We start from the raw sequence: 57,671 nt of genomic DNA on the forward strand, positions 1-57,671 counted from the left end.
GAGTGGGTATACAGGCTGTGGCAGGAGCCAAAGCGCCTCTGGAAACGCTACCTGGTTACCAACAGCCTGTTTGTTGCTCTTGCTTTAAAGCTGGTTGTGCAGCGTATGGTAGGCAAAAGCTCCGTACAGGAATCTATTACCGGATAAGATGTAGTACCTGATAATGTAAGATGAAGTATGGCTCTTACATAGAACATTATTACCGTTATAAAACCAATTATAGCCACTACCGGCGCTGTGTACTCCGGCACTATACTAGGCTGTGCCATTCTCGGCGAAACAACAGTGCCATACTTTATCCGAAACAAACCTGCATAGTTACCTCTATGCAGTTTTATACTTCAAAAAAAGATGCTTTAAAGATCGCAGAACCTGTCGAAACAGCCGTCTAGGAAGATGCGATACAAAAAAAGTAAAATTTCATACATCAAAATATAGCAATCACCGTATCAATTACCGACCGCAACAAAAGCTGAATGTACAGATTGATTAAGCCTCATGCGGTTAAAACATCTCAACCTAATAAAAAACCCTTATACTTATGAAAGCAGTTATACTTGCAGGCGGTTACGGAACCCGGATCAGCGAAGAAAGCGGCATCAGACCAAAACCAATGGTGGAAATAGGCGGCAAACCGATCCTGTGGCACATCATGAAAATCTACTCTTACTATGGCATAAATGAGTTCGTGATCTGCTGCGGCTACAAAGGCCATATGATCAAAGAATACTTCTCAAACTACTGCCTGCACAACTCCGATGTAACATTTGACATGCGCAAGAATAGCATGGAAGTGCATCGTAACAACACTGAATCGTGGAAAGTAACGCTGGTTGATACCGGTGAAGGTACCATGACTGGTGGCCGCTTGAAGCGTGTGAAAGAATATGTTGGTAACGAAACCTTCTGCCTGACCTATGGCGATGGCGTGAGCGACGTGGATATTGCCGCATCCATTGAATATCATAAAGCTCAAGGAACACTGGCTACACTTACAGCTGTACAGCAGCCAGGCCGTTTCGGTGCTTTCAACCTGTCATCAGATGCAACCAAGATCAACCAGTTCCAGGAGAAGCCGACAGGTGGCGATATGCCATGGATAAACGGTGGTTTCTTTGTACTGGAGCCAGGTGTATTCGATTATATTGAAGACGATAACACCACTTGGGAGCGTGAGCCAATGGAGCAGTTAGCCAAAGAAGGTGAACTTGCAGCATACCGCCACACTGGTTTCTGGCAGCCAATGGATACCCTGCGCGACAAGCATGTGCTGGAAGAGCTATGGCAGAAAAACCAGGCGCCATGGAATGTATGGCAAAAGTTGCTTTCTAACGCTATAAACTAAGAAATCCTTCCTCAATTATATTTATAATTCCCTTTACTCATGAAGATATTAATAACCGGAAATATGGGTTATGTGGGCCCTGGCGTAGTTAGCCAGTTGCGCGCTACGTATCCTGAAGCTATACTTGTGGGCTATGATATGGCCTATTTCGCAACCAGCCTTACAAACGCTCCATTCCTGCCGGAAAGCAAACTGGACCAGCAACTGTTTGGCGATGTGCGTACGATGCCTGCCGAAGTACTGGAAGGCGTGGATGCTGTAGTGCATTTAGCTGCTATCTCTAATGACCCGATGGGCACCAAATTCGAAGAAGTAACACTGGATGTGAACTATAGATCAACTATACGCATCGCTGAGATGGCGAAAGCTGCCGGTGTAAAGAACTATGTTTTTGCCTCGAGCTGCAGCATGTATGGTGCCGCTTCAGAGCAAGCTAAAACAGAGGATTCCGAACTAAACCCGTTAACAGCCTATGCCCGCTCTAAAGTAGCATCTGAGAAAGAACTTGCTCCATTAGCTGGTGATGGCTTTACCGTGACTTGTCTGCGTTTTGCAACTGCCTGCGGCATGAGCGACCGCCTGCGTCTGGACCTGGTACTAAACGACTTTGTTGCCGGTGCAATATCTACTGGCAAGATAACTATACTTAGTGATGGCAGCCCTTGGCGTCCATTAATCCACGTGAAAGACATGGCGCGTGCTATTGAATGGGCAATCACCAGAACTCCTGAAAATGGCGGTGAATTCCTGGCAGTAAATGCGGGCAGCAACAAGTGGAACTACCAGGTAAAAGAACTGGCACAAGCTGTAGCAGAAGTTATACCTGGCACAGAGGTATCTGTAAACTTAGAAGCAGCTCCTGATAAACGTTCTTACCGCGTAAACTTCGACCTGTTCAAAACACTGGCTCCAAACCACCAACCGCAGGTATCGCTGAAACAGGCTATACAGGAACTGCGCGATGGCTTGACCCAGATGGGCTTTAAAGATGGCGATTTCCGTAACTCCCTGCTGATGCGCCTGAAAGTACTGACTAGCCTGCAGGAAACCAATGCCATTAACGAGCAATTGCAGTGGCTTCGTGAGTCAAAAAAAGTAGCTAAGGAAACTGAATTAGAGATCGCTTAATTTCCCTCACCTATGATATTTACAGAAACAAAGCTGAAAGGCGCTTATATAATAGATGTTAAAAGACTTGAAGACGAGCGTGGCTTCTTTGGCCGTTCGTTTTGCCAGAAAGAGTTTGAAGAATTTGGTCTGACCAATGACATTCGCCAGGCCAACGTATCTTATAACAAGAAAAAGGGTACGCTACGTGGTATGCACATGCAGCTGGCCCCTAATGAGGAAACCAAACTGGTACGCTGCACACGCGGTGCTATCTACGATGTGATCATTGATATGCGCCCGGATTCTGAAACCTACAAGCAGTGGATAGGGGTGGAGCTTACCGCCGACAACTATAGAATGCTGTTTGTGCCGGAAGGTTTTGCGCATGGCTTTATTACGCTGGAAGACAACACCGATGTAACTTATAATGTAACAGAATTCTATACGCCTGGCGCTGAGCGTGGCATTCGCTGGAATGATCCTGCTTTCAACATCCAATGGCCAATCGAGCCTGTTGTGATCTCTGAGAAAGACCAGGCACACCCTGATTTTGAAGAAGTATCCAAAGAAACAGAAGGAAAGCTGCTGGTGTAATGCCTGCAGTTCTTCGCCCTTTAACCCTTTAATAGAAGTATAAAATGATAATAATTGATACTGCCTTAGCCAAACGTCAGGCTGAAAATAACCCGATCAGAGTTGCCATGGTTGGTGCCGGCTTTATGGGCCGCGGCATCGCGCTTCAGATCTGCAAATACGTGCAGGGCATGGAGCTTGTAGCCATTGCAAACCGCGATATCTCAAAAGCAAAAAGAGCTTACACCGAAGCCAGTGTAGAAACTGGAGTAGAAGAAGTAGCCTCAGTTGAGAAACTGGAAGAAAACATCCGTTTGGGCAAGTATAGCATTACCGACGATGCTATGCTGCTTTGCAAAGCCGAAGGTATTGATGCCATTATTGAAGTTACCGGAGCTGTTGAGTTCGGTACAAACGTAGCCATGCGCGCTATCGAGAACGGCAAACACATCATCATGATGAATGCCGAAGTAGATGGTACCGTTGGCCCGATCCTGAAAGTATACGCTGACAAAGCTGGAGTGATATTTACAAACGCAGATGGCGATCAACCGGGCGTTATCATGAACCTGTACCGTTTCGTGAAAGGACTTGGCGTGAAGCCGGTGCTTTGCGGTAACATTAAAGGCTTACATGACCCGTATCGTAACCCAACTACACAAAAAGGTTTTGCAGAGAAATGGGGACAGCAGCCATCTATGGTTACCTCGTTTGCCGATGGTAGCAAGATATCGTTTGAGCAGGCTATAGTTGCTAACGGAACAGGTATGCGTGTTGCCAAGCGTGGCATGCATGGACCAACTGTTGCGCCGGGTACTCCGCTTAAAGATTGCGTACACAACCTGTATCCGCTGGAAGATCTGACAAACGGACCGGGTATAGTTGATTACGTGGTGGCAGCAGAGCCAGGACCAGGCGTATTTGTACTGGGCACGCATGACGACCCGATTCAGCAGCACTACCTGAACCTGTACAAGCTAGGCGAAGGTCCGTTGTACCTGTTCTACACGCCTTACCACCTGTGCCATTTTGAGGTGCCGACCACAGTAGCACGTGCGGTGTTGTTTAACGATGCTGCGCTTGCCCCAATGGGTGCACCAACCGTAGAAGTAGTTTCTGCCGCTAAAATTGACTTAAAAGCAGGTCAGGTAGTTGATGGAATTGGCCACTACATGACCTATGGTTTATGCGAAAACGCTGACACAACTATAGCCGAAAACCTGCTGCCAATTGGTGTAGCTGAAGGCTGTGTGCTGAAGCATGATATACCAAAAGATCAGGTGCTGACCTACGATGACGTGATACTGCCGGAAGGACGTCTGGTTGATAAACTTCGCGATATCCAGCGCCGTTTCTTTAACGCAACAGACAGCTCAGAAAAAGAGCAGATCCTAAAAAGCGTGTATGGTAAAAGTGAGACCTTAACGGAAGTATAAATCTCCTGAACTATAACAATAAGAGCATCCCGACGAGTTGATACTTGCCGGGATGTTTCTGTTTAAAGCACATCTCTAATGCAAAATATAGTTGGCATTATTCCGGCGGCAGGGCTGGGTTCCAGGTTAGGTGGGATGGCTTTTAGTAAAGAGCTCTTCCCGATAGGATTTGAGGTTGATGAATCGACTGGTCAGGAGTATCCGAAAGCCGTATCGCAGTACTTACTGGAGCTGATGCGCAAAGCAGGAGTGGCGCAGACTTACGTTATACTTCGGGATGGGAAATGGGACATACCTAGTTACTTTGGAGACGGCAGCAAGTATAAAATGCAATTGGCTTACCTGATGATGAACCGGCCTTACGGTACACCATTCTCCGTAGATCAGGCTTATAATTTCGTGAAAGGTAAAACTATAGTTTTTGGTTTCCCGGACATACTTGTGGAGCCCAAAAATGTATTTGTTAAACTTCTTGAAAAGCAACAGCAAACGCAGGCAGATGTGGTATTAGGCCTGTTTAAAATAGCCAATCCTCATAAATGGGATATGGTGGAAACCGACGAAACCGGCAATGTAAAAAATATACTTCCCAAACCTGAAAGTTCTGACCTGAAACATGCATGGTGCATTGCCGTTTGGTCCCCGGCGTTTACGGAGTACATGCATCAGTATCTACAGCAAGTAGAGCCGGAATTTATACTTGGGGAGCTAAAAGAATTACCGATGGGATCCGTAATACAGGTTGCAATCGGGAACGGAATGATAGTGCAATCCGTATGCTTTCACGAAGGCAACTGCTTGGATATTGGAACCCCCGAAGATCTGAAAAAAGCCATTAAGCGCTTAACCTAAACTACCCTTATACTTGAATGAGAATTTTACTTGTACATAACCATTACAAGCAATCTGCAGGCGAAGATACTGTTTTTTTTGCAGAAGCAGCTTTACTCGAGAGCCACGGCCACATAGTTGAAAAACTGACGCTTACCAATAATGATGTAAACTCGGTTACTGAGAAACTGGAAGCAGCCCTTGGTGTAATTTATAATAGTAAAAGCGCAAGGATAGTAGAAGAAAAGATACTGACCTACAAGCCGGATATCATTCATGTGCACAACTTCTTCCCGCTGATATCTCCAGCCGTATTTTATGTTGCACAAAAACACCACGTACCGGTAGTAATGACCTTGCATAACTATAGATTGCTATGCCCAAGTGCTTACCTGCATTACAATGATCGGTTACATCTGGAGAACATCCATAAAACATTTCCGGTGCAGGCAATTTTAGATAAAGCTTACCGGAACTCATACTTCCAGACAACATCGGTTGTATTAACCACAGGTATTCATAAACTACTAGGTACCTGGCAAACAAAAGTAGACCGTTATATTACGCTCACACAAGGCGGAACAGAGATGTTCCGGAACTCGTCGTTAAGGCTACGGCCGGAGCAGCTGGTTGTAAAGCCAAACTTTACTACAGATCTCGGAGAAGGTGCAGCAGAACGGGAAGATTATTTCTTGTTTGTAGGAAGGCTATCACCTGAAAAAGGAGTAGAAACGATGCTCAAGGCAAACGCTGCTTTTCCTTTTAAACTGAAAATAATAGGAGATGGGCCTTTGCGCGAAGCGGTGGAAGCACATGCTGCCACACATCCTAATGTAGAGTATTTGGGCTATCAGAAACGCCCAAGGGTAGAGGAGGAACTAAAGAAAGCAAAAGCACTTATTTTTCCATCGGAGTGGCCGGAAATGTTTGGTATGTCTATCATCGAAGCCTTCTCTACAGGTACACCGGTTATAGCAACTAACATGGGAGGTGCAGCTTACTTGGTAAAGCATAACCAGAACGGCTTACTTTATACTCCACAGCAGGCAGCAGAGCTGGTGAAACAGGTACAGCTGTTAAACCAGAACAAAGAACTGGCGGCTGCGCTTGGTCGTGAGGCAAGACAAGAATATCTGGACAAGTATACAGCAGAAGTAAATTATCAGCAGCTACTGGATATTTACACCGATGTGATCAGGAAAAAAATGAAGCCTACTTCGGCAATAACTTCAGCAGACTTTGAGTTTTATAAAAACTAATAACAAGTGTTTAACTAAAAAGCCGGCTAGTTTATGACTAGCCGGCTTTTTAGTTTTAAGCTACTTTTATCTGTTCTATTTCTTTTTCCTGTTTCTTTATTCGCTGTAGTACATCTACAAGTTTATCTGTTTCAACAAAAATATTAGCGCGCTGTCCCTGGTTCAGGTTAAATATCCTGCGCTTATTCGGACAGATAATGTATTCATAATCAAGGTCAATTTTTGTGGCAATATCATAGAATGGCTCCACGATAAAACCTTCGTTAAATATCTCGATTACTTTAGTGCCTGGTTTGCAGAAAAACAGATTTATAAGCCCTGCTCCAGTGGCACCTACAACTACTTTTGCCTTAGAAAATAGCTTGATCTTTTCTTTTATGCTGAGTTTGCTCGATACGATATTCTGGAAATCGAAAGGTTTTAGTTCTTTCAGTACTTCCTTTTCATTGATTACTACTCTTAATTCAGAGTCCGATCTGCTGATATACAACGACGGGGCTACAGGCGTTATAAGTTCGTTTTCTTCGTCAGCATAAGGCATAAACGAAGACCGGATATAATTACACAGCCATTTAGGTATAAGTGTATTATTACCGCGTGGGGCCGTAGAAGCTATTATGCAGTCTGCAGTGATATGTGGGTGTTTATCACTTTCAATAATCTTGTCAGGAGTTATACCAAGTAGTTCCAGTGTTTCCCTCTGGTAATCGTAACATGTGCTAGGCACTAGAAACCAATCTACTTTATCGTAAAGGCCGCTTTCGCGCAACAGATGCAGGCGAGGCAGTACATCTATAAACCAGTGCCCAATATTGTTTATACCGGCTCCACCGGTTAAAAGGGAGAAAACAGTTCCTTTAAATCTTTCGGGTGATGAAAAGAAACGTTGCTCAAAAATATTGTTTAAGTTTGGCTCAGTTACTTTACCCATCACCAGGCTTAACGAAACGTGCTCAATAAGCCTGTTGTATTGCGTTACAACTGCCACACTACTTTCGTTATCGGTATAGATTCTTCCGTTGGGAGCTTCAATAACTAAATAGTCTGTAATTACATGGCGCTTTGGCTTCCAGTAATCTGAGCAGGCCTGATACAGTTCCTCTGTAATATCCAGTTGAGTTTCATACCTTGGATATATACTATGTACTTTTATTTCCTTTTGGTTAACTGTAGTTAAGTCGTCAGTGTTAATCCTGCAGACGTCAGAGGGCCTGTAGCGTGTATTATATGGGATTATACGTCCCATTACTTTCTTTACCCGTTTATTACCCTTCTCGTAATAGGCCTTTATTTTCATGACTCTGTTCCTTAGGTTCCAACTGCTATTTATATAAAAGGCAGCCTTAGCAATAATTAGTTACTTTGTGTAATTCGCAAACCGACTTACATTATCTTTTTCAGTTTTATTCTGTTGCAGTTGCTGTGCTACTAAATCAGCGGCAACTTCTACTGCTATGTTATTCCAATGGGCATCATCTGTCGGATACAAGGCGATATTGTCCTGCTGGTGTAGTTTTTCAAAATTTGTTTGTGTATCCACCACATCAATATTGCGTCTACGTAATTCAGCCATCAGTCTGGGTAAAAAATCCGGCTTCTTTTTAGAGGGCAACATCTGGTAATAGATATTTTCTTTGTTTGGTATAGGCATGAATATAAATTTTATACCCCGTTCCTGAAGCACAGCTTTATACCCTTCTAAAATATTTGCCATATCTAAAATTTCCTGATCAGTATAATGGCGGTTAGCAATCTCTCCTTCAATAAAATATTCGTTGTTAAACGAGATATATTCCTTCCTGCCAAAAGAACGTTCTATACTTGCCAATGCCCGGTGGTATAACCCAAGTTTAGAGATACGGTCGGCTGTTATAAAAAGCTTGGTCAGCAGGTAAGAAGAGTTGATGAGGTCGCCCGTATAATTTCTGATTTTCGAGCCTAAACCATTGGCTCCAACTGCAGGCAACCCGGGTATGCGTCGCTCAATACTGGATAAAATTACCAGCTCAGGTGGATCCTGAACAAATCGTTCTGTAGCCAGAAAGCGGTTCATGGTAGCAGGTGCAAAAGAGTAAACTTCTTTGTTTAGTTGTCGCTCAAGTGCTTCAGCCAGTGTTTCTTCCTGCGATAGTTTGGCTCCGGTTATATTCGAATCTCCAATGAGGAGCACATCACATTTACTGTCTCTGTTTCTGTAGCCATATGCATCCGTAAACCATTCTACTTTGCGCTTGGTGGCAAAAGGGGTATGCGGCGCCAACTCACCTTCTTCTTCCATTACCAAATGCTGGTTCGGGTAAAAAGGTCCGGACATTACTTCCATTTTGTTTACCGAAATGGTTTCCCAAATCCTGAAGGTGAAAAAGTTTATAGGAAGTATAGTGGCTTCGATGAGGGGCCAGAGAATAAAGGGGAGCGACAACAAGGTTAGTTTAACCAGCAGCCTTTTTACGCCATTGTTTTGCATAACCTTATACTTTTAAAATTGGAAATAAATAAACTCCTGATTACCAAACTGCCCGAAGAGTAAGACCGCAATAAGTGCGATATAGTATACACTCCATCTGATGACTGCAGGGCGTTGCAAAATAAGTTGGGATACACTGCCATTTCGCTGAATAAGGTGCACAGTTTCCATTACTAGAATAGCAATTACTGAAACAGCAAATACCTTAGCGCCCTGTTCCATAAACAGAATATGATCCAGGTTTACACCTGCAAAAACCTGGCTGAAGTTGCCTAACCCTACGAAGCTATACTTTATAATATAAAGCGCATCTGAGAGGCTATTTGCCCGGAAGAAGATCCAGGAAAAACATACCAGCACAAATACAGAAAGTACCTGAACCCATTTATATAACAGCGGGTAATTTGTTAAACCTATAGCCTGTGCTAATGCATTGCGCTGTTTGGCTGTTACAAGAGCAAACACAAGGTAAAATCCATGCAAGGCACCCCAGACTATAAAAGTCCAGTTGGCGCCATGCCAAAGGCCGCTTACCATAAAGGTGATAAATAAATTATAGTACCAGCGCCATTTAACAACCCGGTTACCTCCTAAAGGGATATATAGATAATCGCGGAACCAGCTGGAGAGCGAAATATGCCAGCGGCTCCAGAATTCAGCAATAGATTTAGAAAAGTAAGGTCTGCGGAAATTTTCCATCAGGTTATAGCCCATTACCTGAGCAGCACCTATTGCTATGTCTGAGTATCCTGAGAAGTCGCAGTAGATCTGGAAGGCAAAGAACACGGTAGCTAAAATCAGTGTGATGCCTTCGTAGTCGGTGGGGTTGTTATAGACCTGGTTTACCAGCAGGGCCAGGTTATCAGCAATTACAATTTTCTTAAAGAATCCCCAGGCCATACGGCGTAAACCTGCCACTACGCGGCCATAGTCAAAGTCAAAGCTGGAGCGTAACTGGCCAAGCAGGTTTTCAGCACGCTCGATAGGGCCAGCTACCAGTTGTGGAAAAAAGGTAATAAAGAGCGCAAAAATACCCAGATGTTTCTCTGCTTTTATACGGCCATGGTACACATCTATACTATAGCTCATTGTCTGGAAAGTATAAAATGAGATACCCATTGGCAGCAGCAGCTCAAAAGCCGGCATTGCATAATTCATGCCTAGGCCTTGAGCCAGGCCATGTGCGCTTTCATTAAAGAAGTTGTAATATTTAAAGAGTGTAAGTGTGGCAAGGTTGGCGAACAGGGAAATATACAGGTATGGTCTACGCTTGTTCTTTTCTTCGTCTGAATATCGGCTCATGGTACGACCTGTCAGGTAATCCAGCACCGTTGAAGCGATAAGTATAATGGAGTAGGCTGGCTTCCAAGACATATAAAAGTAGTAGCTGGCCAGCAACAGTATTATCCACCTTCTATTATGGGGAGTGAGGAAATAGAGGGTAACTACTACCGGGAAGAAGATAAAGAATTCAGTAGAGTTAAATAGCATACTAAGGGGTTAATAGGGTGTTCAGATCTACTTAACAGGTCATTAACGGCATTAAGCTTTAAGTGAAAACTTAGATACCAACTGGAACATGGTGCTGTACTTTACTTTATCTCTATTATATAGGTAGTAGCCGAAAAGGTTGGCTGTTTCTTCCTATATTTTTCTGAGAGAATATAGTTAAGCCTTAATAAGTCGGTTATACGTTTTATAAATTATGAAGGATAGAATTGTTTGATTAAATAATTGAATTTAAAGCATAAAACTTGTACAAAAAATATAAGAACCTTAAGAATGAATCATCGTTAAAGAGCCTGATAAATTTGTACATAACCTACAGTGCGTATGCCACACCCTTACTATTGCCGGCTGTATCGCCTATTACTATTTCTTTTTATTTTACCTGCCACATGTATTACTGCTTATGGTTCCGGAAACCAAAGAGAGAATAATGCGAGCCCTTTTATATTAATTGCCTCTCAAGCCTTTGTTGTACATTCTGTTACTACTGTTGCTTTAGATGCCCCTGTTTTGGAAGCCAAACCATCGTTGGTAGGAGCTATAACTTTAAAATGGACACCGGTAGCCAATGCCACTGGCTATGTTCTGGAAAAATCAAATACTGGAGATGCGTCTACTTTTTCGCCTCTTAAATCATTCGGGGCTTCTGAAAACTACTACCGGCATACCGGGCTATACTATAATCAGAAAGTATTTTACAGAGTAAAAGCAGTAGGCGCCGGAGATGCTTCACCTTATAGTGCTGTTGCCAGTGCTACAACCAATGCACAGAACAAAGTATTTAGCATAATGCCACTTGGAGATTCAAATACCGAAGGCGGAGCCAGTACTGTGCCTGCCGATCAGATGGCTTCTTACCGTGCTAAACTGGAGAAACTTCTGAACGGAACAGCTGCTAAGGATAACTATGATTTTGTTGGTAGTGAGCAATCCGGAAGCGCTTATCTGAGTGATCTGGATCATGCAGGTATGGGTGGAGCCCGCAACGAAGACATTGTAACACTTATCCGGAATGGATTTTATAAACGCTGGTATGATAACAAGAACATGGGGCTTGACTATACTGCCAATTACCTGCAAGTCTTTAAACCTGATGTGATTTTGCTGCACATAGGTACTAATGATATTGATAACAATGGAGTTGATAATTCTCAGGTTACGGTAAATGAGCTTGAAATTATACTGAATGAGATTGATAAGTATGAAGCGAGCTCCGGGAAAGAAGTAACTGTAGTGCTGGCTAAAATCATAAAGTCTCTTTGTAATGGCGATGACTGCTTTAAAAGCAGCAGCGGGACCAAAAATGACATTATAGAGCTCTATAATAATAAGATGGAAACTCTTGCTAACAGGCGTATTGCTGCCGGCGACAGGCTGGAATTTGTTGACATGGGGGACGCCGGAATTATCTATAACTATGTTCCTGCGGGGGGCGATATGGCTGACAGGCTGCACCCTGCAATGCCAGGCTATGATAAGATGGCAACAGTATGGTTTCCTGTGTTAGACAGGTTATTAAATGTGCAGCCCCCGGCACCAGATACACAGGCACCTGAAACCAGCATTGCCACTAAGCCTGCAGCGCAGTCTAACAGTAAAACAGCCACGTTTAGCTTTACTAGTAATGAAGCAGATGTAGTATACCAGGTAAGCCTGGATAATGCTCCCTTTACAAATGTGTCATCTCCTTACACGTTAAATAACCTGGCAGAAGGTGCACACACGATTAAGGTAAGAGCTTTTGACAAAGCCAATAATTTTGATCTTACGCCAGCTACCTATACCTGGACAATAGATACGCAGGCTCCTGCAGCACCAGTTGTTTTAGCACCCTCAGAAGATGCCTTACTAAATTCGAATAAACCTACCATAAGTGGTACCGCAGAAGCAGGATCTATAATAAAAGTATCTGAGGGAAATTCTCAGATTGGTGCTGCTACAACCGGAGCAGATGGTAAATGGAGCTTTGTACCCGGTACTGCAATGGCAGAGGGTTTACATCAGCTTACAGCTAAAGCCACAGATGCTGCCGGAAATAGTAGCAGTAGCAGTGCGGTCAGAAGCTTTTCTATCGATTCGAAAGCTCCGGAAACTATAATAGTTAGCAATCCACCGGCTTTAACTAATAACAAGGCAGCCGAATTTAAATATTCAAGTAACGAAACAGGGGTTACTTACCAGGCCGGCCTGGATGGTGCAGCCTTCGCAACCGTAACTAATCCGGTTACATTTAATAATTTAAGTGAAGGAGCGCATACTTTAAAAGTGAGAGCTGTTGATGCTGCTGGTAACACTGATGATACACCTGCCACGTATACCTGGACAGTGGATACAACACCACCTGCGCCACCAGTTATACTTGCCATCTCCGAAGATCGTGGTTCTTCTTCCACCGATCAGATCACTTCTGATAATACACTGAAACTTAAAGGCAGCGCCGAAGCAGGGGCTAAAGTAAGTATAACATTGGAAGGGAAAGGACAAGTAGGAACTGTAGCAGCTAATGCATCTGGTAACTGGGAGTTTAACTACGAAGCAACTGCGTTAGCCGACGGGAAACAGATATTTACAGCTACAGCATCAGATGCAATGGATAATACCAGTGTTGCAAGTGAGCGATTTACCGTTTCTGTAGATCAGGTTGCTCCGGAAGTTGCACTTACTACCACTGCCGCTTCACCAACCAATGCACCATTCGATATTAAAATCAGCTTTAACGAACCTGTTTATGGGCTTGCCTTAGCAGATTTTACTGTAACAAACGGTAATGCAAGTAATCTGGTAACGATAGATGCAGCTACCTATACTGTTAAGATAACACCAACCACAGACGGTAAAGTAACAGCGCAACTGTCTGCTGGCAAAGTGATGGACCTTGCAGGAAATAGCAATACAGCTTCGTCAGTTCTGGAGGTTACAGTTGATATTACAAAGCCAACAGTTGCCCTTAATACTGATGCTGCTGCAGTTGTAAATACAGCGTTTGAGGTAACTATAAATTTTAATGAAGAGGTAACCGGGTTTGAGGTAAATGATGTAACTGTTTCTAACGGAACTGCTTCCGGTTTTACGAAAGTAAATGATACGAACTATAGTGTCTTAATCCAGCCAACTGCACAGGGCGAGGTTTCTGTAAGTATAGCAGCCGATAAAGCTCAGGATGCAGCTAAAAATGGAAATCAACAGTCTAATACCATTAAAAAGGTATATGACGCTGTTGCACCTGCCGGTTATACTATAGCGTTCGCTACAGATCAGGTTAACATTAAAAACCAAGGCAATATTAGTTTAACAGTAAGCGGTGCAGAAATTAACGCAACTTATACTTATACTATAACCAGCAGCAATGGAGGAGAGCAGCTAACCGGTACCGGTAAAGTATCTGAGGCCTCTTTTACCATACCGTCTCTTAATCTGTCAGGGCTGAATGATGGGACCTTAACCGTAGCTTTATACCTTACGGATGCAGTAGGCAACAAAGGTGTGGGGGCAACGGCGCAAGTTCAGAAAGTAACCAAGGACATCGTAATAGTAGCGACTTCTGAATTGATAAAAGTGCCTTTTAATACGGATTTCAGTAAAGTGCCATTCCCCCAGAAGGTAAAGGTTACTTATTCTACCGGCCAGGAAGATTACCTGACTGTTACATGGCAGCCTGGAAACTATAATGCAAAAGTACCCGCGCAGTATACGTTAACAGGTAAACTGGAACTGGCTCCGAACACTACAAATTTCAGTAACAAAACAGGACAGGTTATAGTGGAGGTACAGCCAAACTTACCTCCAACTATGCTCAGCCTTAATACTACTCAATTTAAACCAAATGCAGAGCCAACAGAGTCTATAGGTACATTCTCTACCCAGGACCCTGATGATACTGACTTTACTTATACTTTGGTGACCGGTGAGGGTGATGATCAGAATAGCTATTTCTCTATCAGCAACAACCAATTATACCTTAATTCTAACCGAGGTTTATCTGGTATTACCACTTTTAACATAAGAGTATTAAGCAAGGACCCTTATAACAACACCATCGAGAAGGCTTTTGTACTTACCAAGTCAGCTTACCAGGAGAAAATTGAGCTTGTAAATGCCTTCTCCCCGGATGGAGACGGAATTAATGATACCTGGACCGTGCCGGAGCTTCGCTTCTTTAATGAAGTGGAAATTACTGTGATGGATAAGGCTGGTGTACAATTATACCACAGCACAGATCCGGAGAAAGGATGGGACGGTAAAGGCCGTAACGGGCAGGTGCAACAAGGGCCATACTTTTATATCATACAGGTAAAAGATATTAACCTGGTGCAAAAAGGGGTTGTAACTGTCTTAAAATAGATTTCAATGAAAAAGCATATACTACTTCTTTTAATTTTACTTACTACACTGGCGGCTTCTGCACAAAACAGGAAGTATGTCGGTAACTTTTCGCAGCTAAGGCAATTTTATAATCCGTCGCTAACAGGGCAGGATGGCAGCCAGTTTAAAACGCTGTACCGCAACCAGTGGACAGGGTATGAGGATGCTCCCAAAACAATATTTGCTTCCGCAGAATTTAACCTGAACGATTTAAAGAAAAGCAAAGGCTACCAGTTAAATACTACAGCAAACGACCAGGAAGTGCTTTATGGAATCGGGTTGCTACTGCTCCGCGAATCGTTCGGCCCCTACAGCGAAACACAGGTAAATGTGAGTTACGGATCTGGCGTGCGTTTATCAGACAAGTATAAATTACTCTGGGGATCGGCCATAACCTATACTTCGCTTGCATTAGATGGCAATAAGTTAACCGTAGACCAGGAAAATGATCCGAAGTATAGCAAGGTATTAGGGCAAAACAGCAGGTCTGGTAAAATGGATCTGAACCTGGGTATTACGTTGTCTTCAGAAAACTTTTATGTTGGGTATTCCATGAAGGATGTTACGCAGGGGAAGATGGTTACCTCCGGCGAAGAATTTATAGCTGATATGTACGCCCGTAAGCATATAGGCACTACAGGTTTCAGAACTGGAATAACTGAAGACGTCGGTATTATATTGAACGCTCTATATCAATATGATAAAGTAACAGAAGGAACTATAGAGGGGCAACTAAAGGCCGCTTATCAGAATATTTTCTGGGTAGGGGGCGGCTATCGGAATAATCTGGCTTTTAATGTTACATCCGGACTGAGATTAAACAAACTGCAGATCAGTTACCTGTACGAAACACCTGTTGCAGATGCCACCACCATTGATAAACCGACTAACGAGATCACGCTTGCATATCTGTTAAAACCACGTACAAATCAGGCACATAACCCGCGTGTACTTATTTGGTAATCAGCCGTAAAGCAATTATAAGATTTGGGTTTTACCACAGGAGTTATCAAAGCTATACTTTGAAAATAAGCGACTGTAACTGGTTTCTAGTTCAAACTATCCTAAAAGTAAAGCATTGGTTCCTGGTAGGGAATCTCAGGTGCATTAAAGAACTAATCCGGTAAGGTAAACCAACAAATCCAATCTCCGTAATATAAGCAGTTTCCAATAAATAGGATTCTGAATACTTTAAACATGCACTACATGTCAGGCACTACAGAGGAGTATATTATACCTGTTTGCCTGTAACTCTAAGTTTATACTTTACAGGAAGTGCTGGTTATACTTCCGACACAAAGAAGTTACCCTTTACAAAGTAGCCATCTTACTTATGATATATAATTACAGTTACGCTTACGTAAGTAAACTGACACATAATATAGAGTTCAAAACGTTTTTTACACAGCTAATTAAAGGCGGGTGTAAGAGCAGTTTTGTTGCCATTGCTGCCGCTTTCTTCTTATTGCTTGCCATTCCGGCTTCAGCGCAATGCCCACCAAACCTAGTTCACTATTTTCCTTTAGATGAAACTACTCCCGGTTCTTATACCGATAAGATAAAGGCTATAGAAGCGACCTGTACAGATTGCCCTGCACCTGCATCCAGCTTATTTGCTGGTGGCCAGAAATTTAATGGTACCAACGATGCCATAACAATTAATGATGTAGCAGGCTTTGAGTGGGGTCACTACGATAGTTTTACCATTGAGCTATGGGTGCAGGTATCCGGAACAGCTTCTAAAAACCGTGTAATAATGGGTCGAAGTGCTACCGATTCTCAGATGAGCTGGTGGGTAGGTGTGGATACAGAAGGGTATGCTGTATTTGAGTTGTACGATATGAAGCGTAAAGGCTTTAAAATTGAGAAGGTTGGTAAAAAGATAAACGATGGCAAGTGGCACCACATAGTAGTAATGCGCCATGGCACACACTTGCGTAACAAGCTCTACATTGACGGCTACAGGGCTGCTGATTTCAGATATGAGTATTCTGATAATTTTTACAGCGCATCACCCGTAACTATAGGCTGGCATAAACTGGATAATGGTTATCATTTTTCAGGCTCATTAGATGAAATAATGGTTTACAACAGAGCCCTGGAAGAAAATGAAGTAAGAGCTCGCTATAATAATGGCGCAAGTGTGTACTGTGGCACAGAAAATATTCCGCCAGTTATAACTTCAGAACCTATAACATTTGGTACTGTAGGACAACCTTATACCTACGATGTACAGGCAATCGGGAAACCTGCTCCAGTTTATACTTTAGTTCAGAGCCCACAGGGTATGGGTATTAACAGCACCACAGGAGAAATTACCTGGAACCCTACAACTGCAGGGAAATTCAGAGTAACTGTGAAGGTTGCGAACAGCAGCGGAGAAGTACAGCAGTCATTTGATATTTCAATTAAAAACGGGATGGGTGAAAGTGCTGGTATAATTCATCACTGGATGTTGCATGAAGTTAGTGGAGTGCGATACAAAGATTTCTATACTCCTTATGATGCTGTAAGTGATGAAGCAGCCAGACCTGCGCCAACTGCCGGTGTTATATCTGGAGGGCAGCGGTTCAATGGTACAACTACAGGACTGGATGTAAGTAACAGTTCCAATTTTAACTGGAACCCGAATGAGAGCTTTAGTATGGAACTCTGGGTACGAACAGCTACATCTTCTGGGAACAACAGAGTGCTTTTAGGCAGGCAAGCTGCTGATTCGGAAATGCACTGGTGGATTGGTATTGATCCACAGGGATATGCCGGATTCCAGTTACTTGACATTTTATGGCAGGGCACTTTTGTAGGTAAAAGTGGGCCGAAACTTAACGATGGTAAATGGCACCAGGTAGTAGCTGTAAGAGATGGTGGCGCCAATGCAACTAGGCTTTATGTTGATGGCGAGCGAGTAGCAGAAGCAAGCTTTAATTATGCTAACACCTTTGCATCAGAGTCACCGGTTACAATTGGTTACTTAAATCAACAAATAAAATACCGTTTTGATGGCGATCTGGATGAGGTAAAACTTTTTGGCCGAGCATTAACTGATGCCGAGATACAAGAACGCTACGAAACTATATATGATGGTATTGTTGAACTTGTAAAGTTTGATGGCAGATATGAGAACAAAACTGTAATCCTAGATTGGGAAACCCAGACAGAAGATGAGTTATCTCATTTTGTAATTGAACGCTCTGAAAATGGAGTAGACTTTACTGAGATAGGCACTGTGGAGGCCAAAGGCAATAGTACGACTTTATTGGCTTATACTTTTACAGACGCTAAGCCTATAAACGGAACAGGATACTACAGACTCCGGATCGTTAAAATGAATAATGCCTTTACTTACTCTCATATTGTTACGATACATGCTGGTAGGGCAACTTCTTCTCTTTTCTATGTTTATCCTAATCCGGTTCAAGGTGGCGAAGTAAATGTTGAAGTTGATAGTTTGGTTCCTGATGAACGAGTTGTTTACATCCTATCAAGTATGACTGGCAAGACAATAGGCACTGAAGAGATGCAGGTAAACTCAGAAGGTATATTAAACTTTAAAATTAATGTACCTGAGCATTTAAGTGCCGGCATCTATATCATATCAATTGTTTCGAATACCAAAACGATCAGCAGAAAGTTAGTGCTCGTCGACTAAGCACTTAATAAGTATTGGGTGCATTTACTGTAATGTAAGTTTATAGGCCTCTCTATGGCTTATTTCAAATGTTGCTTTTATTAAAGTTTAACAAATATCATTTAGTGTCATATAAATTTTAATTATAACTGTAGTTATGAATGAACTTTACAAGTCAGGGCGTGAACCTTCTTTTATCAATAAAATACGATGTGCAAATGGTAAGTATGAGTCCATGTTTGGTAAATACAAATCGTTAGCTGTTGCTGGTTTACTTGCAATATTTACTTTTTGTAATAATTTATCCGGATATGCGCAATTATCATCTGTTGGCTTGCCAAGTGGATTTGTAGAGGAGCAGATTGGAGGAGAATGGAACATGGCTGTTGGCTTGAAATTCTCCAAAGATGGTAAGCGGTTATACGTATGGGAGAAATCAGGTAAAGTATGGATAGTGGAGAATGGGGAGAAGCAACCAACTCCACTTATTGATATTAGTGAAGAGGTTGGCGACTGGGGTGACCATGGTTTACTTGGATTCGAAATTGACCCAAACTTTGAAACAAATGGGTACATCTACCTGCTGTACGTAGTAGACCGTCATCACCTGATGAATTTTGGTACTGGTAACTATAACGCATCTGCCAATGACTATAGAAGTGCTACCATAGGCCGTGTTACCCGTTTCACAGCTACAGGAAATACTAAAAACACAGTTAACTTAGCAAGCCGAAAAGTTTTGCTTGGAGAAACCCATCAGACTGGCTTGCCTATACTTTACGAATCACACGGCGTCGGATCTCTTGTATTTGGTGAGGATGGCTCCTTATTGCTTGCAATAGGTGATGGTGCTACTTCCGGCGGTCTGGATTATGGTTATATAGAGGGAGACACTTTTGAGCACCGGCCAAAGGACACTTATGCTAAACAAGCACTGGCAGATGGTATTATTACACAAAAGCAAAATATCGGGGCTTACCGTTCACAGCAAATTGAATCACTAAATGGTAAAATACTCCGTATTGATCCTGCTACAGGTAGAGGCTTGCCTAATAATCCATTTTACGAGTCTGCTAATCCTAACTCAGCTGCCTCAAAAGTATGGACGCTGGGTTTAAGAAATCCTTTTCGTTTTTCAATTAAGCCGGGTACAGGCAGTGCATCCATGCCGGGTGTAATTTACACGAGCGACACTGGCTGGAATACACGTGAAGAAATAAATATTGTGACCGGCCCTGGACAAAATTTGGGATGGCCTCTATACGAAGGTTTAGAACCGGAAATCAACTACATGAGCAGAGATATGTTCAATACTTCTGCTCCAAACCCATTATATGGAAAGAATGGTTGTGCAAGGGAGTTTTTTACATATCAGGAACTATTGCTGCAGCCAAAGCGCACAGAACAGCCATATTTCGGTAACTTCTGCGATTGGAATCAGAAGATTCCGGATAACATCAGGAAGTTTGTGCACACTCGTGCTGCAATAGAGTGGGGGAATGGTGAAGGGGGTGTATCCAGAACACCAACTTTTAATGGAGAAGATGCAGCTATAGCATTAATTGGTGCAGCAAACTCTCCTGTAACAGGTCCACAATTTTATGGCAGCTCAGCCACGGGTGGTGTCTGGTACACCGGTAATGATTTTCCAGCCGAATACAAGAATACCTACTTCTTCGGTGACTACGGTGCTGCCTGGATAAAAAATGCATCTTTTGATGCAACAAACGCTCCTAAATCTGTTCGAAATTTCAAGAATAACGATGCTATAGTAGTTGCTTTTGCTACAAATCCGGTTTCAGGAGGGCTATACTATATTAATTACGCCTCTAAGGTAGTGAAGGTATCCTATTATGGTGGCGATCTTCCTCCAACTGCTATTGCGAAAGCTGATAAACTAAGTGGAACGAGTCCACTAACAGTATCATTTAATGGAAGTGAATCATCAGACCCGGAAAGTAAAGCGCTTCGTTATGAATGGGATTTCGGAGATGGTTCTGCCAAAGTTACTTCTGCGAATCCAACCCATACATTCACTTCAACTACTATCAAAACCTACAAGGTAGTTTTGAAGGTAACAGATCCGGCTGGTAATAGCTCAACATCTACCTTGAATATAATTTTAAACAATACGCCACCTGTAGTGAATATCACAAGTCCTGCAGAGGGTACCCTTTATTCATTGGGAGTAGCGCAGGTAACTTACAATTTAAGAGCAAATGTTTCAGATAATGAACATGCTGCGAATCAGCTAACATATGAGTGGCAAACAACTTTGCACCATAATGCGCACACTCACCCAGAACCTATAGATACACGTCCAGAAACAACGGCAACCATTACTCCTATAGGTTGCGACGGAGAAGACTATTTTTATAGATTTACTTTAAAAGTGACCGATGCCGGAGGGTTGTCAGCAACTGATTATGTAGATGTTTACCCTGATTGCAGCGGCGGGATTTTAAAGCCAGTTAGTATCACATCTCCTGTTAAAAACGCCAGTTATGAAATTGGTAAGCCTATCAGTTTATCTGTGCAGTTTGCAAATCCTAATCGTCCGTGGAGTAAAGTATTATATTATGCAGGTGACACACAGATTGCTGAATCAGGAGCTGCGCCGTTTAGTGCAGTATGGAATGGGGCTGTAGCTGGTACATACAATATAACTGCTAAGGCTACCGAAGATGGCGTTCATTTCCAAACATCAGATGCTGTTAATATAGCAGTAGGGGGCGCAGCTCAGGTAGATTTACCGAACTGTTTACCTGGTATTACGCATTACTTTGGTATGGATGAAACTAGCGGCGCAAACGGCTATAAGGATTTTGCATCAGCTTCCATTGCAAACTGTACTGATTGCCCTGTACCTGTAGAAGGTAAATTCCATGAAGGCCTCAAGTTCTCTACTACTTCAGCTGTGGATCTGAATGATGCTTCGAAATTTAACTGGGGCAAAAGTACACCGTTTTCTATCAGCTTCTGGGTTCGCACAACATCCAATGCAGATCGCAACTCTGTAATTATAGGGCGTCATGATCCAAGTTCTTCGTTACACTGGTGGATCGGTATGGACCCAAGTGGTTATGCTGTATTTATGCTTCGTGATATAAACCATTTGGGTGGTCCTATAGGGGGCAAAGGGCCAAAACTAAACGATGGTAATTGGCATCTTGTGACGGCTGTTAGAGATGCGGCTGCTAACAAAAACATACTTTATGTGGATGGCCAGGTGGCTGATGAGATAGCTATGGTATATGATTATAGTTTTGAAGGCACGGCTGCCGTAAATATAGGTTACCTGCAATTAGGAGATGGTTTCCATTTTGAAGGTGACCTGGATGAGATGAAACTTTTTGATAGGGCGCTTGCTGCTACTGAAATTTCTGGTGAATATAATTCCGGCAATGGCAGCTATTGTGGTACTAATCCTCTTGGTATTGGAAAGGAGGAAAACTTCAGTGGAAAGTTTAATGTTTATCCGAACCCTACCAAAGGAGGCAGAGCTTCCGTTTCTGTAAGTTCCCTGAAACCAAATGAAAAGCTGACAATGCTACTTTCTGATGTTACAGGTAAAAAGGTGATAGAGAAAAGTATTCAGGCAAACGCACAAGGAGTGATTAATGAGACGCTGTCGTTCAGTGGTGTTCAGCCTGGGTTCTATAATCTTACACTTTTCTCTTCAGAAAGAAGTATAAGCAGGAAAATACTTGTCGTTAATTAATCAGTAATAACCATAAAAAAAAGCGGGCCAATATGTTGGCCCGCTTTTTTTTATGGAATAAAACTATGTTACTGTTTCATTAGGTTTAGGTTATGGCTGATGCCTTGACCATCTGTATACTTCAGGATATAAAGTCCTTTCTTCAGTCTTGTTCCTGAAAGGTTTAGCTGAAGCTTGTTATTAATAAGCTCAAGAGACTTTTGCTCATAAACCACTTTACCTAGCTGATTAACAAGAACAACCTTCTGCAGTTTTACATTCTGTTGGTTACCGAAGTCAAGTGTTATCATTTCCTGGAAAGGATTTGGATAAGCTGTCGCACTTTCGAAAACTATTTCTGTATCATCTTCCTCAGCTGTTGTTACAGTAGTAGATTGAGAAGTAGTTGTAACTCCTGCTAGTGATACTGTGCTGCCCATTGGCGACAGGTACTTACCCGGTATTGGTCTTTCCTGTGTTCCGTTTGGCAGAGTCCAGCCGATGGCTACGTGGTCATCACCAGCTCCTTCCAGGTGCAGGGCCTCGATGTAGTAGCGCTTGCCAGCTGTCAGGGCAATGCTCACTGACTTTTGGTTGCTGTACTTGGTCCACTCACGAGAACCTGTCCAGGCAGTTACGGCTGCAATCTTTACTTTCTTGGCCGGGTCTTCCGACGTGCTCAGGTATAGTTCTGCCAGGTCATCAGACGAGATCCAGAAAGTATAGTTACCTGTTACCGGTGCTGTCACATACCCGCGGATGCGCTGGCCGTAGCTGTTGCCTACGTTTGCAGGTGATTCAAACAGGGTCAGCTCAGACTTGCTGGTAGGCGTGTTGTTTACCGGGATACCGGCCACACTCTCTGCTGTCACGTTGCTCCAGAACTCTCGCGTGATCTTGCCGGTAGGGGTTGTCATAACCGGTTCGGTTGCAATTGGCTCCGTAACAATTGTAGTGCTCGTGCTACCCATTGGTGATAAGTATTTACCTGATATCGGTCTCTCCAGCGTTCCGTTTGGTAGTGTCCAGCCGATGGCCAGGTTATCGCCACCGCCCATTTCCAGGTGCAGAGCCTCGATGTAGTAGCGCTTGCCTGCTGTCAGAGCAATGCTCACTGATTTCTGCGTGCTGAACTTAGTCCATTCTCTTGAGCCAGTATACCCTGCTACAGAAGCTATCTTAACTTTTCTAGCCGGGTCTTCCGACGTGCTCAGGTATAGTTCAGATAAGTCATCTGAAGCGATCCAGAAAGTATAGTTACCTGTTACCGGTGCTGTTACATACCCGCGGATGCGCTGGCCATAGCTATCACCTATGTTTGACGGCGCTTCAAATAATGTCAGCTCTGTCTTGCTTGATGGAGTGTTATTCACCGGAATAACTGATATGCTACTGCCTTGTACATTTGTCCAAAGTTCACGTGTGATTTTGCCGGTACCTACCGTGGTAGAAGTACTAGTTTCCGGTGTAGGTGAAGTGGCAATAGGTGTTGTTGTTGTAGTTGGCGCGGTGCTACCCATTGGTGACAGGTACTTACCCGGTATTGGTCTTTCCTGTGTTCCGTTTGGCAGAGTCCAGCCGATGGCTACGTGGTCATCACCAGCTCCTTCCAGGTGCAGGGCCTCGATGTAGTAGCGCTTGCCAGCTGTCAGGGCAATGCTCACTGACTTTTGGTTGCTGTACTTGGTCCACTCACGAGAACCTGTCCAGGCAGTTACGGCTGCAATCTTTACTTTCTTGGCCGGGTCTTCCGACGTGCTCAGGTATAGTTCTGCCAGGTCATCAGACGAGATCCAGAAAGTATAGTTACCTGTTACCGGTGCTGTCACATACCCGCGGATGCGCTGGCCGTAGCTGTTGCCTACGTTTGCAGGTGATTCAAACAGGGTCAGCTCAGACTTGCTGGTAGGCGTGTTGTTTACCGGGATACCGGCCACACTCTCTGCCGTTACGTTGCTCCAGAACTCTCGCGTGATCTTGCCGGTGCCCACCGTGGTAGAAGTACTGGTTTCAGGCGATGTTGTGATGCTGGCTGTAGTAGAGATTACGTTTATAGTTACTGCAGTAGATGTAGTAACAGCGCCTCTGTCATCAGTTGCTTTAGCTGTAATGTTATACTTGCCAACTACTGCGTTTGCCCATGAAACAGTGTAAGGAGCAATTGTTGATTCGCCTATTTTAGTTGAACCCTGAAAGAATTCAACTTTAGTTACTTTTCCATCGGCATCTTTAGCATCAGCAGTAAGAGAGATTGCTTTGCCAAGATCAAATGAAGCATTAGCAGTTGGAGTTGTTAACGTAACAGTTGGTGCCTGGTTTGTAGTTGTGGTTGTTGAACCAGCTGAACCATTAGGTCCTAATACAATCCCGTTACGACTTAATTTTTGTAACCATGTATTATACTCTGTAGTTTCGTGGCTTTTTGTGATTGAGCCTGTAATAAAAGAGTTGCTGTACTGGCTAACAGTACCATCCGGGAAATATAGTTCCTCGTTGTTCCAACCACCATTCTGACCAGTTATACCTATTGTGTTATGGTGCATGGTGCTATTAAAGGTAGCACCCTTGTTGTAGTAATCATGGCCATACATGCCCTGCGTCCAGTAAGGCATATAGCTACCATCTGGGTACTGAGCTGAGTTGATTGCACGGTTATTATAAACTTCAATGTTGTTACCACCTGCAACCGCGTAGTTATAGTTACCTAGATTTACTGTTTGGTTGTCATAGATTTTTACATAGGCAGTTGCAACTGAAGCTGCATCACCCATTCCGTCATTGTACCAAGAGTCAGCAATAATACCGCCTCCTGAATAATGCGTATTTGTAGCAGGATATGGATAAGCACCTTGTATGTAATTGTTATGAATGCGTATTGGTGAAGATGATGTTCCGCGTGAATTAGAAAGATTAATATTATCTTCTACTGCAGAATTGTTAGGTTCATTGATAACCTGGTTCCAGGCTATTTCAGCATGTGGTACTGAACCACGGAAGTTCATGCCTACAAAGTTAACCATCTCCTGACCGCCATAAATACGACCGTCGATGTTTTTTACTTTGTTATAGCGAACCTTGATCGTTTCAGATTCTGACCCATTACCTACATATTGTACTCCAATGGCTATACCTCCAGTATGTTCCATATAGCAGTTCTCCACTACTACATTTTTAAATACATCGGCTGTTAAGAAGCGACGACCTTTTTTATAGTCGCGCCAAGGGGTAGGGGTAAGACCGTAACCATTGGTATGTCTTACAGTTACGTTCACATTGTAGCCCCAGCTTTTGATCAGGTAGCCGGCAGAACGGATGTTTGAATTTACAATCGTGACTGGTTCAGAGGTTTTGATTTCTACTGCCGGTACTTCTGAATCTCGTGACTCCCAGTTACCGGTGTAGGTACCGCCTTTGGTGATCACAAAGGGACCACTGTAAGTCTGGGCAAGTACTGAATTTGAGGAAAATACACTCACTAATACGGTGAGTAATAATAGAGCAAGCAAAAATTGGCCCGCCTTCTTATTTGCATAAGAGGTTTGTGTATTCATCTTTTTTGGCTAAAAGTTGAAAAATATTACTATTCCTTATTTTGAATTTCTATAAGTGATCTTTGATACTTTCACTTAGTTAAGAAAATCTGATTAATCTAAACAGCATTCCATATAATATGATGTTGCTTAAATTGCTCATATATAAGTTGTTGCAAATATAGCTGAGAAAATTTTACAAATGCTAATGGAGATTTTAAATTTCTGAATAAAATTATAAAAGCCCAAAAAATTTATACTTGCTTATAATGTTAAAATAGCCTTAATTCGATTATAATAGCACTTTTTGAAAAAGTTTCGCAAAGCATTTTTATTTTAATGTTGATAAAGTTATATTTGATATTTTGTATTATGGGTGCTTTTAAATAGGATTATATTTATTGTATTCAATTTATTGTGTTAGTGAGGATTAAATCTGAAGGTTAAATTGAAAAAAATATAGTTAATTATTTATTAATATATACATACTAATATAACTATATAAAGAGGTTCTGCGTAAGGTGAAGGAGTTAAGTATTTGCAAAATGAGACGGAGCTAAGGAAGGGATGATATGCAGAAGGAGAGAAAGTAAGATCATCGAAATGTGAATGTACCAAACATCGCTTTTATATATATGTTATTATTGTCCAATAACATATTGTATAATTATTAATACTGTTGGTTTAATACACGTATTATGGTTTAAATGATTATTTATGACTATAGGTGTATGTGGGCCTGTCGATCTAGGCCTTCTTGAGTATCAACTTGAATTTTCTGAACTTCCCAATACAGCTGCTTTTCCGTTAGTTTCCCATTTCGTAAACGGACTCCTGAACCGCGGATTTAAAGTTAATATTTATACTACTTCTATAGAAGTAGAAGAGTCTGTAGTTTTTGACTATGGGCAATTGAAAATCTGCATTGCACCACAGAGACCGCAGCCTGGGCGAAGGTTCTTTCGGTATGAAATAAATGCACTGAAAAATTTGATTCTGGAAAACCCCTCTGATGTAATTTCTTCTTTCTGGAGTTATGAGTTTGGACTAGCAGCATTAAAAACAGGAATACCAACAATCGTCTCTCTGCACGATGTTGCTACAGTTGTGTTAAAATATCATATGGATATGTTCAGAGCTGTACGTTGGATTATGGATAAAATGGTAGTTGCTAAGGCAAAATACTTGATTGCAAACTCTGCTTATACTTATTCATCCTTATCTAAAAGAATTCAAGCCAAAACCGAGATTATAAATAACTTCTACACGAATAGCTTGCTGTCAGATGTCCCTACAAATGTAGAGAAGCAAAATTACATCATTACGGTTGCTCAGGGTTTCGGTAATCGAAAGAACATTACTACATCCCTGAAAGCATTCTCCATTTTGAGAAAGTCTGATCCTACACTTGAATATTATTTAGTAGGAGTTGATTCTGAAGAAGGTGGGTTGGCTCATCAGTATGCAAGAAAGCATGGTCTTGATAAGGGTGTTAAATTTATTGGACCCAAACCCTTTAAAGAAGTACTCAATCTAATCACACATGCTAAAGTTTTAATACATCCTTCGTTAGAAGAGTCTTTTGGAATGGTAATACTTGAGGCAATGGTTATAGGAACAGCTGTTGTCGGTGGTGAGAAGAGTGGCTATGTACCATATTTACTTGATTTTGGTAACGTGGGAAAACTGTGTGATGTAACCTCTCCTGAATCCATTGCAATTACCTTATCTAAGTTACTGGCCAATGAAGAAAACCTTAATACTTTAGTAAAAAGAGCTAAAGTTTTTGCTGAAAGAAACTACGCCGAAGATAGTATAATAGAGCAGCACATTGCTTATCTAAAAAGAGTATGGAGATCTTACCCAAAGGAAGTTGCCGATATCCCGATTGAAATATCTGGTTAGCAGTAACTAAATACTGTGGTAAAGAGAAAAGCAGTAGGTATTGACGATACGTCATCCTACTGCTTTTTGTATTAAGGCTTTGTTTTAAATTCAGGCAGTTTAAAAGAGAATAACTTAGCCTTGTGTTATAACTTCAAAATCAGAAAGTGTAATCTGTTTTTTAGGATCATTGATGTGGTAAAGAGGCACTTCTCCATAGAAAGAAGCCCACATAGAGTATGTGCTGGGAGGGCCGATCAGGTAATCGCATTGTGATAATACATATAGGTCTACAATGTAATGGCGTGATTCGTTTACAATTGGTAAGCCTTTAAAATTATTTTTATTTATTTTCTCATTAGAGCACATCAGGAATACGCATCTTCTACCTTTTGCTGCCAATTCCTGCTCAACTTCCAGCATTTTTTTATAGTATGTTTCGTCCTCGTAGTACCACTTTCCATTATTAAAATCTTTAAAGTCGCCCCGTCTTAAGTGTACACCAACTATAGTATCTCCTAAGGTTTTACATTTGTTTATGATCTCCTGCACCTGGTCCATATATTCTGGTAGCGGAGTAAAGATCTCTCTTAAAGCAGGGGAATGCTTGCTAAAGTTTTTAAAATCTCGGTATAGCCAGCCGTCAATAAAAACAACTTTATTTTTAGCAGACTCAACAAAATCAGCATCATTCATATCAAAGCAGATAGACCTGTCATTGTACTTTTCAAGATCTGACCTGTCGTCATATTCTTTTATATCATGGAAACGGTAGCCAAAAGCATTTTTTAGTGGAGGGAATGCTACCTTATGCAATACATTAATTGACTTTCTGATCAATGTATCAATTGTGGTGTTATTTGTAAGACTGATACTTATGTCCAGATTACCAAATTCATTGATTGATGTTGAAGTAAAGAATTTGTTGTATTCATCGAACGATGGATTAATCAGCTTGTAGTTGTATTCTATACTATTTGAAATAAAATGGGAAAAGTAAAATAATCTGTTTGCAAGCTGCCCAGCTTTATAATTCATTATAACCATAGTGGTTCTTATATATCTTTATTTGATAATGTTTTTATACTTGATATTACTTACTATTGTTCTCTTCAATCCAATTATTGAGGAGGTGAAGCTTACATCCGTACCTATTGTTTAACTTAATTGAACTTAGTAGTTGCATTGATAGGCCCAAGCTTAATTCCATTCTTCCTTAGCTTTTCCAGCCAGAGTTTATATTCCATCCGTTCATGCTGTAGAGTTATAATTGTATCGGGTAGAAACGTATTATTAAAAGCTTTTACTTTTCCATCAGGGAAGTAGTTTTCATTATACCTTTCATCAGCGCAGGTGGCCATTACATTTATTGTATTATTGTATACTTTATTGTTGTATGTGGCTCCTGTTTTATAATAATCGTAACCGTATATGCCTATGTTATGGGTACTAACAGGTCTGCCTTCTGCCAGCAGTGCTGAAGTAACTGCTCTGTTGTTATAGATTTCGATGTTGTTGCCACCGGCAATAGCATAGTTATAGTTGCAGAGATTTACAGTCTGGTTATCATAGATTTTTACATAAGCTGTTGCTACAGAGTCCGGATGCCCCATCCCTTTTTTGTACCAGGAATCACTTAAGATACCCCCTCCGGAATAATCCTTTGCATCAGATGGAAAGGGATAAGCTCCTTGTATATAGTTATTATGTATCAAAATAGGGGAGGAGCGTTTACCACGTGAATTTGATAGATTGATATTATCCTCTACCAGCGAATTATCAGGCTCATTTATCACTTCGTTCCATGCTATTTCAGCATATGGTACCGAACCACGAAAGTTAAAACTTACAAAGTTTACCAGCTCAGTATCCTGATAAATACGTCCATCTATGTTCTTGGCTTTATTAAAGCGAATTTTTATAGTTTCCTTCTCAGTAGCATTACCCACATATTTATCACCAATGGCAATACCAGCTGTTTGTTCCATATAGCAATTTTCTATCACCACATTTGCAAACTCGTCAGCTGTTAAAAAGCGGCGCGGCTTCTTGTAATGGTAGAAAACTGTAGGTTCCAGGCCATAGCCGTTGGTGTGTTTGACAGTTACATTGACAGAGTAGCCCCAGCTTTTGATCAGGTAACCGGCAGAACGGATGTTGGAGTTGACAATAGTGACTGGCTCTGAGGTTTTGATTTCTACCGCTGGTACTTCAGAGTCTCTCGACTCCCATTTACCCGTGTAAGTACCCCCTTTGGTGATCACAAAAGGACCACTGTAATCTTCTGAAGTTATTGGATACCTGTGGTTGCCTTGGCCAGACTTTAACAGAAGCGAAGCGAATAGAGACAATGTAATAAGAAACAAAGCAGTAATCACTAGTATTTTAGATAACAGCTTAGTTTCTCTCAAATAATTTGCTGAAAGCTTCCAATCTAAAGCAAGCCTAACCATTTATTACTTCACAAAATATCCTAATAACCTGCGGGCATAACCATTAGCCAAATGATATGGAATGTAAGGTTTTGGACAGTTTTTAAGTGTAAAACGTGTAAAATCTCTCAAGTTACCACCGCCCTTAATATCAAAAAGGTGCTTGTAATAATTTTTAAAACTCTTTTCACGTCTTATTTGCCTCTCTCCACTCTCTTCAGGATAAGTATAAATTTTGGCATCGTAATTACAGAAGAGTTCAAAGCCGGCTCTGCGTACCGTGTGAGTATAGTCGTAATCAGCAATGTAATGCGGGAAACGTTCCTGATCAAAAATACCTACTTTATCAATTATGCTACTTGGTATAAGAAGGCTGCGACCAGGCAGATGTGTAACGGCATGAATGCCTTTTTGATCTTCTGGTTTTAGGGAGTCCAGTACCTGCTCAATTTTATTCAGTTTCCAATTCAGTCTTTCACCGCCAAAAAGAGCTTTACCTGATATAGCATCAAGCTCTAATGCACCAAGCAGAGCATTGGGTTTGCACTCATGCCATTTATACATATTCTCGATCAAGTCACGGTCAGCTACTATATCGTTATTCATTGTCATAATAAGCCGAGCATTTTGGCGCAGGGCATAATTAATGCCCATATTAACTCCAGCTGTCCAAAACAGACCACCATCTCCTTTTAGTATTGTTACTTCCGGAAACTCACTTCTGAGCATGGCTTCTGTACCGTCTGTAGAGCCATCATCAACAATTATTACAGTATAGCCTTTATTTGACTGCTCTCTTAAAGATTGTAAACAAGCTTTTGTATATTCTTTTCTATTAAAAACGGGTATAACTATATGAATCATACTAATCTGTCTGAAAGGTAGCTCACCAGCCTGGACTGATGATACTTGTGTTAAAAGGATTAAATTTAAACATGCCAAGTAATGGCTTATGCGTACTTCAGATACGCAAGTCTGTACTTGGAGGTAGTATTACAAACTAAAGCTGAAGATGCTTTTAAGTTTTGCTTTCACTTTGTCTCGCATCGAGAAATTAAATGTTCTTCTGTCTGATTCTAGATCTCTTAGTACAAATTTTGGGTGCCGTAACGGAAATTCTATTTCCTGTTCAATAAGTTGAGCCTTTTTCTCATGTGAATTGAAGGTATGTGTGGCATCTTCTCCGAAGCCTATATTTCGAACCAGATTTACTTCGGGCACGATACAAAGCCCTGAATTACTATGTACTGTAAACTGCCACTGGTAATCCCATACATCGCCTTTCTGTATATGTGTATAGGTTTTCTCTAGTAACCCTAGCCGATAAGCTTTCTCAATTTTGTTAAGGTATAAGCCATCCAGGTAACCTTTCTGTTTTAGTTCAGGGTAGTTAGGGATATTGATGTCAAACAGCTTCCAGGCTCGACGCCATGTAGCCCAGCCCCAGGCATTTACATTGTTTGAGAAGTAGTAAGAGTAATCACTGTCACGGCGCCAGCCTTCCAGGTAATTGTTGCCACCTATATGCATAATGCGCGTGTCGTTTTTATACTTCTCCAGTATTTCCTGGCAGAACCAGAAGAAGCTTTTAGAAGGCACACAATCATCTTCAAGTATAATACCTGCCTCTTCGCTATCAAAAAACCAGGATATGGCTGTAGCTGGTGCTACCCCACAACCTAAATTCTTCTCCTGAAATAGCGTTTTAACTTCACATTCCCAGTCTACCTGTTCTACTATGCGGCGCGCAGAACTACATTTTTCTTGGTCAGTAGGTACATGCGGTCTTGGGCCATCAGCGGCAACATATAATTTCGCAGGCCTTAGCTGCCTGATACGATCGAATACTTTTTGAGTAGTATGTGCCCTGTTAAATATGATCAGTAATACGGGTGTCTGCAGGGTGTTGAGTGTAGTGTTACTCATAAGATTAGTATAGTACGTATATATAGGTGTTGTACTAGATTCAGTAAATTTGGATACAGATTAATGAGAAATTAATCTTTGTTTTATTGCTTGTAGAGTAGCTTTTCTACGTCTTACGAAGGCAAGTAGATAACTTGTTCTTTCATTATGCTCTTCTTCCAGGGCTACAATTGCCCAGCCCAACACACCGTAGAAGAAAGGAGGCAGTATGTAAGAGATACCAAATACAAACCCGCTCAATACGAACGATAGAAGCATGATCTGGTTATTAGTAAGCATAGGCATTCGTAGACCTCTCCAGATGCCATAAACTGCCTGTAGTAAGTATAAGAACAGGCCCATCAAGCCAATATAGAAAAGCACATCTACATAAAAGCTATGAAAGAAGTGCCCATGACCATCTTCAAAAACAGGTTTATCAATATCATCCCGGTAAAACTGGATAGGAAGTTCAAATCCTTCGAAGCGCATACCTAGAAACAAATTCTCTTTTATAAAGGGTAAGTAAGACATCCATTGGATGTAACGCCAGCTGCCTGTTCCTTGCTTATCAAAATTCTCAATGTCAGAGAAGTTATCCATTATCTTCACTATCACCTCTGGGTGCATCGAGAAAATGAATGCACTACTGGCTATGGCTCCACCAAGGATTATTGTAGCTATAGGTAAAATTTTACCAAGTGTTATGGGAGTTTCTGTTTTAAATCGGAACAAAAGGTAGTAGATAACTAAAACAACTGCCGTTGAAATCCAAACTGTTCTGTGCTGGAAGAAGAATATAGATAGTAGCACAAAGAAAGCCATCCCCAAACTGTATAATCTAGGCTTAGTGAAATACTCTGTTACGAAATACAGGAATGGAATAACCAGCATGTAAACAGAAGTGGAATGAACACCTCGTTCATGTTGGGTAAATGACGATAAACTTAATGCGCTAGGGTTAACAATTAAAACATTCAGCCAAAAGCCTATTAAAATAAAATAAACTATATGGGAGAATTTGAGATAGTAATTCCCTTTATAAAATGTGTAAGTAAAAAAAGAGAAGTAAAAAATTAATACTTTGAGAAAAACATGCGGATAAATGAAGAAAGAATTATACTTATAATATGACTCAAAGACTAACCCAAATACATAACAGGTAGTGACGAAAAATGCGAAACGCATAGGTGGCGACATACGCTGGAAATGTATCGCACTGTATAAAAATGCAATTCCAGCAAGCCCCTTCATAAAAATATTGAAAATTGCGCCTTGTTGATCAACGTTATGAGGAGCTGCCAATTCCATAAACATATTGTCTAGGAGAAAGATGGATGCTAGCGGTATGACAAACAAGAAAGTATAATTCAGCTTCATTTAAAATTACTATTGCAGCTTATTCACGGGAGTGGATTATGTTCTGCGTGTATTGTTAGTTTTTTGATTTGTTCGGCCGGTTCTAGTTCCCTTCCGAGTATTTTACTGTAATAGTCTAGATGTCTTTTGATAACAACCTCTTCAGAAAAGTGTGCTTGGGCATAAACTTTAGCCGTGTTGCTTAACTTGTTCCTATATGAATCATCTTCTAAAAGTTTAATAACAGCTAATGCTATATCATCGGATGACGTTATATCGCAAAGAATACCAGCATTTCCATGATTAAGTAGATAAGGAACAAATCCACTTTTTCTACCACCTACTACAGCTGTCCCTGATACCATAGCCTCAAGTATAGCCATTCCAAAAGACTCTTCTACAGAAGGGTGTAATAGCACTTTAGCGCCTGCTATCTGTTTAACAACTTCTGTGTATGGTAATGGGCCAATAAATATTATACCAGCATCCAGCTTATACTTTTTAGCATATTTCTGCGCAGGTCCACCTTCTTCCATGTCTACGCCTACCAAGTGATAAGATAAATCTGGAAACTGTTCCCTTATTTTGGCAAAAGCATAAAGCGCTTTATGAATATTTTTTCGTTTCGTAAATCCTTGGACAACTGATACTATATAATCACCCTTACCTGGTACCATTTGGCTTATTTGTTCTATGGTTTCAGTGTAAAAGTTATTTATGATAAGCGTTTTAGATCTCTCTTCCTTATTAAGTATGCTATATGTATAATAGGAGTTAGCAATCAGGTACTTCGCTTTACTCACAACAATTTGATTCATGAGCCAGCGTACAATTCTGAACATGTCTGGCTGGTTTTGCAAGATTTTGCTAGCCACATCATGTAAGCTTACAACAGTTGGTATACCTGTTTTTAGAGCAGCCCATCCAAATTCATAAGACCAGAAAGCACTAATAAAATCTGCGGGATGAGCTTCTATCTGTTTGCGAAGGTCTTCCACTTCAAAACTGAAGAAGCGCCTGCCTGGTTGAGGTTTAGCTCTGCTGATACATATCTTTAAATTTCCGCTTTCAAGTACTTGCGGGGTATCAATATGACACGAATTTGTATATCCAATAACTTTGTAACCTCGCTTAAGCAAGGCATTAATAAAATGTGAAGTAAGAGGAAAACTGTTTGTTTCAGGTAATGCAGTATACCCCAGGTCCCAGTCCAGCAATTTAAGATCGATCGGTCCACAAACTCCTATAGTCATACTTCAGATAATTAACCGCAGGGCTTGGTTTATGAAATAAAGCCTTTTTGGGTAAGGTAATTTTTATATTTCAGCATGATCTTACTTTGGTAAGATTCTGTATTGTCTGCAAGGCCAAGTTTTGAGAATAGTAATCCTATATCTGCCCTCAATAGCTTATGAGGAAAGAAAAGAGTAAGTATAGCCAGTAGTATAGCACCTGTTAAAATTTGTGCCAGCAGTACTACAAGTATTGATACATCCGGGCTCCTGAACAAGGAACTAACTACATAAATGGCTACTGCTATGATGCTTCCATTTATTACTCCTGGCAGGTATACAGATATTTGTTGTCGATACGAAATATTCAACTCGCGGTTAATGATTTTTTGGTAAAATATTATCTTCACCAATTCACCTAGCACAATAGCAGAAGCAAAGCCAAGCAATCCAAACCCTTTAAATAAAAAGAAGAAAATAGAAATGACGACCATGAATGCGACGTTGAGCACTATCTTTGAGTTCAGAGCTGCTTTTGCATCGCAAATCATTCCTGCAAACATGGTTATAAAGCTTAAAGGTATCCCTAGACAAAGTATTTGAAGTACAGGAACTGCAGCAATCCATTTATCACCAAGTAGTAATGCTACTATCTCAGGGGCAGCTACCAGAATACCAAAGCAAACAGGTATAATTAAAGTTGCTAAAAATGTAATACTTGATAAATAAGCTTTTCCCAATCTTTCATTATCAGACTGTAATTTGCTGAATGAAGGAAACATAACCTTGATTATTGTACGGGTAAGCATGTGCATAGGCTGGCTAATCAACTCTCTTGAGCGGTTATAAATACCAAGTCTGAAGTCTCCTAAAAAGCGTCCGATAAGTATGGTATCCAAGTTTATGCTCAGGAATTCCAGAAAACTGATAAGTGACATTCTGCTACCATAGCTGAAGAGCGGCTTATATACTTGCCAGTCGAATGTGAACAGTATATTATGACGCACTACTGCATATGCTCCAATTAACAAAATAACCATCTGTAGCAGTGTTGCATAGATCAGGCTCCATACGCCAAAGCCTAAATAAGCAAGTGTTATACCAGCGCCGAGGTAAGATATTATGTAAGAGACAGTTTCTAGAATACTAATTGCTTTGAACTGCATGTTGCGCTCCAGCAAGCTCAGAGCAGTAGAAGACAAGCCACTGATAAGAAATGCGAAAGCCATTGCTCTAACAATTGGTATAGCATCCGGGTTTTTGAAAAACATGGCAGCTATAGGCGCTACAGCCCAAATTATACCTGTAAAAAGTAATCCAAGTATAGCTGAAGATGTAAAGGCTGCCCTAATATGGTCTTTAGTAAGTTCTTCCTGCTGAACTACAGCCTTATTTAAACCAAGATTGGCAAAATAACTACCAAATCGAATTATTACTCCAGCAATGGCTACTAAACCAAAAGCCTCAGGACTAAGTATCCTGGCCATAATGGCGGTATAACCAATCTGCATTACGGCATTGGCTATCGTAGAAGCAGATCCCCACTTTATACCATTCACCGCCTTCGAAGCCAAATTATCACTCATATAGAATTGTTGTATGTTTATATGCCTGTAACTATAAAGACAGATACAGGCATATAAATCAATGTTGGATACTGTTAAATAGCGTGCAGTTTATACATAGTAGTAAGAAGCCTTTTTCTTATATCCGTACTCGTACGTGTTGCTGTAATCCAGATCATTAATGATCATGTATAGGTTTTTGATCTTTTTAGCAGCATACAACTCATTGATCTGCCCAAGCATTCCTTTATCTGTGTATTTATGTTTCACCACATATAGGTTTGTATCCAAGTGCTTCATCAGGATAAAATATTCAGATACAAAACCGATTGGCGGAGTATCAACTACTATGTAATCATACTGCTCTTTTAATTTTTCAATAAGTTCACGCATTTTAGGCAATTCAAGCAGTCGAATTGCATTTTCAGGTATAGGTCCACAAGGGATAATATCCAAATTTTCGATTTCGGTCGATTGTATAACTTCTTCTAATGGCAGCCCCTGCATCAGGAAAGAAGAAAGGCCCGCTGCGTTATTTGTGTTGAAATATTTTCCAAAAGTAGGTTTACGCATGTCAGATTCAATTAGTACAACTCTCTTACCGGACATGGCTAGTTCACTACTTAAGTTAACCGAACAGAACGTCTTGCCCTCTCCCGAAATAGATGATGTAACACCTACTACTTTAAAACTGCTCTCAGACAACAAGTACTGTAGGTTAATACGGATAGATCTAAATGATTCTGCAATTGCAGAGCGTGGATTGTTTTTAACTGCCAGTTTATCTGATTTGCTGCCATGTGCCACCACGCCTAAGAATGGAATACTTGTGATAGCATTCAAGTCATTTTTCCCTTGTATAGTATTATCAACATTACTTATCAGCACAATTAAACCAGCAGGGATTGCTAAGCCAATCAGTAATGCCAACATGTAAATCATTTTTGGTTTTACGTTGATAGGGCCTACACTGGCAAGCGCTGCATGATCAACTATTTTCTTGTCAGTAGTGTTAGTAGCCAATGCTATAGCTGCTTCTGCACGCTTTTCTAACAGGAAATCATAACGTTTATTAATAAATTCTGCCTGGCTTTGCAGATCCATAAGACGTCTTTCGTTTTCAGGTATTTTGGCAAGGCTGGTCTCAATCTGATTCATTCTTCGATCCACATCTTTCAGAGATATGTCAGCGGAACGGATCAGATTTTTTAGGTTAGCAATGATAGAGCTTTTAGTGCTTGCTATCTTGCCTTCTAAAACCTGTAACAGCTGGTTTTTTTGTGTAGCGTTAACTTCATAGCCGGCTTTTTGCTTGTTCAGTTCAGACAACTCCAAGAATAGGTTGTTTAAATTTGGATTCTGGATACCAGCTACTGTAGGTGATACAGATTGGGCGATACCATCACCATTCTGAATCTGTTCCAGAATGTTCTGATAGTATATTTTGTCAGTTGTAATTTGTGCTCTTTCAATCTCTAACTGCGACAGTTTTTCATAGTTAATGTTAGATTGTACATCAATATTTGCTATTCGGTTTGCTGATCTGAAAGAAGAAAGTGCCTGCTTACTTTGCCTTAAAGAATCAGTTAGCATGGCTAATTCATTCTCAATAAATTCTAGGGTTTTGCGCCCATTCTGATTCTTTTCTTGAAGGTCATTGGCTACATAAGTATCCATGAGTGTGTTCAGGAACAGGATCTCTTTTTCAGGTATACTTCCTTTGCTAACTAGCCATAGTACCCTTGCTTCACGTTCAATCGGTGAAACTTCTAGATGAGCCTGATGCTGGCTCACTTGACTATCTAAGCTATTAATAATGAAGTAATGCTCCTTTGCAGGAGCAACATCTACGTTCTTTGATGGCTCCAAAGTAAAACTTAAGTACTTATCCTTATAAGGCTTTCCTACAGGTAATACTTTTGTGAACTCAACCTCAGGTAAATACTCCTTTACGGTGTGGTTCTTGAAATTGTAGTGCGCAACATCTTTCCCTTTAACTGTTAGCTCATATTTATTGCCAGGAAGCATGCGTACAGTCATAGGCACATCTACTAATTGATGAGCATTTGTGTCCAATTTTATAGTATAAGGCGCAGACTCATACTGTTCTTCTACAATTATATCTGTTATGCTATTTAACCAATGATCACTCACCTTATAATAGGATACATTAAAGTCGAGGCGTAGCATTGCTTTTCTGATCATTTCAGTTGATTTGATCAGGCCAATCTCATCTTCCACTTTAATACCCTTATTCTGTACTTCAAGTAGGTTAAGTAATTCCTGAGCTTTTTTAGAACCTGTGTGTTGATCACCAAGCAAAATTGTAGCGCTGAACTTATAGAGACGCTCAGAGCTTTTTACATACACATAGGCAACAGCTAATGAGACTATAGCAAATAATAGAAACAAATACCACTTTGCTTTGAACTTGAAAAGCCAGCTTTTTAGGTCTATTTCATGTTCTTTTGTATTCTTCTTCATGGGGGTTATTTCACAAAATTTAAAAATAAAGCTGCTGTCGAGACTACACCCAATACTACAGATATAATTACAAGGTTTTCACGCTTCAGATGTGTCTTGCGAGGCTCTATATATAGTACGTCGTTTGGCAACAGGTAGTAGTATGGTGATTGTACGAGGCTTGGGTCTGTCAGGTCAAGTAATATCACCTCCGAGCCTCCTGGTTTTTGGCGAATAAGTTTTATGTTCTGGCGATTAGCACCCTGCCTTAAATCTCCGGCCATAGCAAGACCTTCCAACAGGTTGGCTTGTTCATTGTAAACATGGTAGTAGCCTGGGTTCTCGACTTCGCCCAGGATGCTTATTTTAAAACTGATTAGCTTTACTACAACGGTAGCACCATTAAGGTAGCGATCAAGATTACGCTGAATGAGTTGCTGTGCCTGTAAAGTATTCATGCCAGCAACCTTTAGTTTACCAACGTTAGGTAGGTTAATGTTACCTTCACTATCAATAGAATATCCGCTCAGGTACATACTGCCTGGTTCAGCTACCCCAAATCCGTTGGTTGGGCTGATGATGTTATATATTTCCGATAATTCACTTTCCGCACTCAGTACCTTAACAGATAATACATCATTTACCTGTAACTTATAATCTGGTACATTGTTGTTAAATGTAGTAGGAGTGGTGTTCTTCAGATTTTCATTTTGCATGTAAACCAACTCTTTTTTTGTAACGCATGAGCTGACTACCATCAGGCAGAATAAAAAATAAAATATGTTTTTCATGTTCATGATTAAGGGTGTTACGTCCTGAACGTATGGTGTTTAAGGAGCTGCAACCAGCGAGATATGCATTTCTAATGGATGCTGGTTTGCATTAATTCAGCCATATATACTGCGAATGCACAAAAAAGATGCTGAAACATTTAAATATTCTGATGGATAAATAAGAGATTGTTATAATGCTATCAACTGAAGAGAATAGCAGCTTTAGAGGATGTTATGTAGTGTAAATATGTGGTTGTATGACTGTTATAGTAAAGTATAACTAACAGGCGGTGCATACAGTATAAGACAAGGAAATAGCAGCTAGCCTGCTGCTTTTTTATAGCTTATTTTTGCATGAAGACAACTATACGAAAAGCCATACACCAGATGGATGTGTTGATGGCTCCCCTTATACTTTCTGCTGTTAAAGAACAGAATGCACTGAATACATATCTTTTCCATGCTCTTTTCCTGAATAAGGAAGAGTTGACTAAGAACCAGGCAGACCCACAACAACAGGTTACTGTAGATGTATTCCGCAGATTCGTGGCCTACCATAAAAACAAAGGCTACACTTTTGTATCTCCAGTTGATGTGCTGAATGGCCTTGATCCGGAAAAGAAGTATATAATGATCACATTTGACGATGGATATTATAATAACCTTCGTGCGTTACCAGTGCTTGAAGAATTCAATGTACCTGCCTTATTCTTTATTTCAGCAAATCATGTTCGGAATGGGAAAGCATTCTGGTGGGATGTAGCCTACCGTGAAGGGAAAAAAGCAGGTATGACAGATGCAGCAATTAGTATTGAAAAAGAATATTTGCTAACCTTGACCGATGATGCTATTGATAGCCACCTTATATCAAAGTATGGTATCGATTGCCTTACACCAATAAGTGAAACAGACCGACCATTAACACCAGATGAATTAAATAAATTTGCACAACATCCGCTGGTACATATTGGCAATCATACCTGCGACCATGCTGTGTTGCCAAACTATACAACAGCAGGTATAAAAGAGCAGATAAGCCAGGCACAGGATATATTAGAAGATATTGTTGGTTATAGACCTGTTACCATAGCTTACCCTTGTGGGGAATATAATGATAAAGTCTTAGAGGTGTGTCAGCAGGAGGGTATAAAGTTAGGTATTACAGTGCATCATGCTAAGAACTTTAATCCGCAGCTATACGAAATGAAAAACTTGCTTACACTTAATCGCTTTACTATTTGGGGTAACGAAGATCTTATTAGTCAATGCAATTTTTACCGATCAGATTATCATATGCTAGATAAGATGAAAAAGGTATTGAAAAAAATTAAAGTATAAGCTTCTACAAAATTTAGATCATCTAAGTCAGGCGTTAGTAGCATCTGAATTAGATGATCTAAAAGTATAAATCTATACCTTCTTTCTTAGAAAGTCTATAACATGGGTGGAGTCTTTGAAGGAAGTGCGCTGAGGTAAACCTTCATACTCAGTACGGTAAAATAACTCTTTTCTTGTCTCAAGCTCCATTGGGTCCTCTGAGATGTCGCTGTTCCAGCCGACCAAGAGTAGACCATCAGGTTTAAGAATAGTATGTAAAGCTTTGTAAGTTTGTGCCTGCATATCTGGTGTGTTAACACCATGCCCGAAAACACCATTCAGTAGTACTATATCAAAGCTGCTTGCTTCCACATGTTTATCAATATCTAAAATACTTGCTACTAAGTGTTGCTTACCACCCCATATTACATTGTTTTCATCAATATCAACTGTGACCAGATCAACACCTTTGCTGAAGTATTTAAGTGATTCCCAAGTATAAAAAGCACAACCAACAAACAAAATGCGGCCTGCTTTAATATTTGAAAGCCGAGGGAAAAGTTGTTTATCTAACCAGATACGGTCTGATTGTTTTTTGAAATAGCTGGTATCTAGGCGCAAGTGCAGAAGGAGCCATCGTTTTATAGGGATATATACTAATTTTTTTAATGATGAACCAGATGTCGTGCCCATAGTTGTGCCTGGAGCTGTTAAAGGTTTTGCCATGCAAGTATAGGGTTAAAGGGGTTAGATAATTTCCAGTCTATACTGTTGCAGCTATGCTTAGGTTATATTCTTTGGCTCTAATTGTCAAACAAAAAAGAACCACTCCCGGTGGTGCAGTAAATGCAGTGCAGGAGTGGTTTACCTTTGGCTTTATCTTTAAGCTATTACTCAATCCATTTTGTACGCTTTTGTTTAGGTGTGCGCTGTTTACGCTGCATCCTTATAGCATCAGAAGGCCTACGCTCCAGTTGCTGTGCAAAACCATCGTTATGTTCCAGAATACTACCTTTTAGTTTCCAGCCCATTGGGATAAAATCAGCTACTCTTGTAGCCAAAGAATCAAGATCAGGTGCGATTATAATATTGTACTCCATAATATTGTCTACTAACTTCAAGTACAATATATAAAATATAAACACAGGTTGTACGGCCGCGCTACGAAAATTTAATAAAATAAGTTACGTTCTTGTAAATATTTATTGATCTAAGGGTATAGTTATATAATTGTGTAGTATTTGCTATGGTTATGATGGATAAGTGCAATTGTGGTAGAGAGGGCAGGGAGATTTAAAGAGCTTTTTAAGAGCCAAACTATAGTTCAGTAACTTATAAGTTAAGCTGCTATTCTGTTGAGGTAACTGTTGAACAACGGAAAATAAAGTATAAATTATTCAGTAACAGAAAGATAAGAGTCTTGAAGTAGAAGAGGAAGTATAGATTATACTTCCGGTTCTTCCAACGTATCCATTTTTATTTTTTCGATGAGCAGGTAATTTTTGAACTGATGGATCAGGCGGGTCATTTCCTGCTCTTTCTGGTCCAGTGCCGTCACTTCTTCATCAGAGTCCTGAAGTACAGGGCGAAGGCGGTTCAGGCTTTCCTGCATCTGTGCTATAGATTGTACAATATGCTCACGCATTGTTTCATTCTGCTCTGTTTCAAGGCCTGTTTCTAATTCCCTGATGTACATCTCTAGGAACTCTACCAGGTGCCACGGATTATTTGGCCGGTTCCAGGTGAACGTGATGTTACAACGACGGCATTTGTAAGTATTGCACCGCCATCCGTGCTCGTTGCTGGTGGTTCCGGTACGTTTCAGCATATCTGAATGCTTGCATTGAGGGCACTGGGCATTATCTTCTACAACCTTCTCCAGACGTGCACGCTTATCAAGTATAATACTACGGTTTTGAGCATGATTGTAAAGTTGCTGCTCCAGGTTCTGGCAGGCAGTGGTCAGCTTTTCATGTTCTGGATCAAGCTTGCCAGATTCAATAAGCAATTTAGCGCGCTTGCTAAAAAAGCGGATAAGTTTGATCAGTTCGCGTTCATTTGCTTTAAGTTCGGGCTGCTTCATAGGTTTATCTTTTTCATAAAGGTAAGGAATCTGCCGGAAAATGTAAGTTACTTGCTCTCCCGAACACGCTTATAAATGCGAATAGCCAGCATAAGTATAGCCGAGAAAAGTATAAGGCCAACAATGCCCCATATCATACTTAGTGTGCTCTTTAGCACCACCAGGAACACGATGCTGATCAGGAAAAGTGTGGCTACTTCGTTCCAGATGCGGAGTTGGGTGGAGTTATACTTTAAAATACCCTGTTGTTGCTGTTTAAAAATAGCGTGACACAGGAAATGGTATACATATAGGCCTACTACAAAACTCAGTTTCCATACAAGCCAGTTGGGTGTTCCTCCATACAAGTGCCACATGCTCAGACCAAAGATAAGGGTAAGTATAGCCGAAGGCCAGGTAATGCCATACCACAACCGCTTCTGCATGATCTTGAATTGCTCCTGAAGTATAGACCTCTCAGGTTCAGGTTTCTCAGTAGTCTCGGCGAAATATATGAAAAGGCGCACAATGTAGAACAACCCGGCAAACCAGGTTACCACAAATATGATGTGCAGCGCCTTAACGTAAAAATAGCTCATGAACTATAGTTATAGTTGTTTGGCAAAGGTAGGTGGTAGAGTTTACAGTTGAAAGGTATTATGTTAATGTCATTTCGAGTGTATCGAGAAATATATTTCGGCTTATAGTTAAAGTCTATACTTACTTGAACTAGGCTATACTTTCAATTTAACTTCTACCCTGGGAGCTTTACTTACTTACAGTTGTCATAGTTAACTTTGGTGCCCTTACGGCCGCGGGGCCCCGTCTTCGGGCATCGCGCTGCTGATTTGAAGCTACCCTCGTACCTCGGGTTGCCTTCAGCACCGCAACAAATCAAAGGCGCTCCACCCAAAGACTGTAATCTTTCGATAGTAGATGCTCTCGCTATAGTTGAGCTGCTATAGTTGCATCGCTTTTCCAACAATGTATTTCCCTAGGGACAGGTCGCGACCTGTCCGACCCACAGGCTGTAACTATAGAACTATAACTGGTGAATTGGCTGAAGCAAAACTGTCCCCTGGAGGGGACCACAGGGGTGTTGAAACAGAAACTATAAAACTATTAAACAAACTAAAGCAGCAACAGAAAACTCCCCGCCTTAGACAAGGAGGGGATAAAGGAGTGGTTGGATAATCGGCAACTATAATTAATTAGTGTAATTACTACCTATAACCAATCCTGTCAATCCATTAATCCTGAAAATCCTGATTCAGACAGAAAAAGAGCTGCCCCTGAGAACAGCTCCTTCCTATAAATCGAAACTTAAAACTTCAAAATTCCCTACACCGACTTACTAAATACCGGCGTAGTTGGTTGCTGCGACCATAGTCTTGAATCAAGGCACATGGCGATGTTGCGCACGAACGGGTGGCCGGCAGGTAGTATCTGTATACTTTTGTTCGTGTATTCTACCAAGCCATCTTCGGCAAGTGGTTGCAGGCGATCAAGAGCATCGGTAAAGTAAGGGGCCATGGCTTCGTCCCACTCGGTGCGGAACTGGCACATTAGGTTCAGGATATGCTTGCGGATCAGGCGGTCTTCTGCAGTTAATTCGTGACCTTTCAGTATTGGTAAGATACCTGAGTTAACCACTTCTTCGTAGGCTTCCACTTCCTTAATGTTCTGCATAAAAGCGGTACGTGTATCTGAAATGCTGGAGCAACCTAAGCCTATCAGCAGCTCTGTGTGGCGTGGGGTGTAACCCATAAAGTTACGATGCAGGGTACCGTTTTTTGCAGCCAGGTATAGTTCGTCGGTTGGCAGGGCAAAGTGGTCCAGGCCGATCTCGATGTAACCGGCTTCTTCCAGCATGGCGCGGCCCATTTCGTATAATCCCCGTTTTACAGATGGCTCGGGCAGGTCAGCTTCGGAGTAGCGGCGCTGGGCTTTGCTCTTCCAAGGCACGTGGGCGTAACTATAAAACGCAATACGTTCCGGACGAAGCTCTTTTACTCGCTCTATAGTATGGCGCACGCTGTCGGCAGTCTGCATAGGTAGGCCGTAAATAATGTCGCCGTTTATAGAAGTATAGCCGATTTCGCGGGCAGCGTCAAAGATCTCTTTTGTTTTCTCGAAGGTCTGGATGCGGTTGATCACGAACTGCACGCGTACATCAAAATCCTGTATACCTACGCTCAGTCTTCTGAAACCCAGGTCGTACAGCACCTGCAGTTGCTCGGCGTTGGTAGCGTTCGGGTGTACTTCTATACTTAAAGCAGCATCCGGGGCCAGTTCGGCTTTCTCCAGTATTTTGCCCAGCATCAGTTTCAGGTTCTCGGCCCCGAAAAAAGTAGGCGTACCACCGCCCAGGTGCAGTTCTGTAATGCGAGGTTTCCTGCCAAAAACCTGCAGGTAGCGTTCCCATTCCTTTAAAATGGCAACTATATAAGGTTCTTCAACGGCATGGTTGGTGGTAATGCGCTTGTTGCAACCGCAGTAGGTGCAAAGTTTCTCGCAGAAAGGCAGGTGCATGTACACACTGATGCCCTCGGTGTCGTTGGTTTTATCGAAAGCCTGTTTTACGTGCAGCATCCAGGCGGCTTCGGTCAGGGGAGTTTCGTCCCAGAACGGCACAGTCGGGTAGCTGGTGTACCTTGGCGAAGGCACATCGTATTTGGCAAGTAGTTCAGTTGGTGTAGTTACTGGTGCGGTCATAACGTACAGATTTAGTATAGTTGCCCCAATTCCGGGCTGTGTTTATACTGCAAATGTCCGAAGAAGCTACGCCGCAGGAAATGATATATGTCAGTAGTAGGGGAGTGGAAAGGGGATATTTGTCAGGTTTAACTTCTAACGGACTTAGCTATGCAGAGGGCGAAGCAAAGCGAGCCTTTTGTATAAGGTATGGTTAGCACCTGTATTTATTTATCAAATTTAATTGCATCATTCGGGTAATGCTTTTCTAATCTAAAAAAGCCGCTTTCATCGTCTTGCATGATTAATACACCCCAGTCTGATAAGCGGTCAATAAGGTAAGCTTCTTCTTTATTGCTCAACTGTAAATCACTCTTCCTATACCCATTGTCTCTGAAGTAATGGTCAAGTAATTGTCGTTTCCCTTGTGCTGCTACTGAGTCCACGCTTTTCCACTTTCTGATAACAGTTACTTGATCCATAGCTTCTTTATTAAGCATCAATAGCTTTGTCCCTTTTACTAGTTCGACGAGTGATAATGAATCTTTAGGTGAACCTACTATTTCACTTAGTTCAATCAATTCCCAAAGTTCAGGTAACAGTATTCTTATAGTGTCACCTCTATAAGTAGCACCAATCGTAAAGAAGTAGTTAGGTCTTAAAGCTCCTGGAACTTGTACAACATAATCAGGGTCTGTCTCACGCTTTGAATAATATGGAGTATAGTTATGCATAACTCCTTTGATAAAGTTATCAAGTTTCCTGCCCTCATTAGTAGTTGAGTTTTCCGCGTTATTACCAACCTTCTGGCATCCAAACAGTAGAAAAACAAAAAGCAGGAAAAACAAAATCACAAGCTTTATCTGATGCATTTAATCCTTTTTATATTCTCTATGTGTGCTAAAAAATGTATAACAGTAAACATACGCTTATCTGTACTATATACAGATTTAGTAATGTGTCTTGAATTAAAATCTACAGCCAATATATAAACTTTATCTAATACTTAAATCCCAAACTATAAAAGCATCTCTCCCCAAAACTTACTACTTTCACGGCTATACTTTACCCGAACCTGACCGATGAAGATAACTGTACCAACCCTGCTGCTCGATAAGGAAAAATGCCAGTGTAACATCCGCATGATGGTGGAGAAAGCCCGGCGCAATAACCTAAGGTTGCGACCGCATTTTAAAACGCACCAATCGGCGCAGGTAGGCGAGTGCTTCAGGCAGGAAGGCGTAGAAAGTATAACAGTATCATCTCTACGGATGGCGCGGTACTTTGCCAACCACGGCTGGACCGATATTATGGTAGCTATACCCGTAAATGTGCTGGAACTGGAAACTATAAACGAACTGGCTAGCCGTGTGCGCCTGCACCTTATAGTTGTGAACGAAGAAGTGCTTCCTGTGCTGCAGCAAGGTTTATACCACAACGTGGCAGTCTGGCTTAAAATAGATACCGGCTATCACCGCACCGGCATCCCGGTCACCGACAATAAAACTATAGGCAGCGCCCTGCAAACTATAGCTGCTTCCGACAAAATGGAGTTTCAGGGTTTTATGGCTCACGATGGCCATACCTATAAACAAACAGATGCCGAAGCTATCCGCGAAATCCATAAAAAGACGGTAGAGTTACTAAACCAGCTGCGCGAGCGCTATAAAGCCCAGTTCCCAAATATAGAACTCTCCATCGGCGATACGCCCAGCTGTAGCATTTTAGAAACTATAGTTGGCGTAGACGAGATCAGGCCCGGCAATTTTGTGTTTTACGACCTCACGCAGCAGCACATCGGTTCTAACAACTATAACCAGATTGCAGTGTGCATGGCCTGCCCGGTAATTGCCAAACACCCCGAGCGCAACGAGCTTATACTTTACGGCGGCAGCGTACATTTCTCGAAAGATGTATTACCGCAATCTGACGGCAGCAATTTGTTCGGTAGGGTAGTGGAGTTAACAGAAAACGGCTGGACTGATCCTGTGGAAGGTATAAATTTGGTTTCGCTGTCGCAGGAACATGGTATTGTAAGAGCTACGCCGGAGCAGTTTGCAAAGTATAAAGTTGGTGATCTGATGTATATTCTGCCTGTACATTCCTGCCTTACCGCTGACATCATGAAAAGCTACCTGACACTGGATGGTGAGCGGCTGGAGCATTTATCAAGCTTGCCGGAAAGCTATCTATAAAAAAGAACCCTGTATTGCTACAGGGCCTGTAATTTAAAGTATAAAATAGTTTTACCTGTCGTAGTTGCGTTCATCGCGGTCTCGGGCATAGCTGTTGTAGTCTGTGTCGCCGTAACCGCCACGGTAATAACCGCTCATGCCATAAGGTTCATCGTAACTGCTGCCACCAAAGCGTGTGCCCATATACTGGCCCGCAGAACCATAATCACCTCGGGTTGCACCGTATTCGTTGCTGCGTGGTGTACGCTCGTAGCCACTGCCCATGTATTTGCCTCTGTCGCCGCCAAAGCTTCGCGTGTTATAGTCACCACGCTCATAGCCAGGTCGGCTGTGGTCTGGGTCCTGGCGTCTTCTGGATGTATAATTGTCATGCTGGCTACGGCTGCTGTCTTCGTAGCGGTAATTGTCAGAGTTCTGACCATGGCTGTCGTAGTCGCTCTGGTAACCGTAACGGCGGCCTTGTGATGCAGACTGTCCTCTGCCCCGGTCGCTGTATCGGCTTTCGCCCATGCCACTCTCAAACTCCGATCCCATATCTGAACTACGGTGATGAGAAAAACCGCCACGTTCGCTGCCAAAGCCCTGTGCGCCTCCATAACTACCCATGTTGCCATAGTTGCGGGCAGTGTCGTACGTCGTCAGGCCACGGTTTGCTACATGCTGCGGATCCCAATCCTGAGGGCTGCGGCGCTGGCTGCTTCTGTAGAATTCATTACTATAGCTGGTTCTGTCTCTGTCTCTGTCTGACGATCGGTAGTCGCTTGAGCGGGAGCTACTCATGTCCTGATCCGGGTGGCGGTAGCGCTCTGAGCGGTGTGTCTGGTAGCTGTCGCGGTCCCTGCCGTAACGGTCTCTTTCATTGTAATTCATAGCTTTTGAGTTTGTTGTTTAAAATGATTGCTAGTATCATAAACGAGCGCTAAATAGCTGAGTTGGTAATGGGCAGGTAAAAGTATAAGCAGGTTAAAAGAACAGATAAGTTCGTATCTACTACTTAATATACTATGCCAGCACCACACCTAGTAGCTTTATCAGATCTGAAAATCATTTTCTTTGTTTGTCATCCATTTGTTATAAGCCATACTTCCTAACAGCACACCACCTAATGTTAAAGCCGTAGTAAGCAGCTCTTTCTTGTGCATACTTAGCCAAAGCTGCGGCGAATTATAAGTGGCTTCTGCATCAAAAGTGCCGTGCGCGCCATGGTCGCCGGGTATTGGAGCCCACAGGTTATTAGGCCGGTTCGGGTCTTCAGGTATATCGGTCTGCTGCCCATCGAAGCCGGTTTTGGCTAATACCCAATCGCCGAACTCTGGTGCTAGTTTATCGCCCACTATAGCCTGCACGGTTGGGTAACCCACATATACCTCCCGGCGGTCGTTTTCTGCGGCGTAAACTATAGCTTTGGCTGCAACTTCGGGCTGAAAAATTTTACCCATAGGTTTAGGCTTGTTAGGCAGGCGGGTTTTCACAAACTTAAACTGTGTTGTGTTCATGGCTGGCAGCTGTACCATGGTAGCTCTCACTTTGCTTTTATCATGTATCAGCTCAGCTCTAAGCGAATCAAAGAAGCCCTGTATAGCATGTTTGGAGCCACAGTAAGCAGATTGTAAAGGTATGCCCCGGTACGCCAGCGCCGAACCAACCAGCACAATAACTCCTTTATCGCGTGGCAACATGCGTTTTAAAGCGGAGAGTGTACCATAAACCTGGCCTAAGTAAGTAACTTCAGTTACCCGTTTGTATTCATCTGGCTGCATTAGCTTTACCGGGCTGAAAACGCTGTTCATGGCATTGTTTACCCAAACCGTAATTGGTCCCAGTTGCTTTTCTGTTTCTTCGGCGGCATGTTCTACTGCATTGGCATCTGCTACATCTGTTATAAAGTATACAGCGCGTTTGCCCATGGCCTCTATCTCTGCTTTTGCAGCCTTTAACCCGTCTTCTCCGCGGGCAAGCAACGACACATCGTAACCATTCTCGGCAAATTGCCTGGCAATTGACCGGCCCAGGCCTGCCGATGCACCTGTTACAACAACCACTCCTTTGCTCTGGCCCTCGTTTTCTGTTTTCATAGTTTATTTGTTGGTAGGTTCAGCTTCTTCTAAGTTTACTAGATATGCGGTTAGTTTATCCCACTGTAGTTTCTGTACACCAGCCCAGCCGCCTTCCGCAATCAGGGTATTAGCCAAGGCACGATCACCGGCTTCTTCGCCCTGGTTATTGATAGCTTCGTTGCGACCGATCTCATACCCGATAAGAGTATTTCCATTTCGCTCTACCCGAAACGTACTGCTGGCCTCCTTCGCAAAGAAGTGTTTTATCTCTTTCTTCTCATCGGGGGCGGGCTGTGGTTTGGTGCTGGGGTGTACTACAAACTCTGCCATGTTCTCATCCTGACGAAGCTCCGTTACATGTACCCAGTTTTCAGGGGTGGGGCCGGGCAGATCTATCCGGATATAGTAGCCGGGCTTGTCTAAGGTCTTGATCGCTTTGTTTCCGTCTTCATCGAAAAGTTCAAAAGTTGAGTTGATGCCGGGCAGGGCAGACCAACGGTTTACATCAAATAATTTATGCCGCGACAGTTCAAAAGCTTCCTTCGCTGCTGCCTCGTCAGGATAGGTATTTTGGTTGGTGTACTGTTTGTCTTTAGAAGCCTCACCCTTTAACACGTCAGCTTCCTGTTTTACTTTATTGATTAGGTTCTTCAGTCCCATAGTTATCTTATTAAGTTGTTTTCCTGAGTAAGGACTTTAGAGGTACGCGGGCAATGGATAAGTTGTTAAACGGCAACGCCAGTTTATAGCACAAGAATAATAGTTAAAGTCAACTTTTATGTTCATGACAAGATGTCTTGATGATATATTTAATTGCTTGGTAATCAAATTAAATAGGTGATTGGTAGTGAAGTTATACTATAATTGTGTGTTAAAGGAGCAGTACATTTTGATAGAATAATGTGGACATGTGCTCATTAAACTGTAGCCAAGATTTGTACTGCAGAAGGCTGATGCTATATAAGGATGTATAGTTTATACTTGTAAAGAGTACTTGTGATGAGGTGTATGTGTTAAAGTATATATATAGTCGAAGGTTAACAGGTGACTGATTAATAGTTGTTTAAACTATAGGTATAGCTTTTCGTTTTACAAGTATGGCAGGCTGATTTTATTATGGAAACACCGATGTACATGGAAGACTTTTTTGCAGGCATTGGTCTGATCGGGATCGTGCTAGGAATAGCAGTGTTTATACTTTATGTCTGGAGTGTGGTGTGGGCTTATAAGGATGCAAACCGACGTGGCAAACCAGGCTGGCTAGTGGCTATAATGGTAGCGCTGCTCTCGTGGCCTATAGGGTTAATTGTATGGTTGTTGTTCAGGCCAGCACAGGGCAGGCCACTCCCTGAATAAAAAAGAGTAACCGGTGTGGTTGCTCTTATGCTTAGTTAAGTACAAATTGCTCTGCCTGCAAATGTTGTAGTATCACATCAAAAACATCGGTTGCCTGCAGCTCCTTTTCTGCTACCAGTTCCTTCTGTTTAGTTATAAGTATAGGCCATTCTCCTTTGTCTTCAGGTACCCTGCCATGTGATCCTTTTACCAATGTCGCGTCCAGTGGTATCACATCCATCACCGTCCTAAAGCCGAGCTTCTTCTTCAGCAACTTTGTGCCGAGCAGTGCCTTTGGGAATTTTATAGTTGGATTAATGAACATCTCGACCGGGTCGAAGCCTGGCTTTTTATGGATGTCTACCATGCGGGCATAATCGGGAGCTTTGGCATCATCCAGCCAGAAGTAGTAGGTAAACCAGGCACCTTTTTCGGCAATAGCTACCAGGTCTCCGCAGCGGTCGTGGGCCAGGTTATACTTGTTTCGTTCATTGCCTTCCAGCACTTCCTGCACGCCTGGCACTCCAGAGATCAGCTTCTTCACGGCTGCCAGATCCTCGGGGTTGTTCACGTAAATATGAGCCACCTGGTGGTCGGCCACAGCAAAGGCTTTGCTTACACCTGCATCTAAAAGCTCGGTACCACGCTCATCACGCACGGCTATGTAGCCCTTCTGGCGAAGCACACGGTTCAGGTGCACCGGCTGGCTCACATCTGAAATGCCGTATTCTGAAAGAATAATCACTTGGGCGCCTTTTGCTTCATAAAACTTAATGAGGTCTTCACAGACTGCATCAATCTCCTGAAGGTCTTTGGCAATGCGCGGGTCACTCGGGCCGAAGCGCTGCAGGTTGTAGTCCAGGTGGGGCAGGTAAATGAGTGTGAGCGTAGGGTTATACAGGTCATCCGTTATCTTAGATGCTTCTGCAATCCATTGGCTGGACTTGATAGACGTCATCGGTCCCCAGTAATTAAATAGCGGGAAAGTACCTAGTTTAGCTTGTAAGGTATCTCTCAGGTCTGCAGGTTGGGTGTAGCAGTCGGGTAGCTTACGTCCATCTGCCAGGTACTGCGGGCGCGGTGTAAGCGCGTAATCGGCACTGGAGTACATGTTATACCACCAGCACATGTTAGCAACAGTAAAGGTCGGATCCATGGCCTTAGCCACTTCCCAGATTTTAGGAGCCTGTATCAGTTTATTTGACTGGCGCCAGAACTTAATTTCGCATTCATCCTTAAAATACCAGCCATTGCCAACTATGCCATGCTCTTCCGGCCATTTACCCGTCAGGTAGGTAGCTTGTGCCGAACAGGTAACGGCAGGCATGACAGGCTGTATGGTTGCGTTACGGGCATTGGCAGCCCAGTTGCTCAGGAAGGGGGTGTGCTCTCCTATAAGCGAGCCGGTAAGGCCTACCACGTTCAGTACGACGGTTTTATGCATTTTCTTTTACTTGAATATGTTGCATTACCCATTCCAGTTCCCGGGCAATAGAAGAAGCAAGGTCAGTTTTAAGGCCTTCAGGAAGTACTTCCCAGGTATAGGTTTCAACTTCCAGGTGGTTAGTTAAATCATGATCCTGTACATAGTTCAACACCGTTTCTACATCCTCTTGTGTGGATTGAAGGCCGATATATCCGTTTGTAAAGAGTGGTACATGATAATGGGTGCGCCATTCTGCTGCGGTTGGTTTCTGAATGTTTTGCAGCGCATAAGGCAGGTCGCTGTAGTAATTTAATTTGCCATTTATTTCACGCTCCACCACCTGGTGCAGGTAAGTCGATTCAGCAAAAGGTCTTAGTCTAGCTGCCAGTTCCTCTCTTTCAGCTTTACCGGATGGCAGTTCTGTCTTTAGGGCGGAGCTCAGCTGTATCTTGCCTATTTGTATACCGGCCGCATTAAGTTTAGCGAAAGCCTCTGCGGGAACTTCGTAAGCAAGCGCAAAGTGGCATACATCATAACAGATGCGGATATGATCCAGCAAGGCACTAACAGCCGCATCCGGTAACATTCCTTTTGTGCAGGCCAAACGTTTACAGCCAATGTATAACAGCCATTTCTGGTAGAAGTGAATCACTTCCTGGGTATTCTCTAAAAGCCCGTCCGGTTCAGGTTCAATATCAATGTGTATCGTTCTGCCCTTTGTTTCTTTCAGAAATAAAAGCTCTTCGGTTACCATTGTTAAATGCAGCGCCGAGAGCTCAAATACTTCCTTAAAACGGTCTTTATTAAAGCCGAGCCAGGGCTTGTAGGAGAGTGGCGACGTAGAAATTCCACCTTCAATGCCTTCGGGCAACAGTTCTGCCAGTATATAGGCTAACCTTATAGTATAAGCCAGACGGTTTTGAGTAGTCCAGTCTGGTTTATGCACGGCATCTTTCACTTCTTTATGATGAAAACCACCATACGGAAAGCCGTTCATAGTAAACACGTATAGGTCTTCGGTATCCAGCCAGTTTTTAAATTCCTGCAGGTTATTGCCGATCAACAGTTCCTGGCTTGCTAAATTAGATAGACGTAGCCCAACGCCAAAGGGAGCATCAGGAGAAAGTCGCTTCTTTAGATCTGGGAGATAATTTTTTAGGTTTATAAGAACTTCCGCCCAGCTTTCGCCGGGATGAATGTTTGTACAGTAGGTAAGGTGGGTGCCGTTTGGTAAGTTCATGGCTGAGGTATTAAAAGGATACTACATATTGGGTTTCTGATGGAGGAGTTATTGTACTTGCTGAAAATCTTTGCTGCATAAGTTTAAGCTCTTTGACAGTTGCTGTTACCAAGCCTTCATCTATATGATGCACTTCAACGCCATGGCCTATACCTTCTAGTAGCATAATTGTCAGCTGTCCGCCCAGGTGCTCACGGAACTCTGTAAGACCTTTTAGTATACTTAGCTGTTTGTTTTCTTCAGTAGCCAGGTGTTCATCGTAAACAGCTAACCCAATACTATGTAAAAGTTCAACTATATCATCGCAGGCATCAGCAGAAAGCATGCCTTTGAGTTTCGCATAAACTACATCCAGGGCTATACCTATGGCCACTGCCTCACCATGGCGCAGATTAAATTCTGAAAGCTGTTCTAACTTATGAGCTGCCCAGTGGCCAAAATCAAGCGGCCGGGATGAGCCAAACTCAAAAGGGTCGCCGCCGCCAATATGCTCCACGTGCATTTCGGCACACCGGTGGATCAGTCGGCTCATAGCTGCCATATCTCGTTGTTTCAGCAGCTCAGCATCTGCTTTTATACTTTGGTAGAAGGCAGTATCTTTGATCAGAGCCACTTTTACAGCTTCCGAAATGCCAGCTCGCCAATCACGGTCTTCTAAGGTAAGTAGAAAATTACTGTCATTGATGACGGCAACAGGCGGAGCAAACGTTCCCAAGAAATTCTTTTTTCCGAAGGCGTTCATGCTGTTTTTTACCCCTACACCAGAATCGTTTTGAGAGAGTACTGTAGTTGGGATGCGGATATGGCGGATGCCACGGTGTGCAATAGCAGCTGCAAAACCAGCCAGGTCCAGCACTGCGCCGCCGCCGATAGCTACCAGGTAAGAATGACGACAAATGCCATGTTGGTTTATACTTTCCAGTACCTGCTGTAATACTTCAGGGTTATTCTTGCACTCTTCCCCGCCAGGTATAAGCAAAGGTTCAGCAACAAGCTTAAGCGCATCGGCGTGTGCAGATGTATAGTTCTGAATAGCTTGCGTTAAGTATGGATGTGCTTCCGCTACGCCATTATCAATCACGAAAAACAGCTTGGCAGGAGTTGTATTACCTTTCTGCACTGTACTGCGCAGGAGGAGGTTGTCTGTTTGAAACAGGTTTTGAGTAAAATATATGCCATACTCAAATTGTACAGCAAAAGATTGTTGAATTGGCTTCATAAACCTAAATGGCATAAAAGGTAAGATCAGGTTACAGCGAAACGCTTCGCCATAAACTTCGAGACGGGTAACAGTAGCAACACTGCCAGCCCATACTGCCAGCCGGCAAAACCAGCGGCTATACTGGCATTCATCACGATCAGGGCCAGGATACCTGCCTTAACGGCGTGCATAATAAACTGTGGCTCCGGAGACGGCATGGCCTTGAACAATGGCGGGAAAACCAGGTAAGCAAACAGGCCCAGGAATGGCAAACTATAGATCAGCGAAAACTGAGGGAGCAGTGCTAAGCCAACTATTCCGGCAAATACTACTAAGTATAAAGCAACAGCGCCTTTCAATGCTTTGGTGTTACCACCATGTACTTCTCCACGACTGATCATGGTGATAGCCGAAATGTAAACAATAGGGATAAATGCAATGAACCATAGTTGCTCCAGTGCAGCAGGTATGGCGCTTACCCCTAACAGCAGGTTGCCCCCACGGCAACTACCCATATTTATAGGGCCAAGTATAGAATGATGTTTACCTTTCCAGTCGTAGAGCAAGGCTAAGCAGGCTACTGTAGCAGCAATTAAAGCACTAACCACCGATACCTGTAGAGCTGCAACTATACCTATAGTTAAAAGGGATGAACCAAATATAGCTGCGCCAGTAATGGTTGCTTTTCCGCTTGGTATTGGCCGTTCAGGTCTTTCGATTCTGTCTAATTCTGCATCAAACACATCGTTAAACACTACGCCGCCACCATACAAACCTATAGTTGAAAGTATAAGCCAAGCCAGCGGTTGCAGGTGTGTAAAATAACTTCCAACCGACTGTGTACTAATGGCCAGCAAAGCGCCGGATGCTGCAAAGCCAAGCAGAATATCAGCTATGGCCGTTACAATGTTAGCTGGCCTCATCAGGCGTATATATGCTCCGAAGGAGTTCATCTATTTTACGATGTTAGATTCAAAGGCTGGGTTCATCCTGATCTCGCCCACCATTGGTGTCTGACCACCACGTAAAATGGAGTTGTCTGAAAATTTCTCCCGTTGATCTATAGTTGTATTTTCCAGCCAGTCACTTTCTTTCATTTGACCGCTCTGGCCAAAAGAGTCCAATGCATTCTGGTAACAAACTTTATGAATATCGTCGAGGCTGATGCCGCGCTCTAGCATCAAGGACGCAGTTTTGGGTACAGCCAATGGATCGCTGATTCCCCAGTCAGCAGCACTATTCACAATGATACGCTCTGCTCCGTACTGTTTCACGATCTCCACCATGCGCTCATTACCCATTTTTGTATTAGGATAAATGGTAAAAGCAGCCCAGAAACCACGATCCAGCACATCGCGCACGGTCTCTTCGTTATTGTGGTCGACTATTACCATACCTGGGTCTAATTTATGCTCCAGAGCTACATCCATGCTTCTTATCGTTCCTGCCTTCTTATCGCGGTGTGGGGTGTGGATTTGTACCGGTAGATTAGCTTCTTTAGCTAGATCTAACTGTAGCCTGTAGTACTTGTCTTCTGCTGCAGTCTGGTCATCATAACCAATTTCACCTACACCAACCACGCCTTCTTTACAGATAAACATTGGCAGCAGGTCCATTACCTCTTCGGCCAGCGCCTCGTTATTCGCTTCCTTAGAGTTAAGACCAATGGTGCAATAATGCTTAATCCCAAACTGACTCGCTCGAAAACGTTCCCAACCAATTAAACTACTGTAGTAATCTTTAAAAGAGCCCAGTTCTGTACGGGGCTGTCCCAGCCAAAACGCAGGTTCTATGATGGCCACAATACCGGCTTTCTGCATGGCTGCATAATCGTCGGTGGTACGGGATGTCATGTGGATGTGCGGATCAATAAATTTCATGTTCAGCGTATTCATTAGCGTAAGGGGTTAGGTTCAGGTCTATAAGTTATACTTATGTAGTTACTGCTTTTTGGCTGACGTGGCTCCAGTTGAGCTGGCCTTCTGTTATCTTGTGTTTTAGGAGCGGGTGTTCCTCTAGCAGGGTCTGTGCAGCAGGGTAGGTGCTTTGAGCGCAGGCTAGAGCGGCAGCTTCCTGTTCAGTTTCGTTAGTACTGTTAAACAGTCTTTTGATGTCCTGGATGATATATTCGTTAATATACGGACCTACCGGGCGCCAGAGTTCTGGTGTTACGGTTCTGCCGGCAGCCCAGCGCTCATGGGCATAGTCTGAAAGCATGCGTGCCAGATCATAGTTGCTTCGCTCATCCAGGCCATATATTTTATTTAATGATTTACCTACGAATATCGTTTTAAGCACCATCTGGTTCCAGGCGGCATCGCTGAAGTGCTCGAAAGGGTAGGGGTTGTTAAGTGCAATAGCTTCGTACACGTTACCCATGTTGGTTCTTATGCCTTCGGTAGCCTGTGCTACAAATTTTTCAGGGTGTGGCAGAAGCAGCAATGCGGAATATAAGGCTACTAATTCGCCCATATCAGCAGTACCAAACAGCTTCAAGATGAATTGGCTATACTTATCTCCATCTTCGTGAGGCAGGCTCAGCAGAAGTATAGTTCGGGCCAATTGGTCAGTTGTCCAGTTAGCCGGGTTAAAGCCTTTGCGTAGTTTATTGGATTGCTCAAGATCTTCAATACTCAGGTTTAAGGATTTTTTGCCAACATAACGTGGTGCGGCACTGAAAGGCAGATACAATTCTTTGCCGGTTTCAGATGTGCTTACAGTTTGCTGCTTTTCTTTCAGCCACTGTACCGCATCAGCTGTGGTATATTGACTTAGCAGATG

Annotated in this window: 43 protein-coding genes (2 of these 43 cut by a window edge); 15 read left to right on the forward strand and 28 right to left on the reverse strand. The window is 42.3% G+C overall.

Features of this window, described 5'->3' with window-relative positions; genetic code table 11:
• The 7 genes from MJ612_RS02695 to MJ612_RS02725 all read left to right on the forward strand — a co-directional run.
• Positions 1-147, forward strand: the final stretch of a protein-coding gene (locus tag MJ612_RS02695) for a WecB/TagA/CpsF family glycosyltransferase (RefSeq protein ID WP_187029196.1). 681 nt of this gene lie to the left of the window's left edge; the window shows 147 of its 828 coding nt (coding positions 682-828); the start codon falls outside the window, past its left edge; the stop codon is at positions 145-147.
• A 394-nt stretch (positions 148-541) separates the two neighbouring features.
• Positions 542-1,345: a glucose-1-phosphate cytidylyltransferase gene (rfbF, locus tag MJ612_RS02700; protein ID WP_187029198.1), complete on the forward strand. Its 804-nt coding sequence runs from the start codon at positions 542-544 to the stop codon at positions 1,343-1,345.
• Positions 1,346-1,384: 39 nt separating this feature from the next.
• Positions 1,385-2,473 (forward strand): NAD-dependent epimerase/dehydratase family protein, encoded by a 1,089-nt coding sequence (locus tag MJ612_RS02705; RefSeq protein ID WP_187029200.1) that lies wholly within the window; start codon positions 1,385-1,387, stop codon positions 2,471-2,473.
• Between the two features lie 12 nt (positions 2,474-2,485).
• Positions 2,486-3,049 (forward strand): dTDP-4-dehydrorhamnose 3,5-epimerase, encoded by a 564-nt coding sequence (gene rfbC / locus MJ612_RS02710; protein WP_187029202.1) that lies wholly within the window; start codon positions 2,486-2,488, stop codon positions 3,047-3,049.
• A gap of 44 nt (positions 3,050-3,093) precedes the next feature.
• Positions 3,094-4,464 (forward strand): NAD(P)H-dependent oxidoreductase, encoded by a 1,371-nt coding sequence (locus tag MJ612_RS02715; RefSeq protein ID WP_187029204.1) that lies wholly within the window; start codon positions 3,094-3,096, stop codon positions 4,462-4,464.
• A 78-nt stretch (positions 4,465-4,542) separates the two neighbouring features.
• A complete protein-coding gene (locus tag MJ612_RS02720; protein WP_187029206.1) occupies positions 4,543-5,316 on the forward strand; it encodes a sugar phosphate nucleotidyltransferase in 774 nt (257 codons plus the stop codon).
• A gap of 17 nt (positions 5,317-5,333) precedes the next feature.
• Positions 5,334-6,554 (forward strand): glycosyltransferase family 4 protein, encoded by a 1,221-nt coding sequence (locus tag MJ612_RS02725; RefSeq protein ID WP_187029208.1) that lies wholly within the window; start codon positions 5,334-5,336, stop codon positions 6,552-6,554.
• 55 nt (positions 6,555-6,609) lie between these two features.
• Here the strand turns inward: MJ612_RS02725 and MJ612_RS02730 are convergent, their stop codons facing one another.
• Genes MJ612_RS02730 through MJ612_RS02740 form a run of 3 tightly spaced genes read right to left on the reverse strand, consistent with a single transcriptional unit; the run spans position 6,610 to position 10,395 of the window.
• Positions 6,610-7,851: a glycosyltransferase family 61 protein gene (locus MJ612_RS02730; protein WP_187029210.1), complete on the reverse strand. Its 1,242-nt coding sequence runs from the start codon at positions 7,849-7,851 to the stop codon at positions 6,610-6,612.
• Between the two features lie 60 nt (positions 7,852-7,911).
• The gene (locus MJ612_RS02735; RefSeq protein ID WP_187029212.1) at positions 7,912-9,021 is read right to left on the reverse strand and encodes an alginate O-acetyltransferase AlgX-related protein; all 1,110 of its coding nucleotides are present in this window, start codon (positions 9,019-9,021) and stop codon (positions 7,912-7,914) included.
• A 12-nt stretch (positions 9,022-9,033) separates the two neighbouring features.
• Positions 9,034-10,395, reverse strand: a complete 1,362-nt coding sequence (locus MJ612_RS02740; RefSeq protein WP_250419033.1) for an MBOAT family O-acyltransferase — start codon at positions 10,393-10,395, stop codon at positions 9,034-9,036.
• 645 nt (positions 10,396-11,040) lie between these two features.
• Here MJ612_RS02740 and MJ612_RS02745 point away from each other — a divergent pair.
• The 4 genes from MJ612_RS02745 (at position 11,041) to MJ612_RS02760 (ending at position 22,241) form a co-directional block, all read left to right on the forward strand.
• On the forward strand, positions 11,041-14,871 hold the full coding sequence (locus MJ612_RS02745; RefSeq protein ID WP_187029216.1) for an Ig-like domain-containing protein: 3,831 nt from the start codon (positions 11,041-11,043) through the stop codon (positions 14,869-14,871).
• 6 nt (positions 14,872-14,877) lie between these two features.
• Positions 14,878-15,855, forward strand: a complete 978-nt coding sequence (locus MJ612_RS02750; RefSeq protein ID WP_187029218.1) for a PorP/SprF family type IX secretion system membrane protein — start codon at positions 14,878-14,880, stop codon at positions 15,853-15,855.
• A gap of 370 nt (positions 15,856-16,225) precedes the next feature.
• Positions 16,226-18,541: a LamG-like jellyroll fold domain-containing protein gene (locus tag MJ612_RS02755; RefSeq protein WP_187029220.1), complete on the forward strand. Its 2,316-nt coding sequence runs from the start codon at positions 16,226-16,228 to the stop codon at positions 18,539-18,541.
• A gap of 136 nt (positions 18,542-18,677) precedes the next feature.
• Positions 18,678-22,241: a PQQ-dependent sugar dehydrogenase gene (locus tag MJ612_RS02760; protein WP_187029222.1), complete on the forward strand. Its 3,564-nt coding sequence runs from the start codon at positions 18,678-18,680 to the stop codon at positions 22,239-22,241.
• A 68-nt stretch (positions 22,242-22,309) separates the two neighbouring features.
• Here MJ612_RS02760 and MJ612_RS02765 read toward each other — a convergent pair whose 3' ends face one another.
• Complete coding sequence (locus MJ612_RS02765) at positions 22,310-25,696, reverse strand: PA14 domain-containing protein (protein ID WP_187029224.1); 3,387 nt, start codon at positions 25,694-25,696, stop codon at positions 22,310-22,312.
• 771 nt (positions 25,697-26,467) lie between these two features.
• Between MJ612_RS02765 and MJ612_RS02770 the strand changes: the two genes are divergently transcribed.
• Positions 26,468-27,655 carry a glycosyltransferase family 4 protein gene (locus MJ612_RS02770; protein WP_187029226.1) on the forward strand — a complete coding sequence of 396 codons (1,188 nt, stop codon included), beginning with the start codon at positions 26,468-26,470 and terminating at the stop codon, positions 27,653-27,655.
• 114 nt (positions 27,656-27,769) lie between these two features.
• Here the strand turns inward: MJ612_RS02770 and MJ612_RS02775 are convergent, their stop codons facing one another.
• The 9 genes from MJ612_RS02775 to MJ612_RS02815 form a co-directional block, all read right to left on the reverse strand.
• A complete protein-coding gene (locus MJ612_RS02775; protein ID WP_187029228.1) occupies positions 27,770-28,672 on the reverse strand; it encodes an alpha-1,2-fucosyltransferase in 903 nt (300 codons plus the stop codon).
• Between the two features lie 125 nt (positions 28,673-28,797).
• Positions 28,798-29,985: a glycosyl hydrolase gene (locus MJ612_RS02780; protein ID WP_250419034.1), complete on the reverse strand. Its 1,188-nt coding sequence runs from the start codon at positions 29,983-29,985 to the stop codon at positions 28,798-28,800.
• Positions 29,986-30,090: 105 nt separating this feature from the next.
• Positions 30,091-30,930: a glycosyltransferase family 2 protein gene (locus tag MJ612_RS02785; protein WP_187029230.1), complete on the reverse strand. Its 840-nt coding sequence runs from the start codon at positions 30,928-30,930 to the stop codon at positions 30,091-30,093.
• A gap of 129 nt (positions 30,931-31,059) precedes the next feature.
• On the reverse strand, positions 31,060-31,992 hold the full coding sequence (locus MJ612_RS02790) for a nucleotide-diphospho-sugar transferase (RefSeq protein WP_187029232.1): 933 nt from the start codon (positions 31,990-31,992) through the stop codon (positions 31,060-31,062).
• A gap of 60 nt (positions 31,993-32,052) precedes the next feature.
• Complete coding sequence (locus tag MJ612_RS02795) at positions 32,053-33,351, reverse strand: O-antigen ligase family protein (protein ID WP_187029234.1); 1,299 nt, start codon at positions 33,349-33,351, stop codon at positions 32,053-32,055.
• A gap of 23 nt (positions 33,352-33,374) precedes the next feature.
• Complete coding sequence (locus MJ612_RS02800; protein ID WP_187029236.1) at positions 33,375-34,583, reverse strand: glycosyltransferase family 4 protein; 1,209 nt, start codon at positions 34,581-34,583, stop codon at positions 33,375-33,377.
• A 29-nt stretch (positions 34,584-34,612) separates the two neighbouring features.
• A complete protein-coding gene (locus MJ612_RS02805) occupies positions 34,613-36,148 on the reverse strand; it encodes a lipopolysaccharide biosynthesis protein (protein ID WP_187029238.1) in 1,536 nt (511 codons plus the stop codon).
• Between the two features lie 90 nt (positions 36,149-36,238).
• Positions 36,239-38,611 carry a GumC family protein gene (locus MJ612_RS02810; RefSeq protein ID WP_187029240.1) on the reverse strand — a complete coding sequence of 791 codons (2,373 nt, stop codon included), beginning with the start codon at positions 38,609-38,611 and terminating at the stop codon, positions 36,239-36,241.
• Between the two features lie 5 nt (positions 38,612-38,616).
• A complete protein-coding gene (locus MJ612_RS02815) occupies positions 38,617-39,381 on the reverse strand; it encodes a polysaccharide biosynthesis/export family protein (RefSeq protein WP_187029242.1) in 765 nt (254 codons plus the stop codon).
• 336 nt (positions 39,382-39,717) lie between these two features.
• On the opposite strand from MJ612_RS02815, the gene MJ612_RS02820 reads away from it, so the two are divergent.
• Positions 39,718-40,701: a polysaccharide deacetylase family protein gene (locus tag MJ612_RS02820; protein WP_187029244.1), complete on the forward strand. Its 984-nt coding sequence runs from the start codon at positions 39,718-39,720 to the stop codon at positions 40,699-40,701.
• A gap of 72 nt (positions 40,702-40,773) precedes the next feature.
• Here the strand turns inward: MJ612_RS02820 and MJ612_RS02825 are convergent, their stop codons facing one another.
• The 6 genes from MJ612_RS02825 to MJ612_RS02850 form a co-directional block, all read right to left on the reverse strand.
• Positions 40,774-41,406: a class I SAM-dependent methyltransferase gene (locus MJ612_RS02825; protein WP_187029245.1), complete on the reverse strand. Its 633-nt coding sequence runs from the start codon at positions 41,404-41,406 to the stop codon at positions 40,774-40,776.
• Positions 41,407-41,570: 164 nt separating this feature from the next.
• Positions 41,571-41,780, reverse strand: a complete 210-nt coding sequence (locus MJ612_RS02830) for a DUF1737 domain-containing protein (RefSeq protein WP_187029247.1) — start codon at positions 41,778-41,780, stop codon at positions 41,571-41,573.
• Positions 41,781-42,124: 344 nt separating this feature from the next.
• A complete protein-coding gene (locus MJ612_RS02835) occupies positions 42,125-42,763 on the reverse strand; it encodes a hypothetical protein (protein WP_187029250.1) in 639 nt (212 codons plus the stop codon).
• Positions 42,764-42,810: 47 nt separating this feature from the next.
• Positions 42,811-43,341: a CopD family protein gene (locus tag MJ612_RS02840; protein WP_187029252.1), complete on the reverse strand. Its 531-nt coding sequence runs from the start codon at positions 43,339-43,341 to the stop codon at positions 42,811-42,813.
• Positions 43,342-44,083: 742 nt separating this feature from the next.
• Positions 44,084-45,457: an oxygen-independent coproporphyrinogen III oxidase gene (gene hemN / locus MJ612_RS02845; RefSeq protein WP_187029254.1), complete on the reverse strand. Its 1,374-nt coding sequence runs from the start codon at positions 45,455-45,457 to the stop codon at positions 44,084-44,086.
• Between the two features lie 206 nt (positions 45,458-45,663).
• The gene (locus tag MJ612_RS02850; protein ID WP_187029256.1) at positions 45,664-46,308 is read right to left on the reverse strand and encodes a hypothetical protein; all 645 of its coding nucleotides are present in this window, start codon (positions 46,306-46,308) and stop codon (positions 45,664-45,666) included.
• A 210-nt stretch (positions 46,309-46,518) separates the two neighbouring features.
• Here MJ612_RS02850 and MJ612_RS02855 point away from each other — a divergent pair, with 210 nt between their 5' ends.
• Positions 46,519-47,631, forward strand: a complete 1,113-nt coding sequence (locus tag MJ612_RS02855; RefSeq protein WP_187029257.1) for an alanine racemase — start codon at positions 46,519-46,521, stop codon at positions 47,629-47,631.
• 51 nt (positions 47,632-47,682) lie between these two features.
• Here MJ612_RS02855 and MJ612_RS02860 read toward each other — a convergent pair whose 3' ends face one another.
• From MJ612_RS02860 to MJ612_RS02870, 3 genes are all read right to left on the reverse strand, one after another.
• Positions 47,683-48,501 carry a hypothetical protein gene (locus tag MJ612_RS02860; RefSeq protein ID WP_187029259.1) on the reverse strand — a complete coding sequence of 273 codons (819 nt, stop codon included), beginning with the start codon at positions 48,499-48,501 and terminating at the stop codon, positions 47,683-47,685.
• 161 nt (positions 48,502-48,662) lie between these two features.
• Complete coding sequence (locus MJ612_RS02865; protein ID WP_187029261.1) at positions 48,663-49,706, reverse strand: SDR family oxidoreductase; 1,044 nt, start codon at positions 49,704-49,706, stop codon at positions 48,663-48,665.
• A gap of 3 nt (positions 49,707-49,709) precedes the next feature.
• Positions 49,710-50,348: a hypothetical protein gene (locus MJ612_RS02870; RefSeq protein ID WP_187029263.1), complete on the reverse strand. Its 639-nt coding sequence runs from the start codon at positions 50,346-50,348 to the stop codon at positions 49,710-49,712.
• A gap of 456 nt (positions 50,349-50,804) precedes the next feature.
• On the opposite strand from MJ612_RS02870, the gene MJ612_RS02875 reads away from it, so the two are divergent.
• Complete coding sequence (locus MJ612_RS02875; protein ID WP_250419035.1) at positions 50,805-51,044, forward strand: hypothetical protein; 240 nt, start codon at positions 50,805-50,807, stop codon at positions 51,042-51,044.
• A 31-nt stretch (positions 51,045-51,075) separates the two neighbouring features.
• Here MJ612_RS02875 and MJ612_RS02880 read toward each other — a convergent pair whose 3' ends face one another.
• The 6 genes in view from MJ612_RS02880 to MJ612_RS02905 are tightly spaced (at most 37 nt apart) and all read right to left on the reverse strand, a layout consistent with a single transcriptional unit that may run on beyond the window.
• Entirely contained in the window at positions 51,076-52,467 is a 1,392-nt protein-coding gene (locus MJ612_RS02880; protein ID WP_187029265.1) for an alkaline phosphatase family protein, read from the reverse strand.
• Positions 52,460-53,689: a metabolite traffic protein EboE gene (gene eboE / locus MJ612_RS02885; RefSeq protein ID WP_187029267.1), complete on the reverse strand. Its 1,230-nt coding sequence runs from the start codon at positions 53,687-53,689 to the stop codon at positions 52,460-52,462. The genes MJ612_RS02880 and eboE overlap by 8 nt, the downstream gene beginning before the upstream one ends.
• Before the next feature lie 10 nt (positions 53,690-53,699).
• Entirely contained in the window at positions 53,700-54,908 is a 1,209-nt protein-coding gene (locus MJ612_RS02890) for a 3-dehydroquinate synthase (protein ID WP_187029269.1), read from the reverse strand.
• 26 nt (positions 54,909-54,934) lie between these two features.
• Positions 54,935-55,843 (reverse strand): UbiA-like protein EboC, encoded by a 909-nt coding sequence (eboC, locus tag MJ612_RS02895; RefSeq protein ID WP_187029271.1) that lies wholly within the window; start codon positions 55,841-55,843, stop codon positions 54,935-54,937.
• Positions 55,844-56,785 carry a TatD family hydrolase gene (locus MJ612_RS02900; protein WP_394802019.1) on the reverse strand — a complete coding sequence of 314 codons (942 nt, stop codon included), beginning with the start codon at positions 56,783-56,785 and terminating at the stop codon, positions 55,844-55,846.
• Between the two features lie 37 nt (positions 56,786-56,822).
• On the reverse strand, positions 56,823-57,671 hold the 3' portion of the coding sequence (locus MJ612_RS02905) for an EboA domain-containing protein (protein ID WP_187029273.1). Its footprint extends 42 nt past the window's final position; the window shows 849 of its 891 coding nt (coding positions 43-891); its start codon lies off the right edge, out of view; the stop codon is at positions 56,823-56,825.

It is taken from the genome of Pontibacter deserti (assembly GCF_023630255.1).
Lineage (GTDB): Bacteria > Bacteroidota > Bacteroidia > Cytophagales > Hymenobacteraceae > Pontibacter > Pontibacter deserti.

Excerpts from the sequence above, each read along its gene's own strand:
- MJ612_RS02725 (WP_187029208.1), top strand. The coding sequence starts at position 5,334 with ATGAGAATTTTACTTGTACATAACCATTACAAGCAATCTGCAGGCGAA.
- MJ612_RS02750 (WP_187029218.1), top strand. The coding sequence starts at position 14,878 with ATGAAAAAGCATATACTACTTCTTTTAATTTTACTTACTACACTGGCG.
- MJ612_RS02705 (WP_187029200.1), top strand. The coding sequence starts at position 1,385 with ATGAAGATATTAATAACCGGAAATATGGGTTATGTGGGCCCTGGCGTA.
- MJ612_RS02850 (WP_187029256.1), bottom strand. The coding sequence starts at position 46,308 with ATGCATCAGATAAAGCTTGTGATTTTGTTTTTCCTGCTTTTTGTTTTT.
- MJ612_RS02825 (WP_187029245.1), bottom strand. The coding sequence starts at position 41,406 with ATGGCAAAACCTTTAACAGCTCCAGGCACAACTATGGGCACGACATCT.
- MJ612_RS02865 (WP_187029261.1), bottom strand. The coding sequence starts at position 49,706 with ATGAAAACAGAAAACGAGGGCCAGAGCAAAGGAGTGGTTGTTGTAACA.
- MJ612_RS02810 (WP_187029240.1), bottom strand. The coding sequence starts at position 38,611 with ATGAAGAAGAATACAAAAGAACATGAAATAGACCTAAAAAGCTGGCTT.
- MJ612_RS02760 (WP_187029222.1), top strand. The coding sequence starts at position 18,678 with ATGAATGAACTTTACAAGTCAGGGCGTGAACCTTCTTTTATCAATAAA.
- MJ612_RS02890 (WP_187029269.1), bottom strand. The coding sequence starts at position 54,908 with ATGAAGCCAATTCAACAATCTTTTGCTGTACAATTTGAGTATGGCATA.
- hemN (WP_187029254.1), bottom strand. The coding sequence starts at position 45,457 with ATGACCGCACCAGTAACTACACCAACTGAACTACTTGCCAAATACGAT.
- MJ612_RS02735 (WP_187029212.1), bottom strand. The coding sequence starts at position 9,021 with ATGCAAAACAATGGCGTAAAAAGGCTGCTGGTTAAACTAACCTTGTTG.
- MJ612_RS02740 (WP_250419033.1), bottom strand. The coding sequence starts at position 10,395 with ATGTCTTGGAAGCCAGCCTACTCCATTATACTTATCGCTTCAACGGTG.
- rfbC (WP_187029202.1), top strand. The coding sequence starts at position 2,486 with ATGATATTTACAGAAACAAAGCTGAAAGGCGCTTATATAATAGATGTT.
- MJ612_RS02835 (WP_187029250.1), bottom strand. The coding sequence starts at position 42,763 with ATGAAGCAGCCCGAACTTAAAGCAAATGAACGCGAACTGATCAAACTT.
- MJ612_RS02875 (WP_250419035.1), top strand. The coding sequence starts at position 50,805 with ATGGAAACACCGATGTACATGGAAGACTTTTTTGCAGGCATTGGTCTG.
- eboC (WP_187029271.1), bottom strand. The coding sequence starts at position 55,843 with ATGAACTCCTTCGGAGCATATATACGCCTGATGAGGCCAGCTAACATT.
- MJ612_RS02730 (WP_187029210.1), bottom strand. The coding sequence starts at position 7,851 with ATGAAAATAAAGGCCTATTACGAGAAGGGTAATAAACGGGTAAAGAAA.
- MJ612_RS02870 (WP_187029263.1), bottom strand. The coding sequence starts at position 50,348 with ATGGGACTGAAGAACCTAATCAATAAAGTAAAACAGGAAGCTGACGTG.
- MJ612_RS02775 (WP_187029228.1), bottom strand. The coding sequence starts at position 28,672 with ATGAATTATAAAGCTGGGCAGCTTGCAAACAGATTATTTTACTTTTCC.
- MJ612_RS02715 (WP_187029204.1), top strand. The coding sequence starts at position 3,094 with ATGATAATAATTGATACTGCCTTAGCCAAACGTCAGGCTGAAAATAAC.
- MJ612_RS02795 (WP_187029234.1), bottom strand. The coding sequence starts at position 33,351 with ATGAAGCTGAATTATACTTTCTTGTTTGTCATACCGCTAGCATCCATC.
- MJ612_RS02900 (WP_394802019.1), bottom strand. The coding sequence starts at position 56,785 with ATGAATACGCTGAACATGAAATTTATTGATCCGCACATCCACATGACA.
- rfbF (WP_187029198.1), top strand. The coding sequence starts at position 542 with ATGAAAGCAGTTATACTTGCAGGCGGTTACGGAACCCGGATCAGCGAA.
- MJ612_RS02820 (WP_187029244.1), top strand. The coding sequence starts at position 39,718 with ATGAAGACAACTATACGAAAAGCCATACACCAGATGGATGTGTTGATG.
- MJ612_RS02860 (WP_187029259.1), bottom strand. The coding sequence starts at position 48,501 with ATGAATTACAATGAAAGAGACCGTTACGGCAGGGACCGCGACAGCTAC.
- MJ612_RS02830 (WP_187029247.1), bottom strand. The coding sequence starts at position 41,780 with ATGGAGTACAATATTATAATCGCACCTGATCTTGATTCTTTGGCTACA.
- MJ612_RS02855 (WP_187029257.1), top strand. The coding sequence starts at position 46,519 with ATGAAGATAACTGTACCAACCCTGCTGCTCGATAAGGAAAAATGCCAG.
- MJ612_RS02815 (WP_187029242.1), bottom strand. The coding sequence starts at position 39,381 with ATGAAAAACATATTTTATTTTTTATTCTGCCTGATGGTAGTCAGCTCA.
- MJ612_RS02755 (WP_187029220.1), top strand. The coding sequence starts at position 16,226 with ATGATATATAATTACAGTTACGCTTACGTAAGTAAACTGACACATAAT.
- eboE (WP_187029267.1), bottom strand. The coding sequence starts at position 53,689 with ATGAACTTACCAAACGGCACCCACCTTACCTACTGTACAAACATTCAT.
- MJ612_RS02720 (WP_187029206.1), top strand. The coding sequence starts at position 4,543 with ATGCAAAATATAGTTGGCATTATTCCGGCGGCAGGGCTGGGTTCCAGG.
- MJ612_RS02880 (WP_187029265.1), bottom strand. The coding sequence starts at position 52,467 with ATGCATAAAACCGTCGTACTGAACGTGGTAGGCCTTACCGGCTCGCTT.
- MJ612_RS02840 (WP_187029252.1), bottom strand. The coding sequence starts at position 43,341 with ATGAGCTATTTTTACGTTAAGGCGCTGCACATCATATTTGTGGTAACC.
- MJ612_RS02790 (WP_187029232.1), bottom strand. The coding sequence starts at position 31,992 with ATGAGTAACACTACACTCAACACCCTGCAGACACCCGTATTACTGATC.
- MJ612_RS02770 (WP_187029226.1), top strand. The coding sequence starts at position 26,468 with ATGACTATAGGTGTATGTGGGCCTGTCGATCTAGGCCTTCTTGAGTAT.
- MJ612_RS02805 (WP_187029238.1), bottom strand. The coding sequence starts at position 36,148 with ATGAGTGATAATTTGGCTTCGAAGGCGGTGAATGGTATAAAGTGGGGA.
- MJ612_RS02785 (WP_187029230.1), bottom strand. The coding sequence starts at position 30,930 with ATGATTCATATAGTTATACCCGTTTTTAATAGAAAAGAATATACAAAA.
- MJ612_RS02800 (WP_187029236.1), bottom strand. The coding sequence starts at position 34,583 with ATGACTATAGGAGTTTGTGGACCGATCGATCTTAAATTGCTGGACTGG.